At 71.2% G+C, this 55155-nt stretch carries 62 protein-coding genes and 1 tRNA gene (1 of these 63 only partly in view); 35 read left to right on the forward strand and 28 right to left on the reverse strand.

Annotated features, from left to right (window positions below):
• Positions 1-170: 170 nt before the first annotated feature.
• On the reverse strand, positions 171-476 hold the full coding sequence (locus D3273_RS04085; protein ID WP_129223794.1) for a hypothetical protein: 306 nt from the start codon (positions 474-476) through the stop codon (positions 171-173).
• 117 nt (positions 477-593) lie between these two features.
• On the opposite strand from D3273_RS04085, the gene D3273_RS04090 reads away from it, so the two are divergent.
• The 5 genes from D3273_RS04090 to D3273_RS04110 all read left to right on the forward strand — a co-directional run bounded on the left by D3273_RS04090 (position 594) and on the right by D3273_RS04110 (position 2966).
• A complete protein-coding gene (locus D3273_RS04090; protein WP_129223796.1) occupies positions 594-947 on the forward strand; it encodes a hypothetical protein in 354 nt (117 codons plus the stop codon).
• Positions 940-1170: a hypothetical protein gene (locus D3273_RS04095; RefSeq protein WP_129223798.1), complete on the forward strand. Its 231-nt coding sequence runs from the start codon at positions 940-942 to the stop codon at positions 1168-1170. Before D3273_RS04090 ends, D3273_RS04095 begins: the two co-directional genes overlap by 8 nt.
• A gap of 154 nt (positions 1171-1324) precedes the next feature.
• On the forward strand, positions 1325-1678 hold the full coding sequence (locus D3273_RS04100) for a hypothetical protein (RefSeq protein ID WP_129223800.1): 354 nt from the start codon (positions 1325-1327) through the stop codon (positions 1676-1678).
• On the forward strand, positions 1671-2474 hold the full coding sequence (locus tag D3273_RS04105; protein ID WP_129223802.1) for a hypothetical protein: 804 nt from the start codon (positions 1671-1673) through the stop codon (positions 2472-2474). Before D3273_RS04100 ends, D3273_RS04105 begins: the two co-directional genes overlap by 8 nt.
• A 201-nt stretch (positions 2475-2675) precedes the next feature.
• Entirely contained in the window at positions 2676-2966 is a 291-nt protein-coding gene (locus D3273_RS04110) for a hypothetical protein (protein ID WP_129223804.1), read from the forward strand.
• Positions 2967-3085: 119 nt separating this feature from the next.
• Here D3273_RS04110 and D3273_RS04115 read toward each other — a convergent pair.
• Positions 3086-3162: transfer RNA gene (locus tag D3273_RS04115), tRNA-Arg, on the reverse strand.
• A gap of 149 nt (positions 3163-3311) precedes the next feature.
• Between D3273_RS04115 and lepA the strand changes: the two genes are divergently transcribed.
• Together lepA and D3273_RS04125 are read left to right on the forward strand one after the other, a co-directional pair.
• Entirely contained in the window at positions 3312-5117 is a 1806-nt protein-coding gene (gene lepA / locus D3273_RS04120; RefSeq protein ID WP_129223806.1) for a translation elongation factor 4, read from the forward strand.
• 100 nt (positions 5118-5217) lie between these two features.
• A complete protein-coding gene (locus tag D3273_RS04125) occupies positions 5218-5778 on the forward strand; it encodes a hypothetical protein (protein ID WP_129223808.1) in 561 nt (186 codons plus the stop codon).
• A gap of 122 nt (positions 5779-5900) precedes the next feature.
• On the opposite strand, the gene D3273_RS04130 is transcribed toward D3273_RS04125, so the two are convergent.
• Entirely contained in the window at positions 5901-6632 is a 732-nt protein-coding gene (locus D3273_RS04130) for a GntR family transcriptional regulator (protein ID WP_245500980.1), read from the reverse strand.
• Between the two features lie 251 nt (positions 6633-6883).
• Between D3273_RS04130 and D3273_RS04135 the strand changes: the two genes are divergently transcribed.
• From D3273_RS04135 to D3273_RS04150, 4 genes are read left to right on the forward strand one after another with little or no spacing between them, the layout of a single operon-like run.
• A complete protein-coding gene (locus D3273_RS04135) occupies positions 6884-7936 on the forward strand; it encodes an ABC transporter ATP-binding protein (RefSeq protein ID WP_245500981.1) in 1053 nt (350 codons plus the stop codon).
• 49 nt (positions 7937-7985) lie between these two features.
• On the forward strand, positions 7986-9278 hold the full coding sequence (locus D3273_RS04140) for an ABC transporter substrate-binding protein (protein ID WP_129223812.1): 1293 nt from the start codon (positions 7986-7988) through the stop codon (positions 9276-9278).
• On the forward strand, positions 9275-10255 hold the full coding sequence (locus D3273_RS04145) for an ABC transporter permease (RefSeq protein ID WP_129223814.1): 981 nt from the start codon (positions 9275-9277) through the stop codon (positions 10253-10255). The genes D3273_RS04140 and D3273_RS04145 overlap by 4 nt, the downstream gene beginning before the upstream one ends.
• Before the next feature lie 2 nt (positions 10256-10257).
• Positions 10258-11139: an ABC transporter permease gene (locus D3273_RS04150; protein ID WP_129223816.1), complete on the forward strand. Its 882-nt coding sequence runs from the start codon at positions 10258-10260 to the stop codon at positions 11137-11139.
• A gap of 110 nt (positions 11140-11249) precedes the next feature.
• Here the strand turns inward: D3273_RS04150 and D3273_RS04155 are convergent, their stop codons facing one another.
• The gene (locus tag D3273_RS04155) at positions 11250-11633 is read right to left on the reverse strand and encodes a tautomerase family protein (RefSeq protein WP_129223818.1); all 384 of its coding nucleotides are present in this window, start codon (positions 11631-11633) and stop codon (positions 11250-11252) included.
• Between the two features lie 98 nt (positions 11634-11731).
• Between D3273_RS04155 and D3273_RS04160 the strand changes: the two genes are divergently transcribed.
• Positions 11732-12619, forward strand: coding sequence for a LysR family transcriptional regulator (locus D3273_RS04160; RefSeq protein WP_129223820.1), 888 nt, complete (start codon positions 11732-11734; stop codon positions 12617-12619).
• A gap of 2 nt (positions 12620-12621) precedes the next feature.
• Here the strand turns inward: D3273_RS04160 and D3273_RS04165 are convergent, their stop codons facing one another.
• Genes D3273_RS04165 through D3273_RS04170 form a run of 3 tightly spaced genes read right to left on the reverse strand, consistent with a single transcriptional unit; the run spans position 12622 to position 14033 of the window.
• Positions 12622-13473, reverse strand: a complete 852-nt coding sequence (locus D3273_RS04165) for a shikimate dehydrogenase (RefSeq protein ID WP_129223822.1) — start codon at positions 13471-13473, stop codon at positions 12622-12624.
• A gap of 3 nt (positions 13474-13476) precedes the next feature.
• Positions 13477-13617, reverse strand: coding sequence for a hypothetical protein (locus tag D3273_RS28090; protein ID WP_165359373.1), 141 nt, complete (start codon positions 13615-13617; stop codon positions 13477-13479).
• Complete coding sequence (locus tag D3273_RS04170) at positions 13614-14033, reverse strand: PDDEXK family nuclease (protein ID WP_129223824.1); 420 nt, start codon at positions 14031-14033, stop codon at positions 13614-13616. The genes D3273_RS28090 and D3273_RS04170 overlap by 4 nt, the downstream gene beginning before the upstream one ends.
• A gap of 93 nt (positions 14034-14126) precedes the next feature.
• On the opposite strand from D3273_RS04170, the gene ruvB reads away from it, so the two are divergent.
• From ruvB to ftsH, 11 genes are all read left to right on the forward strand, one after another.
• Entirely contained in the window at positions 14127-15191 is a 1065-nt protein-coding gene (ruvB, locus tag D3273_RS04175) for a Holliday junction branch migration DNA helicase RuvB (protein ID WP_129223826.1), read from the forward strand.
• Entirely contained in the window at positions 15188-15589 is a 402-nt protein-coding gene (gene ybgC, locus D3273_RS04180; protein WP_129223828.1) for a tol-pal system-associated acyl-CoA thioesterase, read from the forward strand. Before ruvB ends, ybgC begins: the two co-directional genes overlap by 4 nt.
• Before the next feature lie 263 nt (positions 15590-15852).
• A complete protein-coding gene (tolQ, locus tag D3273_RS04185) occupies positions 15853-16602 on the forward strand; it encodes a protein TolQ (RefSeq protein WP_129223830.1) in 750 nt (249 codons plus the stop codon).
• A 34-nt stretch (positions 16603-16636) separates the two neighbouring features.
• Positions 16637-17086: an ExbD/TolR family protein gene (locus tag D3273_RS04190; protein ID WP_129223832.1), complete on the forward strand. Its 450-nt coding sequence runs from the start codon at positions 16637-16639 to the stop codon at positions 17084-17086.
• Between the two features lie 12 nt (positions 17087-17098).
• Positions 17099-18427 carry a cell envelope biogenesis protein TolA gene (locus tag D3273_RS28095; RefSeq protein ID WP_165359374.1) on the forward strand — a complete coding sequence of 443 codons (1329 nt, stop codon included), beginning with the start codon at positions 17099-17101 and terminating at the stop codon, positions 18425-18427.
• Positions 18428-18528: 101 nt separating this feature from the next.
• Positions 18529-19836 (forward strand): Tol-Pal system beta propeller repeat protein TolB, encoded by a 1308-nt coding sequence (gene tolB / locus D3273_RS04200; protein WP_129223834.1) that lies wholly within the window; start codon positions 18529-18531, stop codon positions 19834-19836.
• Positions 19837-20110: 274 nt separating this feature from the next.
• Positions 20111-21364, forward strand: a complete 1254-nt coding sequence (locus tag D3273_RS04205) for an SAM-dependent methyltransferase (protein ID WP_129223836.1) — start codon at positions 20111-20113, stop codon at positions 21362-21364.
• A 301-nt stretch (positions 21365-21665) separates the two neighbouring features.
• Positions 21666-22238 carry a peptidoglycan-associated lipoprotein Pal gene (gene pal, locus D3273_RS04210; protein WP_129223838.1) on the forward strand — a complete coding sequence of 191 codons (573 nt, stop codon included), beginning with the start codon at positions 21666-21668 and terminating at the stop codon, positions 22236-22238.
• Positions 22239-22408: 170 nt separating this feature from the next.
• Entirely contained in the window at positions 22409-23530 is a 1122-nt protein-coding gene (ybgF, locus tag D3273_RS04215; RefSeq protein ID WP_129223840.1) for a tol-pal system protein YbgF, read from the forward strand.
• A gap of 19 nt (positions 23531-23549) precedes the next feature.
• A complete protein-coding gene (gene tilS, locus D3273_RS04220) occupies positions 23550-24560 on the forward strand; it encodes a tRNA lysidine(34) synthetase TilS (RefSeq protein WP_129223841.1) in 1011 nt (336 codons plus the stop codon).
• Positions 24561-24738: 178 nt separating this feature from the next.
• Entirely contained in the window at positions 24739-26661 is a 1923-nt protein-coding gene (gene ftsH / locus D3273_RS04225; protein WP_129223843.1) for an ATP-dependent zinc metalloprotease FtsH, read from the forward strand.
• 183 nt (positions 26662-26844) lie between these two features.
• On the opposite strand, the gene D3273_RS04230 is transcribed toward ftsH, so the two are convergent.
• Positions 26845-27537: a DJ-1/PfpI family protein gene (locus D3273_RS04230; protein WP_129223845.1), complete on the reverse strand. Its 693-nt coding sequence runs from the start codon at positions 27535-27537 to the stop codon at positions 26845-26847.
• Positions 27538-27588: 51 nt separating this feature from the next.
• On the opposite strand from D3273_RS04230, the gene D3273_RS04235 reads away from it, so the two are divergent.
• The gene (locus D3273_RS04235; RefSeq protein ID WP_129223847.1) at positions 27589-28599 is read left to right on the forward strand and encodes a GlxA family transcriptional regulator; all 1011 of its coding nucleotides are present in this window, start codon (positions 27589-27591) and stop codon (positions 28597-28599) included.
• Between the two features lie 6 nt (positions 28600-28605).
• Here D3273_RS04235 and eno read toward each other — a convergent pair whose 3' ends face one another.
• The gene (gene eno / locus D3273_RS04240; RefSeq protein ID WP_129223849.1) at positions 28606-29892 is read right to left on the reverse strand and encodes a phosphopyruvate hydratase; all 1287 of its coding nucleotides are present in this window, start codon (positions 29890-29892) and stop codon (positions 28606-28608) included.
• A gap of 111 nt (positions 29893-30003) precedes the next feature.
• On the opposite strand from eno, the gene sseA reads away from it, so the two are divergent.
• The gene (sseA, locus tag D3273_RS04245) at positions 30004-30858 is read left to right on the forward strand and encodes a 3-mercaptopyruvate sulfurtransferase (protein ID WP_129223851.1); all 855 of its coding nucleotides are present in this window, start codon (positions 30004-30006) and stop codon (positions 30856-30858) included.
• Between the two features lie 34 nt (positions 30859-30892).
• Here the strand turns inward: sseA and D3273_RS04250 are convergent, their stop codons facing one another.
• From D3273_RS04250 to yajC, 5 genes are all read right to left on the reverse strand, one after another.
• Positions 30893-31726, reverse strand: a complete 834-nt coding sequence (locus tag D3273_RS04250; RefSeq protein ID WP_129223853.1) for a phytoene/squalene synthase family protein — start codon at positions 31724-31726, stop codon at positions 30893-30895.
• A 22-nt stretch (positions 31727-31748) separates the two neighbouring features.
• Positions 31749-32138 (reverse strand): Mth938-like domain-containing protein, encoded by a 390-nt coding sequence (locus tag D3273_RS04255; protein WP_129223855.1) that lies wholly within the window; start codon positions 32136-32138, stop codon positions 31749-31751.
• A gap of 10 nt (positions 32139-32148) precedes the next feature.
• Entirely contained in the window at positions 32149-33120 is a 972-nt protein-coding gene (gene secF / locus D3273_RS04260; RefSeq protein ID WP_129223857.1) for a protein translocase subunit SecF, read from the reverse strand.
• Positions 33121-33133: 13 nt separating this feature from the next.
• Positions 33134-34723 (reverse strand): protein translocase subunit SecD, encoded by a 1590-nt coding sequence (gene secD, locus D3273_RS04265; RefSeq protein WP_129223859.1) that lies wholly within the window; start codon positions 34721-34723, stop codon positions 33134-33136.
• A 64-nt stretch (positions 34724-34787) separates the two neighbouring features.
• Positions 34788-35141, reverse strand: coding sequence for a preprotein translocase subunit YajC (gene yajC, locus D3273_RS04270; RefSeq protein WP_207210676.1), 354 nt, complete (start codon positions 35139-35141; stop codon positions 34788-34790).
• Positions 35142-35335: 194 nt separating this feature from the next.
• Here yajC and D3273_RS04275 point away from each other — a divergent pair, with 194 nt between their 5' ends.
• Both D3273_RS04275 and D3273_RS04280 read left to right on the forward strand, forming a co-directional pair.
• On the forward strand, positions 35336-36217 hold the full coding sequence (locus tag D3273_RS04275) for an ATP-binding protein (protein WP_129223861.1): 882 nt from the start codon (positions 35336-35338) through the stop codon (positions 36215-36217).
• Positions 36218-36272: 55 nt separating this feature from the next.
• Entirely contained in the window at positions 36273-36893 is a 621-nt protein-coding gene (locus D3273_RS04280; RefSeq protein WP_129223863.1) for an acyloxyacyl hydrolase, read from the forward strand.
• A gap of 264 nt (positions 36894-37157) precedes the next feature.
• Here the strand turns inward: D3273_RS04280 and D3273_RS04285 are convergent, their stop codons facing one another.
• From D3273_RS04285 to D3273_RS04325, 9 genes are all read right to left on the reverse strand, one after another.
• Entirely contained in the window at positions 37158-38825 is a 1668-nt protein-coding gene (locus D3273_RS04285; RefSeq protein ID WP_129223865.1) for a LysM peptidoglycan-binding domain-containing M23 family metallopeptidase, read from the reverse strand.
• A 128-nt stretch (positions 38826-38953) separates the two neighbouring features.
• Complete coding sequence (locus D3273_RS04290; RefSeq protein ID WP_129223867.1) at positions 38954-39601, reverse strand: protein-L-isoaspartate O-methyltransferase family protein; 648 nt, start codon at positions 39599-39601, stop codon at positions 38954-38956.
• 274 nt (positions 39602-39875) lie between these two features.
• Complete coding sequence (gene surE / locus D3273_RS04295; RefSeq protein WP_129223869.1) at positions 39876-40640, reverse strand: 5'/3'-nucleotidase SurE; 765 nt, start codon at positions 40638-40640, stop codon at positions 39876-39878.
• On the reverse strand, positions 40640-41938 hold the full coding sequence (gene serS, locus D3273_RS04300) for a serine--tRNA ligase (protein ID WP_129223871.1): 1299 nt from the start codon (positions 41936-41938) through the stop codon (positions 40640-40642). The genes surE and serS overlap by 1 nt, the downstream gene beginning before the upstream one ends.
• Positions 41939-42270: 332 nt before the next feature.
• Positions 42271-43059, reverse strand: coding sequence for a twin-arginine translocase subunit TatC (tatC, locus tag D3273_RS04305; RefSeq protein WP_129223873.1), 789 nt, complete (start codon positions 43057-43059; stop codon positions 42271-42273).
• Complete coding sequence (tatB, locus tag D3273_RS29585) at positions 43056-43676, reverse strand: Sec-independent protein translocase protein TatB (RefSeq protein ID WP_207210678.1); 621 nt, start codon at positions 43674-43676, stop codon at positions 43056-43058. The genes tatC and tatB overlap by 4 nt, the downstream gene beginning before the upstream one ends.
• Positions 43677-43791: 115 nt before the next feature.
• Positions 43792-44085 (reverse strand): twin-arginine translocase TatA/TatE family subunit, encoded by a 294-nt coding sequence (locus D3273_RS04315; RefSeq protein ID WP_129223875.1) that lies wholly within the window; start codon positions 44083-44085, stop codon positions 43792-43794.
• Positions 44086-44253: 168 nt separating this feature from the next.
• A complete protein-coding gene (gene ldtR, locus D3273_RS04320; RefSeq protein WP_129223876.1) occupies positions 44254-44766 on the reverse strand; it encodes a transcriptional regulator LdtR in 513 nt (170 codons plus the stop codon).
• Between the two features lie 270 nt (positions 44767-45036).
• Entirely contained in the window at positions 45037-45507 is a 471-nt protein-coding gene (locus tag D3273_RS04325; RefSeq protein ID WP_129223878.1) for a DUF6163 family protein, read from the reverse strand.
• A 95-nt stretch (positions 45508-45602) separates the two neighbouring features.
• On the opposite strand from D3273_RS04325, the gene hemB reads away from it, so the two are divergent.
• From hemB to D3273_RS04340, 3 genes are all read left to right on the forward strand, one after another.
• Positions 45603-46670, forward strand: coding sequence for a porphobilinogen synthase (gene hemB, locus D3273_RS04330; protein ID WP_129223880.1), 1068 nt, complete (start codon positions 45603-45605; stop codon positions 46668-46670).
• A gap of 70 nt (positions 46671-46740) precedes the next feature.
• The gene (locus D3273_RS04335; RefSeq protein ID WP_245500983.1) at positions 46741-47223 is read left to right on the forward strand and encodes an RDD family protein; all 483 of its coding nucleotides are present in this window, start codon (positions 46741-46743) and stop codon (positions 47221-47223) included.
• An 83-nt stretch (positions 47224-47306) separates the two neighbouring features.
• Positions 47307-48056, forward strand: coding sequence for an arginyltransferase (locus D3273_RS04340; protein WP_129223882.1), 750 nt, complete (start codon positions 47307-47309; stop codon positions 48054-48056).
• A gap of 92 nt (positions 48057-48148) precedes the next feature.
• On the opposite strand, the gene D3273_RS04345 is transcribed toward D3273_RS04340, so the two are convergent.
• The 3 genes from D3273_RS04345 to D3273_RS04355 form a co-directional block, all read right to left on the reverse strand.
• Positions 48149-48517 carry a hypothetical protein gene (locus D3273_RS04345; protein WP_129223884.1) on the reverse strand — a complete coding sequence of 123 codons (369 nt, stop codon included), beginning with the start codon at positions 48515-48517 and terminating at the stop codon, positions 48149-48151.
• 115 nt (positions 48518-48632) lie between these two features.
• Positions 48633-49889 (reverse strand): Nramp family divalent metal transporter, encoded by a 1257-nt coding sequence (locus D3273_RS04350; protein ID WP_245500984.1) that lies wholly within the window; start codon positions 49887-49889, stop codon positions 48633-48635.
• A 169-nt stretch (positions 49890-50058) separates the two neighbouring features.
• Positions 50059-51510, reverse strand: coding sequence for a hypothetical protein (locus tag D3273_RS04355; RefSeq protein ID WP_129223885.1), 1452 nt, complete (start codon positions 51508-51510; stop codon positions 50059-50061).
• Between the two features lie 179 nt (positions 51511-51689).
• Between D3273_RS04355 and D3273_RS04360 the strand changes: the two genes are divergently transcribed.
• From D3273_RS04360 to D3273_RS04370, 3 genes are all read left to right on the forward strand, one after another.
• On the forward strand, positions 51690-52193 hold the full coding sequence (locus tag D3273_RS04360; RefSeq protein WP_129223887.1) for a hypothetical protein: 504 nt from the start codon (positions 51690-51692) through the stop codon (positions 52191-52193).
• 103 nt (positions 52194-52296) lie between these two features.
• Positions 52297-52527 (forward strand): DUF3072 domain-containing protein, encoded by a 231-nt coding sequence (locus D3273_RS04365; RefSeq protein WP_245500985.1) that lies wholly within the window; start codon positions 52297-52299, stop codon positions 52525-52527.
• 77 nt (positions 52528-52604) lie between these two features.
• Entirely contained in the window at positions 52605-53036 is a 432-nt protein-coding gene (locus tag D3273_RS04370; RefSeq protein ID WP_165359375.1) for a tryptophan-rich sensory protein, read from the forward strand.
• 21 nt (positions 53037-53057) lie between these two features.
• Here the strand turns inward: D3273_RS04370 and hpt are convergent, their stop codons facing one another.
• Positions 53058-53588, reverse strand: a complete 531-nt coding sequence (hpt, locus tag D3273_RS04375; protein WP_428977756.1) for a hypoxanthine phosphoribosyltransferase — start codon at positions 53586-53588, stop codon at positions 53058-53060.
• Between the two features lie 5 nt (positions 53589-53593).
• Positions 53594-54304, reverse strand: coding sequence for a zinc ribbon domain-containing protein (locus D3273_RS04380; RefSeq protein WP_129223893.1), 711 nt, complete (start codon positions 54302-54304; stop codon positions 53594-53596).
• A 144-nt stretch (positions 54305-54448) separates the two neighbouring features.
• Here D3273_RS04380 and ftsE point away from each other — a divergent pair, with 144 nt between their 5' ends.
• Together ftsE and D3273_RS04390 are read left to right on the forward strand one after the other, a co-directional pair.
• The gene (ftsE, locus tag D3273_RS04385) at positions 54449-55111 is read left to right on the forward strand and encodes a cell division ATP-binding protein FtsE (protein ID WP_129223895.1); all 663 of its coding nucleotides are present in this window, start codon (positions 54449-54451) and stop codon (positions 55109-55111) included.
• Positions 55104-55155 carry the 5' end (the start) of a cell division protein FtsX gene (locus D3273_RS04390; RefSeq protein ID WP_129223897.1) on the forward strand. 878 nt of this gene lie beyond the right edge of the window, so the window shows 52 of its 930 coding nt (coding positions 1-52); the start codon lies at positions 55104-55106; its stop codon lies off the right edge, out of view. Before ftsE ends, D3273_RS04390 begins: the two co-directional genes overlap by 8 nt.

A 55155-nucleotide genomic window follows, 5' to 3' on the forward strand; every position in this document is an offset into this window, starting at 1 on the left:
GCGACCAGGATGCGCAGCTCGATCTCCGCGTGTTCGTCGTCTCGGATCTGCACCGCGCTCAAGGGCCGTCCTCCTTCATCTCCGTCCACCCGGAGCGTGCGCGCCGTGTGACGAGCGAAGCAGCAACGCCCTCGATCTATCGGGCGACGTCGGAGGGTTGCGGCCCGCAGTCAGCCCTTCAGCTCGTCCACGTCTCGCGCCGCGATGCGCCGGCCCTCGGTGACACGGCCCCACTCCCGCATGGCGACGTGCAGCGTGTGCAGCGCGATGGACACCACGTTCGCCTCGTCCACGAAGTCCGAGACGATGATCTCGACCTCGGCGTTCGCGTCGGGCCCATCGACCGCGAACTTGGCCGTGAAGATGTCGTCCAGATCGTCGTCAGGCTCGTCGGCCTCAACGCGCTCCAGGCTCAGCAGCCGGCAGGTCCAATCGGACCCGTCCGTGATCTCGTCGCCCTTCTCGTCGTCCGCCATGCCGCTCTCCCGCTGTTGATGTCCGCAACATCGCAGGGCCGACGGCGGAAGCGGGCCACGGCGGGTGGGAAACGACCCACGGCCGGTGAGGGCGCGTCCGCCGAGGTCGCAGTGGAGGTGCGGGCCCTCGTGCGCCGGGCCGCCGGCGACGTGGCGGGGAAGACCGTCGCGGCACAGGTCCGGCAGGCGGCACGACACCTCGGCTACCCGCCCGAGAGCTGGCGCGTCCGGGAAGCCTGGTACGGCCGGGCTGGCGGATGGAGCGCCGCGGCGGTCGACGACCTGCGGCAGCGGTTCGCGGCGTGGCGGGAGCGGGAGCAGCCGGCCGGCATCCCGACGGAGCCGTCCACCCTGGCGCAGCGGGTCGGCGAGGTGCGGCGTCTCCTGACCGAGTTGGAGCGACAGGTCGCTGGGCTCGAGGCCGAGGTGGCCAGCGGTCGAATGACCGGAGGCTCGTTCTCCGATGCATAACGCTCGCCTGCGAGCCCAGGCGATCTGGGACGCCCCTGCCTCGTTACTAACAATCGCCGCTGAGTGGCTGGTGGGACGGTCCATCGACCGCCGCCTGCGGCGGGCTCGGCACCTCGTCACTGCCGGCCGGATCGATGCCGCGCTGCGCCTGTACGGAGCCGTTTCTAACGACATCGCGACCAGCCACGCCCTGGTGCGCTGGTGGAGCGGGGACGCCCCATGACCCTAGCCGCCCCGCTTCTCCGGCCGCCGTTACTGACGGCTCTGGCCACCCTGCGCCGCCTGCTGCTCGCCATCGCGCTGCCGGCGCCGTGAGAGCCCTCGCCTTCATCCTCGATCACCACACCCGAGTCCGGCACGAGCCGGGGGAGAACACCATGGACACGACAGAAGACGGGGCCGGCGCGGATCTGCCGGCAGGGGACAGGGCGCTTGCGGCGCTCAGCGACGCTCTGGAGGACCTGGGCGAGAGGGCGGCGCAGGCCTTCGTCCGCAACGGCCCGGACGACCAAGCCGTGCTCGACGCGTGCCAGGCGCAGGCCGCGGCCGTGGTGCGCGCGATCGTGGCCTTGCCGGCCGTGACGCTCCACGGCGCGTCTGCGAAGGCGCGGGCGGCGAGGGCGTCGGTCGGCGTCGCGTTGCTGCCGACGGAGCTGGTCGACGCCCTCGGCTTCGACATGGCGCGCGACGTGGTTCGGCTGCAGGTCCTCGTGGAGGTCGGGCATGCCTGAGAACCTGGAACACCTCCGGCGGTGCAGCGCCGCTGCCCTCGGCTCGGCGCACTTCGACCTGCGCATGGCCTCCGCGCGGCTCGCGACGGCGGACGTCATCGCGGGCCTCCGCTTGGCGCTGCTCGCCGCGCGCGTGAACGGTGCAATGACGCGAGGGCTGCTCGGCCTGCGCGACGGGCCCGCGTCGCCGGAGGCGCCCGACCCGTGGCTGCTGGCGGCGGCGGGGCTGCACGACGCCGTGTCGGACGCCGCCGACGCGCTCATCAAGCTCCTCCTAGAGGCGGAGGACACGCGCCGCATCGTGACGCCGGCGCAGGCCGCACAGGTGAACGTCATCGACGGCGCCCTGTTCGGCTTCCTGCCGGACGAGAAGGCGTTCGAGGGTTGGACGGACCCGCAGTCGTGCTGGGATCTCGGCCGCCTCACCCTGAGAGTCGGGTCCCCGGCGTGGCGCCGTCGGCGGCGCATCGTTGAAGCCGTCAACGCTTGGGGGCGCGAGCACCAGGCCGCGGTCGAGGCCGCCGGCGTCCTGCCCCTGCGGGAATGCTGCTCGGCGCTGTACCGGGTGCAGGTCTCGATCCGGGATGCGGTCCGAGACGTGCGCCCCGGCACCGTCGCAGGCTCCCGGGCCGCTGCTCGTGTTGCTGCTCGAAGCCTCGTCGAGATGGGCGACGACGCGACGGACCTCGTCGGCATCGTGCAGTCCCACGCCGCCAGCTTGCCGTCGCAGGAGCCCGCGGCTCTGGCGTGGCAGGCCGTGGAAGGCCTGCTGGTGACGGGAGCACCGAAGTCATGATGAGCGCTATCAATCACCCGGTGACGTCAACGGGTGACCTCACCTGGTCGACCCTTATGGGATCCGGGGCGCACGCGGTGACCTCACGAGGTGATGCGGGCGAGGTGCGACAGACCTGCGACACCGCCGCTCATTTTGAGCTGTCGGCTTGCTACGATGTGCGCATGATGAGGAGCACGGCCATGGAAGGAGGGCCGGCTAATGGACAGGATCGACATCGAGATGGCCCGCCGCTACCTGGCGCGGAAAGCGAAGCACCGCGTGGACCAGGCGAATCACCGCGCCAAAAACAAGGCCGAGAAGCGGCCCGAGCGCGACGACATCGAGCGCGCCGCGCTTCGCGTGCTGCTCGAATCGGCGCGGCGGTTCCCCGAAGCCAAGCACGCCTGGATCGACACGATCGCCCGCGACCTCGCCAAGAAGGGCTTCCGCGAAGCCGCGACCAAGAGGGCCATCGCCGGGATGCAGGAACGGCTCGGCAGCGCGGACTGAAGCTACCAACCTTTCAAGTCGGCCGGTGCAAGAGGTGCCAAACTCTACCGGCCGCTTACCTCATGCTTACCCGAGATCAGGCAGCAGGATCGCACTGGCGTGTAAGTGGTTGGGAAAACTGGCGCACCCGTCAGGATTCGAACCTGAGACCTCTGCCTTCGGAGGGCAGCGCTCTATCCAGCTGAGCTACGGGTGCGTGTCGCGCTCGACGCATCAGGAGTAGCGCATCGCGGTCCGCCCCGCAAGCCGATCGCGGGCGGCGGGACCGGCGCCGCGCAGCTTTTCGGGGCGGCGACGGGGAGCGTTCCCCTGTGCAAAACCGCCCTCCCCTGCTATGCCCCGCGCATGACCGCGCAGAAGCTCGACAACATCCGCAATTTCTCGATCGTGGCGCACATCGACCACGGCAAGTCGACGCTGGCCGATCGGCTCATCCAGCACACCGGCACCGTGGCGCTGCGCGACATGTCGGAGCAGATGCTCGACTCGATGGACATCGAGCGCGAGCGCGGCATCACCATCAAGGCGCAGACGGTGCGGCTCGACTACGTGGCGGCCGACGGCAAGAGCTACGTGCTCAACCTGATGGACACGCCCGGCCACGTCGATTTCGCCTACGAGGTGTCGCGCTCGCTGGCCGCCTGCGAAGGCTCGCTGCTCGTGGTGGACGCCAGCCAGGGCGTCGAAGCGCAGACGCTGGCCAACGTGTACCAGGCGCTCGACGCCGGCCACGACATCGTGCCGGTGTTGAACAAGATCGACCTGCCCGCGGCCGAGCCCGAGCGCATCCGCCAGCAGATCGAGGACGTCATCGGCCTGGACGCGTCGGAAGCGGTCGAGATTTCGGCCAAGACCGGCCTCAACATCGCGGGCGTGCTCGAAGCCATCGTCACCAAGCTGCCGCCCCCGACGGGCGACGTCGATGCGCCGCTGAAGGCCCTTCTGGTCGACAGCTGGTACGACGCCTACCTCGGCGTGGTGGTGCTGGTGCGGGTCATCGACGGATCGATGAAGAAGGGCGCCCGCATCCAGACCATGGCGACCGGCGCCCATTACGAGGTCGACCGCATCGGCGTGTTCAAGCCGAAGATGACCAACGTGGCGAGCCTCGGCCCCGGCGAGGTCGGCTTCATCACGGCGCAGATCAAGGACGTGGCCGACACCCGCGTCGGCGACACGATCACCGACGAGCGCAAGCCCACCGCCCAGGCACTGCCCGGGTTCAAGCCCGCGCAGCCGGTGGTGTTCTGCGGCCTGTTCCCCGTCGACGCCGCCGACTTCGACGACCTGCGCGCCGCCATGGGCCGGCTGCGCCTCAACGACGCGAGCTTCTCCTTCGAGATGGAGTCCTCCGCGGCGCTCGGCTTCGGCTTTCGCTGCGGCTTCCTCGGGCTCCTCCACCTCGAGATCGTCCAGGAGCGGCTCGAGCGTGAGTTCAATCTCGACCTCATCGCCACGGCGCCGTCGGTGGTCTACGAGATCGCGCTGCGCGACGGCACCGCCATCGATCTCCACAACCCGGCCGACATGCCGGACGTGATGAGGATCGAGGAGATCCGCGAGCCCTGGATCCAGGCCAAGATCCTCACCCCCGACGAATATCTCGGCGGCATTCTCAAGCTGTGCCAGGATCGGCGCGGCGTGCAGACCGACCTGAGCTACGTCGGCTCGCGCGCCATGCTGACCTACGAACTGCCCTTGAACGAGGTGGTGTTCGACTTCTACGACCGGCTGAAGTCGATCTCGAAGGGCTACGCCTCGTTCGACTACCACATCACCGACTACAAGGCCGGCGACCTCGTGAAGATGCAGGTGCTGGTCAACGCCGAGCCGGTCGACGCCTTGTCCATGCTGGTCCACCGCGACCGGGCGGAAAGCCGCGGCCGCGCCATGGTGGACAAGCTGAAGGACCTGATCCCCCAGCACATGTTCCAGATCCCGATCCAGGCCGCCATCGGGGGCAAGATCATCGCCCGCGAAACCATCCGGGCGCTGCGCAAGGACGTCACCGCCAAGTGCTACGGCGGCGACGTGTCCCGCAAGCGCAAGCTGCTGGAGAAGCAGAAGGCCGGCAAGAAGAAGATGCGGCAGTTCGGCAAGGTCGAGATCCCGCAGGCGGCCTTCATCGCCGCCCTGAAGATGGACGCCTGAGCGACGGCCAGGGATCGTTAAGGTTCGAGCGATAGTGTGGGGCGCGCGCGGGGCATCCCCGCCCGCCCCGTTGGGCCGCGTCACGGACGGATCTCAGGCGATGAAAGCAGCCGCTGCCCTCCTCGCGTTCGGCCTGGGCTTCGGCTGCGCCGCCGCGATCGCCGCCCCCGCCCCCAAGGTTGCGGGCGTCGGGTGCGAATCCTTCATGAAGGACTTCCCGACGGACGCGGCCGGCTACCGCGTGTCCTTCGAGCGGCCGCTGACCATCGCGCGCGGTTTCGGCGACGTCCTGAGCGGGATCGACGTGCGCGTCGTGTCGAGCGACACCAAGGTCGACGGCACGCTGAAATGCAAGGACGACAAGTTCCTGCGCTTCGAACTGCGCGCCACCCTGCCGGCGGATGACAAGATCCTGGCCGACCTGGGCAAGTTCGAGGTCGCGGCCCTGATGGCCGCCTTCCGCTGGGATCGCGCCAAGGCCGAGACGGTCGAGAAGGCCATGACGTCGGACGCCGGGGAATACCTCCGTGCCTCGATCGAGCGGGGCGACCTGTATCGTTCGGGGAAGGTGGAGTACCATCAGGCGGACCGCTTGGACCTCGGACTGATCTGGACCCAGGCGGACCACACCTTCGTGATCTCGACCCAGACCGACGACTGATCGCGCCGCCGGGCGAGCCGAGCGGCTCGGCCCAGCGTCGGGGGGTGTCGATCGCCGGCCGCCACGGACGCGCGCCGCCGCTCGTGCGGCGCGACGCGACGGGGCTCCCCCGCCGGACGGCTTCAGCCCTTCAGGAGCTCCGTCAGGGGGCGCGGCGGCCGCGCGGCGCGGGACAGGTCGAGGCCGGCCTCGATGCCGTCCAGGTGCCCGGTCATCAGCCGCACCGCGAGTTCGGCGTCGCGCGCCCTCAACGCCGCGACGAGCCCGAGATGGTCGTGGTCGCCGCACTCCGGCCGGCCGCCGTGACCGTAGAGGGCGATGACCAGCGACGACTGCGCCACCAGCTCCGTCAGGAACTTCTCCAGCACGGGCTGCCGCGCCAGGCCCGCGACGGAGGCGTGGAACTGGCCCGACAGCCGGATCGACCCACCGCGATCCCCCGCCGCCACGGCGGCGCGACCCGCCGCCACGATGCGGTCCAGCGCGTCGCAATCGTCCGGCGTCGCCCGTTCGGCGGCGCGGGCCACGATCACGGCCTCGATCACCCGGCGGGCGTCGAACAGGTCGCGCGCGTCCTGCGGCGTCGGCGACGCCACCGCGGCCCCCCGGTGACGGGCCAGCACGACGATGCCGTCCTGGGCCAGCGACCGCAACGCGCCCCGCACCAGCGTGCGGCTGACGGCGAAGTGGGCGGCGACGCGGTCCTCCGGCAGCTTGGTGCCCGGCGGGAGCCGCTGCTCGACCACCGCCAGAAGGATGGCGTCGTGGATCGCCGAAACCCGATCGGCGTCCTCCACCGCCGGGCCGCCGGGCCGACCGTCCTCCACCCGCTCCGCCGCCCCGTCCAGCTTCACGCCCTTCTCCGACCCGTGTCGGGTTAGTCCAAGCAGGTTTCGAGCCGCGTCGCGGTGTCCGGGCCGCGGCCCGCCACCGGGGAGGCCCGGGCCGCCGGGATCGTACACGATCTGACCACGGATCGGGCACGATCCGGCGGCGGCGCCCGTCCCTTGAGCGCCCGCCTGCGATGGACCGGAAAGGTCCAAGGCGCGGCGACATGGCACGCCAGTTGCAGCGTCGCGGTCGACCACGCGATCGGGACCACGCCATGCGACAGCCGGACCTGGAGCTGATCCACCTCACCAAGCGCTACGGCGACACGGTGGCGGTGGACGCCATCGACCTCAAGATCGCCGCCGGCTCCTATTGCTGCCTGCTCGGCCCGTCGGGCTGCGGCAAGACGTCGACGCTGCGCATGATCGCCGGCCACGAGGCGGCGAGCGAGGGCGACATCGTGTTCGGCCCGTCCAACATCACCGACCTCGCCCCGGCCCAGCGCGGCACCGCGATGATGTTCCAAAGCTACGCGCTGTTCCCGCACCTGAGCTGCATCGACAACGTCGCCTTCTCGCTGAAGATGAAGGGCGTCGACAAGGCGAAGCGCCGCGCCCGCGCCGCCGAGATGCTGGACCTCGTCGCCATGGGGCGATACGGCGAGCGCCTGCCCGCCCAGCTCAGCGGCGGCCAGCAGCAGCGCGTGGCCCTGGCGCGCGCGCTGATCACCGAACCCCAGATCGTGCTGCTCGACGAGCCCCTGTCGGCGCTCGACCCCTTCCTGCGCACCAAGATGCGGGTGGAGCTGAAGGCGCTGCAGCGCCGGCTCGGCATCATCTTCGTCCACGTCACCCACAGCCAGGACGAGGCCATGGCGCTGGCCGACCTGGCCGTGATCATGAAGGACGGCCGCATCGAGCAGGCGGGCTCCCCGCGCGAGCTGTTCAACGCGCCCCGCACGGCCTTCGTGGCGAAGTTCATCGGCGGCCACAACGTGCTGCAGGGCTCGGCCGGCGCCTTCGCGGTGCGGGCCGACCGGCTGCACCTCAGCCGCCCGGGCGCCGACCCCGACGCGTCGCCGCGCGGCCGCGGCGCCGGGCTCGACGCGGTGGTGCGCAGCGTCGAATACCAGGGCACCTTCGTGCAGCTCACCCTCGACGGCGCCGGGTCCGAGATCACCGCGACGCTCGACGAGCCGACCTACGACGCCACCCCGTTCCAGCCCGGCGACCCGATCGCGGTGTCGTGGAACGAGGGCGACGTCCACCCGCTCGCCGGCGCGCCTTCGCCTCCGGCGACGTCGCGCCCGCAACTCGCGCCTGCTTGAACCAGCCGCTCGCGCGACCCGACCCTTCGCCACCCAGGAGAAACGAACCGTGACACAGGACACCAGGCCGACCGTGAAGCTGTCGCGCCGCACGCTGCTCCAGGGCTCCGCCGCCGTCGCGGGCGTGGCCGCGGGTTCGGGGGCCGTCACCGGCTTTCCGGCCGTGTGGTCGGCGGAGCCCAAGGTGCTGCGCTACCTCGGCACCGCCGTGAACCAGTCGGCCGACATCGCCAAGAAGGTGAAGGAGGACACCGGCATCACCCTCGAATACGTCGCCGTCACCACCGACGACGTGACCAAGCGCGTCATCACCCAGCCGAACTCCTACGACATCGTCGACACGGAATATTTCGCGCTGAAGAAGTTGGTGCCGGCCGGCAACCTGAAGGCGATGAACGGTAGGAAGATCAAGGAATACGGCAATATCACGCCGGTCATCACCAAGTGCGAGCTCGGCGACGGCACCAAGATCGGCGACCAGGGCACCGCGCCGAAGAAGGTGATGTTCGTCGACGGCGAGCACTCCACGAAGTTCTCGTCCGGCATGACCGAATGGGCGACGCTGATCCCCACCGTGTACAACGCCGACACGCTGGGCATCCGTCCGGACCTGATCAAGACCAAGGTCGACAGCTGGGCGCAGCTCCTGAACCCCGAGTTCAAGGGCAAGGCCGCCATCCTGAACATCCCGTCCATCGGCATCATGGACGCCGCCATGGTGGTCGAGGCCACGGGCCAGTACAAATATCCAGACAAGGGCAACATGACGAAGCCCGAGATCGACATGACCATGAAGGTCCTCACGGAGGCCAAGAAAAACGGGCAGTTCCGAGCCTTCTGGAAGGACTTCAACGAATCCGTCAACCTGATGGCCTCGGGCGAAACGGTGATCCAATCGATGTGGTCGCCGGCCGTGACGGCGGTGAAGTCGAAGGGCATCCCCTGCGTGTTCCAGCCGCTGAAGGAGGGCTACCGCTCCTGGGCGTCGGGCTTCGCGGTGTCGAAGGGCGTGTCCGGCATGAAGGAGGACGTGGCCTACGAGTTCGTGAACTGGTTCCTGTCCGGCTGGGCCGGCGCCTACCTAAACCGCCAGGGCTATTATTCTGCCGTCCTGCCCACCGCCAAGGCCGCCATGGAGCCCTACGAGTGGGCCTATTGGATGGAGGGCAAGCCGGCCGAGAAGGACATCCACGCCCCGGACGGCACGCTGCTCGATCACGCGGGCAACGTCCGCGACGGCGGCTCGTTCGACGCCCGCATGGGCAAGGTGGCGTGCTGGAACGCCATCATGGACGAGAACGACTACATGGTCCGCAAGTGGAACGAGTTCATCGCCGCATGACGAACCTCGCCCAGCCGTCCGACGCGGGGACCGCCGCGGCGTCGACCGCCCTCGCCGCCACCGATGCCGCGACCGCGCCCCGCGCGGCGCGGCCCCGCGGGCGATACGGCTGGGCGCCCCCGGCGTGGCTCCAGGCCCTGCCCATGGCCCTCGTGTTCGCCCTGTTCTTCGTGCTGCCGCTCGCCCTCGTGGCGGTCGTCAGCCTGCTCGACTACAACGATTACGAGATCGTCCCCGCCTTCACGCTGCGCTCCTACTCGGAAACCTTCGAAGGCTGCTACGACCAGCTGCCGGGGCTGTGCACCATCCTGAAGACCTACTGGACCACCGTCGAACTGTGCTTCGCCGTGTGGGCCATCACGCTGGTGGTCGGCTTCACCATCTCGTACTTCCTGGCCTTCCACGTGCGGACCCTGACGATGCAGACCGTGCTGGCGCTGGTGTGCACGATCCCGTTCTGGACGTCGAACGTCATCCGCATGATCTCGTGGATCCCGCTGCTCGGGCGCAACGGCCTCGTCAACCAGGCGCTCATGGGCTCGGGGGTGGTCGACGCGCCGGTGGAATGGCTGCTGTATTCGCGGTTCTCCGTCGTCCTCGCCTTCGTGCACCTTTTCACCTTCTTCATGGTGATCCCGATCTTCAACTCCATGGTGAGGATCGACAAGAGGCTGATCGAGGCCGCCTACGACGCCGGGGCGTCGGGCTGGCAGACGCTGTGGAACGTCGTCATCCCGCTGTGCAAGCCCGGCATCGTCATCGGGTCGATCTTCGTCGTCACCATCGTGATGGGGGACTTCGTCACGGTCGGCGTCATGGGGGGCGAGCAGATCGCCTCGGCCGGCAAGATCATCGAGACCCGCCTCAACGCCCTGCAGTTCCCGCCGGCCGCCGCCAACGCCGTGATTCTGCTCGCCGCGACGCTGCTCATCATCACCGCCCTGACCAAGGTGGTGGACATCCGCAAGGAGCTGTGACCATGCGGGAAGGACGCTCGCTCGCCTTCTACCTCCTGGCCGGCTTCTTCGGCCTCTACGTGCTGTTCCTGTACGGCCCGATGATCGTCATCTTCGCCCTGTCGTTCCAGGGCCCGCAGGGCGGCATGACGTTCCCGATGAACGGCGTCTCGACCCATTGGTTCTCGAAGCTGTGGGACGGCGGCGGCATCGTCGACATCGGGGCGGCCTTCTGGCGCTCGCTCGAACTCGGCCTCGTCGTCACGGTGCTGACGGCCGCGGTGTCGACGCTGGCGGGCCTCGCCTACCGGCGCCGGTTCCCGGGGCAGAACCTCCTGTTCTTCACCGCCATCGCCAGCCTCATCGTGCCCTCCATCGTCACGTCGCTCGGCATCGCGCTGCTGTTCCGGCTCATCGACGCCGCCGTCAAGGCCGGCCCGGCCTGGCTCGCCGACAGCTACACCACCGGGGCCGGGCTCTTCACCTCCGGCCTCGCCGCCCACCTGACCTGGACGCTGCCCTTCGGCCTGCTCATCATGTTCGCCATCTTCAACCGCTTCGACGGGCGGCTCGAGGAGGCGGCGCGCGACCTCGGCGCCACGCCCTGGCAGAGCTTCCGCCACGTCGTGCTGCCGCTGATCCTGCCGGCGCTGATCGGCGTGGCGCTGTTCGGCTTCACGCTGTCGTGGGACGAGATCGCCCGCTCCAGCCAGGCGATCGGGTCGGACAACACCCTGCCGCTGCAGCTCCAGGCGCTGACCACCACGGTGACGACGCCGATGATCTACGCGCTCGGCACCACGACGACGGGGGTGAGCTTCGTCGTCATCGCGCTCGCGCTGCTCGGCATCGCGCTGCTGCGCTCGCGGCAGAACCGGCACGGGTCGGACGCCGGCAAGGCGTGAGGCGGCCGACCCAAGCAGGCTTGCGTGGATCGTCAACGCTTCTCCTGCTTGGGCCTGTGGCTTGTCGCAGGCTCGATCAGGGAAAGCCGTGTCGCTTTCCCGAGATCTGCTCAGGGGATGTAAGAGGCGACGCCGCGCCCGAACGACCAGTCCTCCCGCCCATTCTCGGCCAGGATGACCAGGACGTCGTCGGGCCTGAGCCCAGGCTCGTCGGACAGGTTGTGGGCGATGGCGGCGTAGAGCGCCTTCTTCTGCGCGACACCGCGCGTGCGACTGACGGTGAGCTGGACGACCACGAGGTCGTCACTCCGCTCGACTCCCAGGTAGCTGCGGTCGAAGCTAAAATCCTCTGGATTGTGTTCGGTCACGATCGCAAAGCGGTCGTCCTCCGGCACATCGAAGGTCGCGCAGAGCGCGCGGTAGACGCCATCACGGATAGCCGCGCGGTGGACTGCGGTCTTGCCGCGGCACAGATCGATGCGAACGAGGGGCATGGCGTCGGACTCCCTTGAGCGGTGGACGGCCAAGCTCTATGCGATGTCCGATCATGTGTGACCCACATGGACTCACCTCGCTGTGATTGAGCTCCGCAATGGTCCACCTCGCCCCGACGCTCGACCTGGACGCCCTGGAGGCCTTCATCCGGGTGGCAGAGCTCCGCAGCTTCACCCGCGCAGCCGAAGCCCTCGGGACGACGCAGTCGACCGTCAGCCTCAAAGTGAAGCGGCTCGAAGAGAGCCTGGGGCGCCGTCTGTTAGAGCGGACGCCGCGCCTCGTTCGGTTGGCCGAAGGATGCGGAGCTTTCCTCGAAGCTTCGCGTGATCTGCTGGCGCGGCGCGACGTCGCGCTGGCCACCCTGGCGGTCAGGGAGCGCCGCCGTTTGACCGTCGGTATCAGCGATCAGGCCGCCGGACGCGACCTGCCGTCCGTACTGGTCGAACTGGCCGAGGCGGATCCCGACCTGCTGCTCGACCTCCACATCGGGGCATCGCGCGATCTCCTCGACCGCTTCGACCAAGGACGGTTCGATGCCGTCGTGGTCCGGGGCGAGGACGACCGGAGGCCTGGTGAGGTCCTGTTGGAGGAGCCCTATCGCTGGGTTGCATCGCCGTCCTGGCGCTGGCCGGGCGGCTTTCCGCTGCCGCTCGCGACACTGGCCGAACCCTGCGGGGTGCGTGCGCTCGCCATCCGCTCGCTCGACGGCGCGGGCCTGCCCTGGCGGGACGCCTTCGTGGGGGGAGGCGTGGCGGCGCTCGGCGCCGCGCTCAGCGCCGGCCTCGCTCTCTCGGTCCTGGCGCTCCGAGTAGCGCCACCGGACCTCGTCGACGTGGGCGAGACCTTCGGGCTTCCCCGATTGCCGCCATCGCGCGTGGTGCTTCACTCCCGGGTGGCGGACGTCCGGCTTTCGACGGCACTGCGCCGGCTCGCGGCGGCCTTTCGGGGCAAGTCGACGCCACCTGGCGTCCCCCGGACTCGATAGGGTCAGCGACCCCGCACGTCCGCTTCCACCAGCGCGCGCAGCTCCGGCGTCACCTCGGGCCGGACGCCGAACCAGCGCTCGAAGCCCGGCACGGCCTGATGCAGCAGCATGCCGAGGCCGCCGACGGCCCGCAGCCCGCGCGACCGCGCGCCGGCGAGCAGCGGCGTGTCCAACGGCGTATAGACGACGTCGGCCACGAGCGCGCCGCGCTTGCAGGGCGAGAGGTCGAGCGCGAGGGGCGCCTGACCCGCCATGCCCAGCACGGTCGTGTTGACCAGCACGTCGGCGGCGCGCAGCAGCGTCGGCAGCTCGTCCCAGCTGTAGGCCCAAACCTCGCCCTCGTGCTCCTCGGCGAGTTCGGCGGCGCGCAGGAACGTGCGGTTGGCGACCGCCACCTCGAAGCCCCGCTCCAGGAGCCCATGCACCACGGCCCGCGCGGCCCCCCCGGCCCCGAGCACGACCGCGGACGCGCCGCCGCCGTCCCACCCCGGGGCCTCGTCGTCGAGGCTGGCGAGGAACCCGATGGCGTCGGTGTTGCCCGCCACGAGGTCGCCGTCGTCGAACCACAGCGTGTTGGCGGCGCCGATCGCGTCCGCGGCCTCGTCGACGGCGTCGGCCAGCTCCAGCACGCGCCCCTTGTGCGGCACGGTGACGTTGCCGCCGACGAAGCCCGCCTCGCGCAGGCCGCCGATGAAGGCGTCGAGGTCGTCGGGCGCCACCGCGATCTTCTCGTAGGAGCCGGCGATGCCGTGGACGTCGAGCCAGTGACGGTGGATCAGCGGCGAGCGGGAATGGGCGATCGGATGGCCGATCACGAAGGCCCGAGGACCTGGGGCGCGGGAAAGACTGCTCATGCGTCAGGCGGAGAGCACGTCCCGATGGATCTCGGCAAGGGGCATCGACAGGACGAGCGTCGAAAGGTCGAGGACGGCGTCGCGGCCTTCGACCGGTCGCCGCGAGATCCGGGCCTCGCCGGGACGGCCGAAGACCTCGATCACGGGCTCGTCGCGCTGCACGCAGCGCAGGAGCGACGGCAGCTTCTGATAAGTCCGCCACGTCGCGACCCGGTCCCGACCGACGCTGACCTCCGGCACGACCTCGACGAGGTCGCTCCCGGTGCCGTCGGCCCGCAGCGGACGACGACGTCGGGCACCAGCACCGCGTCGAAGGCGTCCTCCTTCAGGCGGACCGATCCCGTGAACAGGCGGCTGGGCGAACCACCATCGCGCCGGTGGCGGCTGAGCGCGAAATCGATGTCCTGGACGATGAAGCGATGGTCCCTGCGGGCGCCCGTCGTCGTCTCGGCGACGCGCCCGCCGATCAGGTCCCACTCCTCGTCGCGCGGCTTGTCGGCCATGAGTCCCCGGAAGCCGTCGAGGTCCAGGTCGTCGGACCGGTCGTCCCGGCGTGACATCGGCGTCGCCGTCCGGCTCCCACGCGGGCCTGTCGCTTTTCGCGGCCGCCCAGCCTATCAATCCCCCTCGACCCGCGACACCCCGGACCCCGCTTGCCCCCGCCCCCCCGACGCCTCATCACCCCCGAGAAGCGCGACGACGACGTGGACGCCACCGTCCGCCCGCAGACGCTCGTCGACTTCACGGGGCAGGAAGCGGCGCGCAAGAACCTCGGCGTGTTCATCGAGGCCGCGCGCGCGCGGGGCGAGGCGCTCGACCACGTGCTGCTGGTCGGCCCCCCCGGCCTCGGCAAGACCACGCTGGCCCAGATCGTGGCGCGCGAGCTCGGCGTGAACTTCCGCTCGACCTCCGGCCCCGTCATCGCCAAGGCGGGAGACCTCGCGGCCCAGCTCACGGGGCTGGAGGAACGCGACGTGCTCTTCATCGACGAGATCCACCGGCTGAACCCGGCCGTGGAAGAGATCCTGTATCCCGCCATGGAGGATTTCCAGCTCGACCTCATCATCGGCCAGGGCCCGGCGGCGCGCTCGGTGAAGATCGACCTGTCGAAGTTCACCCTCGTGGGTGCCACCACGCGCGCCGGCCTGCTCACCACGCCGCTGCGCGACCGGTTCGGGATCCCGATCCGCCTTCAGTTCTACACCGTGGCCGAGCTGGAGCTGATCGTGCGGCGCGGCGCCCGCGTGTTCGGCATCGGCATCGCGCCCGACGGCGCCAACGAGATCGCGCGCCGGTCCCGCGGCACGCCGCGCATCGCCGGCCGCCTGCTGCGGCGCGTCCGCGACTTCGCGCTGGTGGACGGCGCCGACACCATCACGCGAGCCGCCGCCGACAACGCGTTGAGGCAGCTCGACGTCGACGACATCGGCCTCGACGTCATGGATCGGCGTTACCTCGACATCATCGCGCTGTCCTTCGGTGGCGGACCGGTCGGGGTCGAGACCATCTCGGCCGCCTTGAGCGAGCCGCGCGATGCCATCGAGGACATCATCGAGCCCTACCTGATCCAGCTCGGCTTCCTGCAGCGCACGCCGCGCGGCCGCCTGCTCACGCCCCATGCCTTCAAGCACCTCGGCTTGAAGGAGCCCAAGGCGCTGTCCGACCAGTACGGGCTCTTCGCGGCCGTGCGCGCCGACGCGGCGGAGGACGACGCGTGAGCGGCGGCGTCCACCGCTTCCCCGTGCGGGTGTATTACGAGGACACCGACTTTTCCGGCGTCGTCTACCACGCCGGCTACCTGCGCTTCCTGGAGCGGGGCCGCACCGAGATGCTGCGCGACCTCGGCGTGGACCAGGCGTCGCTGTTCGGCGCCGAGCCCCCGCTCGGCTTCGCGGTGGCGCGCCTCGAGATCGACTTTCGCCGCCCGGCCCGCATGGACGACCTCCTGGAGGTCGAAACGCGGGTCGCCGACGTCGGCGGCGCTTCGCTGACGATGGCCCAGCGCATCACGCGCGGCGGCGACCCCTTGGTGGATGCGACCGTCCGGGTCGCGGCGGTGTCGCGGGGCCGCGCCGTGCGCCTGCCCGGCGACCTCGCCCGCCTGCTGCGCGGCTGACCGGGCCGGACCGGTGCCGCGCCAGCGCGGCCCGACGCGGCAGCCGGGCGGGCGGCTTAACGTCGCCTTAACCTTGACCGGCGCTTCATCCCGGCCGGGGCGAAGTCCCTTGGGTGTGTCGGCGAAGCCGCAGAATTGACCGATTCCCACCGCAGGACGGTGGAACGTTTTCAACGTGATGCCGGTGGCGTCGCGCATCGCGCCGCACCGGCGCGGGGCGCGGTGCCGGCGGGACGCGCCGTCGGCGCCGGGAAGTGGACCGCATGAACCCTGCAGATATCCCCGCCGCCGCCACCGCCGCCGCCACGGCGCTGCCGGGGTCCGAGATCACCATCCTGGGCATGTTCATGAACGCCAGCGTGCTGGTGAAGGTGATCATGCTCGGCCTGCTCGGCTCATCGCTCTGGTGCTGGGCCATCATCATCAACAAGGGCATCCTGTTTTCCCGCACCCGCAAGGCGATGGACCGGTTCGAGCAGGTGTTCTGGTCGGGCCAGTCCCTGGAGGAGCTCTACACGGACCTGTCGCAGGCCGAGACGATCGGCATGGCGTCGCTGTTCGTCGGCGCGATGCGGGAATGGAAGCGCAGCTTCCAGAACGTGGGCGCGTCCTTCATGGGCCTGCACGCGCGCCTCGAGAAGGTGCTCGACGTGTCGATCGCCCGCGAGGTCGAGAAGCTCGAATCCAACCTCATCGTGCTCGCCACCGTGGCGTCCACGGCGCCCTTCGTCGGGCTGTTCGGCACGGTGTGGGGCATCATGACCTCGTTCCGCTCCATCGCGGCCTCGAAGAACACCTCGCTCGCCGTCATCGCGCCGGGGCTCGCCGAAGCGCTGCTCGCCACCGCCATCGGGCTCTTCGCCGCCATCCCGGCGCTGATCTTCTTCAACAACCTCCAGGGCATCGTGGCGCGCTTCCAGGCCCGCATGGAGTCCTTCGCCGACGAGTTCTCGTCGATCCTGTCGCGCCAGATCGACCACCACGTCGGCGGCGAGCGCGACCGCGCGGCCTGAACGGCCGCGGCGATCAAGTCCGGAGAGTCACAGCATGGGCATGTCGGTCGGGGCCGCGGGCAAGAAGGGCGGCCGGCGCAAGCGCGGCGTGCCGCGCTACGGCGCCATGGCCGAGATCAACATGACGCCGTTCATCGACGTCGTGCTGGTGCTCCTCATCATCTTCATGGTGGCGGCGCCGCTGCTCGCCTCCGGCGTGCCGATCGACCTGCCGAAGACCTCGGCGGGCGAGCTCAAGATCGATTCCAAGCCCCTCAGCGTCGCCGTCGACGACAAGGGCGACGTCTACGTGGCGGACCAGCAGGTCGCGGTCGACGGGCTGCTGCCGCGCCTGCAGGAACTCGCCAAGGACGGGTACGACGAGCGCATCTACCTGCGCGGCGCCAAGGCGGTGAACTACGGCCGCATCGCCGAGGTCATGACGCTGATCACCTCGGCCGGCTACAAGAAGGTCGCCCTGGTGACCGAGCAGTCGGACAAGTAGGCGGGCCCCGCCTTGAAGTTCACATTTTCCCGGCCCGGCTTCGCCCTGTCGGCCCTGGGCCACGGGTCGATCCTGGCCGCGCTGCTGCTGCCGCTCCTGTGGCTGTCGTCCCCCCCGGCCGACGACAACATGCCCGAGGCCGTGCCGATCGAGACGATCTCGCAGACCGACTTCAACCAGATCATGAAGGGCGAGAAGTCGTCGAAGGACGTCACCAAGCAGCCGTCCACCAAGGTCGACAAGGTCGCCGAGGCGGAGGAGCAGCACGCTCAGCCGGCGAACCCGGACGTGCAGAAGGAGACGCCGCCACCGCCGCCGCCGAAGCCGGCCGCCCCGACGCCGCCCGTGCCCACGCCGCCCGTGCCGCCACCTCCGCCGCCCCCGCCGCCGGTGCCCGAGCCCCCGCAACGGCCCGACCCGACGCCGCCGCTCCCGCCGGACGTGCCGACGCCGCCGAAGCCCGTGGCCAAGCCCGCCCCCGCCAAGCCTGCGCCCCCCGCGCCGGTGCCGCCGGAGCGCGACCCGGATGCGGAGGTGATCAAGCCCGCGCCCCCGCCGCCGCCCAGGCCCGTGCCGAAGCCCCCCGAGCCCCCGAAGGAGCTGCCCAAGCGCGCCGAGGTGAAGCCCCCGCCGGTGCCGCCGAAGCCTGTGCCGACGCCGCCAGCCCCGCCGAAGGTCGTCGAGAAGACGCCCCCCGCGCCCCCGAAGGTGCCGGAACGGCCCGCGCCGAAGAAGCCGGACCAGATGGCCAAGCTGCTCGAGCAGAACCAGGAGGACGCCGACCCCACGCCGGATGCCAAGCCGACGCCGGCGAAGCCCGTCCACAAGGCCGCGCCCCATGCCAAGCCGGCCGCGACGCAGACGGCGGCCGCCGACGGCACCGCCGAGCCCAGCGACAGCAAGGCCTTCGACCCGACCGACATCTCCAAGATCCTGAACGCCCAGCCGTCGGGCGCGCCGCCGTCCACCGGCAGGACCCTGTCGAAGACGGCATCGCGGGGGGCGACCAGCGGCAACGCGCCGAAGATGTCGCCCTCGCAGTCCGACGCGCTGGACGGCCTCCTGGCCGACCAGTTCAAGCAGTGCTGGAGCTACCTCGGCCTCGACCACGGGCGCTACATCCCGGAGATCAAGGTCAGCTACGCCGAGGACGGGTCGCTGCAGAACGAGCCGCAGCTCCTCAACCGGCCGTCCGACCCCAACGCGCGCGGCTTGGCCGAAAGCGCGCTCAGGGCCGTGCGGCAATGCAACCCGCTGCACATACCGGCCCAGTTCGCGCCCTTCTACGACCAGTGGCGCAGCCGCATCCTGCGCTTCGACCCCGCCGAGATGGCGGGGTGACGGGCGCGGGCCGGCTTCCGGCTGTTGCGTGAAATCTTAACCGTGACGCCCCATCACTGCGCCGACCCATCCGAGGCAAGCCCCTTGAGGACTCCACGCCGATGATCCGTCTCAGCCGCCGCACGTTCCTGGCGGGTTCCGCGCTCACCGCCATCGGGGGCACGATGCCGGCCGCCCCCGCCAGGGCCGAGGACCGCTACCTCGACATCCGGCCGGGCGGCAGCTTCAACCCGGTGACGATCGCGGTCGCGCCCTTCGCGGGTGAGGGCGCCGACGCCGCCAAGGTCACGGGCATCGTCGTCAACGACTTCAAGCGCTGCGTCTACATCAAGCCGATCGACGGCCCCCAGCCGGCGGTCGATCCCGCCGCGCCCGCTCTCGAAAGCTTCAAGGCCGCGGGAGCGCAGTTCGTGCTCACCGGCCGGGTCGACCGGGCCGGCGGCCGGTTCAACACCGACTTCCGCCTGTTCGACACGGCATCGGGCCAGCAGGTGGCCGGCCAGCACTACACGACGGACCTGTCGAATGGCCGGCGCGTCGCCCACATCGTGGCCGACGCGGTCTTCACCCGCATCACCGGCGAGAAGGGCTTCTTCGACAGCCGGGTCGTGTTCGTCGACGAATCCGGCTCCGCCGAGAAGCGCCGCAAGCGCCTGGCCATCATCGACCAGGACGGCGGCAACATCCATTACCTCACCCACGGCGACAACCTCGTGGTGACGCCGCGCTTCTCCCCCACCGCCCAGCAGGTCGCCTACATGTCGTTCGGCGAGGCCGAGCCGCAGGTGCTGCTGCTCGACGTCGAGACCGGCGCCAAGCGCAACGTGGGTAACTTCCCCGGCATGACCTTCTCGCCCCGCTTCTCGCCGGACGGGCGCAAGATCGTGATGTCGCTGTCCGAGGGGACGAGCTCCAACCTTTACGCGATGCCGATCGGCGGCAGCGACCCGCGCCAGCTCACTGACGACAGCTCCATCGACACGTCGCCCTGCTATTCGCCGGACGGCAGCCAGATCGTCTTCGAATCCGACCGCGGCGGCACGCAGCAGATCTACATCATGGGCGCGGCCGGCGGCGGCGCGAAGCGCATCTCCTTCGGCGACGGCCGCTATTCGACGCCGGTCTGGTCGCCGAAGGGCGACTACATCGCCTTCACGAAGCAGGCGGGCGGCCAGTTCGCCATCGGCATCATGAAGCCCGACGGGTCGGGCGAGAAGGTGATCACCCAGGGCTTCCACAACGAGGGGCCGACCTGGGCGCCGAACGGCCTCTACCTCATGTTCTTCCGCGACGCCGGCAACGGCTCGAACTCGAAGATGTTCATGACCGACCTGTTCGGCCGGGGCGAGTTCGCCATCCCGACGCCCGCCGGCGCGTCGGACCCGGCCTGGGGGCCGCTCCTGGGCTGAGCCCGGGGAGGGCCGGCTCCTCGGAAACCGCACGCGATCGCCCCCCCGGCACCGCAGGCGTCGAGGCGCGGCTTCGACCCGTGCGCGGGTGCCGAGGCGGACGGGACCGCAGCGGGGACCCGGCGCGATCCCCCGCCGCGGCGGGAAGCCCGCTTGACGTGCGACAAGGGCGCGGGCACTTCCGGCGAATGAGCCTCCGCTCATCCCATCCTGCGCGCCCGCGTCCCCGGCCGACCCCTGCCCGCCGCGCCGCGCGGCCCCAACAGAGTCGCCGATGCTGCAGTCCCTGCTCGCCCGCCTGATCACCCGGGGCCGCCTCACCGTCGCCACCCCCTTCGGCACGGCGTCGGCCGGCACGCCCGGCGACGAGCACCCGGCCGCCCGCCTCGACGTAGCCCTGCGGATCCGCGACGCCCGCACCGCGATGAAGATCGCCACCAACCCCGACCTGTATTTCGGCGAAGCCTACATGGACGGCACGCTCGTGGTGGAGCGCGGCAGCTTCGCCGACATGATGGAGCTGCTCGGCTACAACATCCACCTGCTCGGCGAGAACCCGAACCCCAGGCTGGGGCGCATCCTATCCTCCGCCGTGGGGCTCGTGTCGGGCCGCAACGGGCTGAAGAAGGCGCGCGAGAACGTCGCGCACCATTACGACCTGTCGGGCGAGCTGTACCGCACCTTCCTCGACGGCGACATGCAATATTCCTGCGCCTACCTGCGCCATCCCGACGACGACATCGAGGCCGCGCAGCTGGCCAAGAAGCAGCACATCGCCGCGAAGCTGCTGTTGGAGCCGGGCCAGCGCGTGCTCGACATCGGCTGCGGCTGGGGCGGCCTGGCGCTTTTCATCGCCAAGGTGGCGGACGTGCGCGTCACCGGCATCACGCTGTCGAAGGAGCAGCTCGCCGTCGCCCGCCGGCGCGCGAAGGAGGAGGGCCTCGACGACCGCGTGGACTTCCAGCTCGTGGACTACCGCGTGCTGGACGGCGAGTTCGACAGGGTGGTGTCGATCGGGATGTTCGAGCACGTCGGGCTGCCGAACTACGCCGCCTATTTCGGCGCCATCCGGCGCCTGCTGGCGCCGAAGGGCGTCGCGCTCGTGCATTCCATCGGCAAGATGTACGGACCGGCGCCGACCAGCACCTGGATCCTGAAATACATTTTCCCGGGCGGCTATGCGCCCGCCCTGTCCGAGGTGATGCCGGCGGTCGAGCGCAACGCCCTCTGGGTCAACGACGTCGAGATCCTGCGGCTGCACTACGCCGAAACCCTGCGGCTGTGGCGCGAGCGCTTCGACGCCCGCTGGCCGGAGCTCAGCCGCAGCTACGACGAGCGCTTCAAGCGCATGTGGGACTTCTACCTCGTCGGCAGCGAGATCTCGTTCCGCTACTTCGGCTTCATGGTGTTCCAGATGCAGCTGGCGAAGTCGGTCGACGCCGCGCCGATGACGCGGGACTACCTCCACGAGGCCGAATCGGCGCTGCGGCAGGTCGGCGGCGCGTCGGCGGCCGTCGCCGCCGAGTGACGCCCGTCCGGCCGCTGCGGAACGGAGGGGTGGCCGCAGGGAGGCGTCACGGGAGCGGCGGCCGCGCCGGCCAGCGAGGGGGCCGCGGTTGGCGTGGACTGTTCCATCCGGGCCACGGCAGCTCCCTGATCTGAACAGGCGCCCCATTCGGGCCATCAACCCGCCATTAACCATGACGCCTGCTGCGGTCTCATTCGCGGCATCGCCTCAACGCCTCGTCAAGGTTGACGGAACCTTCGTTTAACCATCGAGAGCTATCACCGAGGGGTCGCCGGCAGGCTTCTGCACGAGGATCATCGGTATGCAATTTCTCCACTCGGCCCGCGCGCTCGGGCTTTGCGCCGTCGCGGTGGCGGGCCTCGCCATCGCGGGCTGCGCCAAGGACCCGGCCGACGCCGTCGGCGCCTTCGGAAGTGGGGGGAACCGGTTCGGCGCCAACGGCGGCGCGGGCGGGGCCGGTGGGGCCGGCGGGGCGGGCTACGGCAAATACGGCTCGACGGCGCCCGGCACGCCGGGCGACTTCGCCCAGAACGTCGGCGACCGCGTCTTCTTCGACACGGACCAGACCGAGCTGTCCGCCGCCAACCAGGCGACCCTCGACAAGCAGTCCCGCTGGCTCGCCCAGTACCCGCGCTACGCCTTCACGATCGAAGGCAATGCCGACGAGCGCGGCACCCGCGAATACAACTTCGCCCTGGGCGCCCAGCGCGCCGAAGCGGTGAAGCAGTACCTCGTCGCCAAGGGCATCGCGGCTTCGCGCATCAAGACGATCTCCTACGGCAAGGAGCGCCCCGTCGCGGTCTGCAACGACATCTCCTGCTGGTCGCAGAACCGCCGCGCCGTCACGGTGCTGAAGGGCGCCGAAGCGTCCTGATCGCAGCGGGCGGCGCGGGGCCCTGCCCCGCGCGGTCCGATGCGGGTATAAGCCCGGGGTGTCGACGCTCCGGCCCGCGCTCGCGGGCCCGCAGCGTCGACCTGGCGCGCTGTCGTTCCGATCGGGCGAGTCCGTCCCATCCGAAAGCGCGCCGGCCGCGAGGAGCCCCCATGAAATTCAGCGTACGATCCTTGTTGACCCCCGCCGTGGGGCTCGCCTGCGCGGCCCTGATGGTGTCCGGCGCCGGGCCTGGCCGGGCTGCGGCGGGCGAGCGCCTGGCCGCCCCCCCCATCGTGCTCGCCCAGGACGACCCCGACGCGGCGCCCGACCCGTCCAGCGCCGCCGCCCTGCTGGTGCGCGTCGACCGGCTGGAAAACAAGCTCCGCTCGCTGACGGGGCAGATCGAGCAGCTGCAGAACCAGAACAGGCGGCTCGAGGACGCGCTGCGCAAGATGCAGCAGGACGTCGACTTCCGCTTCCAGGACCTGAACCGCGCGCCCGTGGCGCCGGGCGGCAAGCCGCCGCTGCAGCGCCACGGCGACCTCGGCGACGCGTCGCCCGACGCCCTCGCCGACGCGACCCCGGCGGCGCCGGCCGCCGCGGTGCCGGCCAGCCCGGCCGCGCCCGCGGCGTCACAGCCGCGGCGGGGCGACGCGTTCGACCCCGCATCCGACCCGAACGCGCCCGGCGCGCCGCGTCCCCTCGGCGCCACGGCCGGGCTCGGCACCGCGCCCCCGCTCCGCCCCAGCGTGCCCCCCGCCGCCGCCCAGCCCCACGCGCCGCTCGACCTGACCCACGGCGCCACGCCGGCCGCAGCCCCGCCCGCCGTCGCGGCGGCCGAGCCGCCGGCGGCGCTGCGCGACGAGCCCGTGCCGGCCCCGGCCGGTGGCGTAGCCAGCCTGGCCCCCGGCAGCACCCGCGGCGAATACGAGGCCGATTACGCGCTCTACAAGGGCGCGCAATACGACGGCGCCATCGCGGGCTTCAACGATTTCCTGAACAAGTACCCGCGCGACCGGCTGGTGCCGGACGCGACCTATTTCCTCGGCGAAAGCTATGCCCGCCTGGGCCGCCACCGCGAAGCGGCCGAGCAGTTCCTGAAGCTGTCGACAGACTATACGAAATCCAACAGGGCGCCCGACGCCCTGCTCCGCCTCGGCATGGCGCTGAACGCGCTCGGCGCCGGCGCCCAGGCCTGCGCGACCTACCAGGAGGTCGACCGCAAGTACCCGGCGGCCGGCGCGGACGTCCGGACCGCCGTCGACCGCGAGCTGAAACGCGCCCATTGTTGAACGCCGGCCCGCCCCGGCCGTGAGCGCACCCGACGCTCCCCTCGGCCTCGACGAGGCCCGACCGCTCTTCGCCCCCTTCCGGCAGGCCCGCGCCGTGCTCCTCGCCGTGTCCGGCGGGCCCGACAGCACCGCGATGATGCATCTCGCCGCCGCTGCGGCGCGCGCCGACCCTGCCCTGCCGCCGCTGTCCGTCGCCACGCTCGACCACGGGCTCCGCCCCGAGGCCCGCGCCGAGGCGGAAGGCGTCGCCCGCGCCGCCGCGTCCCTGGGCCTGCCGCACCGCATCCTGACCTGGGACGGCGACAAGCCGGCGACCCGCCTGCAGGAACGCGCCCGCGAGCGCCGCTACGAGCTCCTCGCCGCCCGCGCCCGCGACATCGGCGCCACCCACGTCGCCACCGCCCACACGCTCGACGACCAGGCCGAAACCGTGCTGTTCCGCTTGATGCGCGGCTCGGGCGTGGCGGGCCTCGCCGGCATGGCGCCGGGCGTCGACAGCCACGGCACGGTGCTTCTCCGCCCCCTCCTCGGCGTGCCGAAGTCGCGCCTCGTCGCGGCCTGCCGCGCGGGAAGCTGGTCCTTCGTCGAGGACCCCGCCAACGCCGACCCGCGCTTCGCCCGCGCGCGCCTGCGCGCCCTCGCGCCGATGCTGGCCGCCGAAGGGCTCGACGCACCCCGCCTCGCCACGCTGGCGCGGCGCATGGGGGAAGCCGAGGCCGCGCTGGCCGCCGCCGCCGATCGGGCCGCCGCCGATGCCGCGCGGCCCGGCGCCGCCCACCACCTGCCGCGGATCCTCGCCGAGCCCCTCGCCGTCCGGGTTCGCATCCTCGACAGGCTGCTCGACGGGGCCACGGCGGGACGCGGCCGGACGCGGCTCGACCGGCTGGAACGGCTCGAAGGCGCGCTGTCGGCGGCGGCCGCGGCCGGCGTCCCGCTGCGGCGCACGCTGGCCGGCGTCCTTTTGGCTTTCGACGGGACGGACCGGCTCACCCTGGCGCCGGCTCCCCCGCGCCGCGCCGCGCCGCGCTGAGGCGCGCCCTGCGTCACCAGGGATCGCGCGGCGGGCGGTGGCCGGCCGGAGGGCGCCGGGCGCTTCCCTTGGCAAGGCCTGGGCGACAGCCTACATTCGGCTCCAGAGCAGCGTGGCCTTCGGGCGGAGCCGCATCTTCGACCTGCCGCGAACCGTCAACGCACGACACGAGTCCCCAATGAACCCGAACTTCAGGAATTTCGCCCTCTGGGTGATCATCTTCCTCCTCGTCGTGGCGCTGGTTCTGCTCTTTCAGAATCCCGGCAACCGCGGTGCGCAGGCCCAGGACATCACCTTCAGCCAGCTCTTGAACGAGGTCGACGCCAACAAGGTGCACGACGTCACCATCGCGGGCAACGAGATCACCGGCCATTACACGGACAGCCGCGGCGCCTTCTCGACCTACGCGCCGAACGACCCGTCGCTGGTCCAGAACCTGTACAAGAAGAACGTGCAGATCACCGCCAAGCAGCCGTCGGACGGCAACAGCTGGCTGATGACGCTGCTGGTCAACGGGTTGCCGCTGCTCGCCTTCATCGGCGTGTGGATCTTCATGTCCCGCCAGATGCAGGGCGCCGGCGGCAAGGCCATGGGCTTCGGCAAGTCCAAGGCGAAGCTCCTCACCGAAGCCCACGGCCGCGTGACGTTCGAGGACGTGGCGGGCGTCGACGAGGCCAAGGAGGACCTGCAGGAGATCGTGGAGTTCCTGCGCGACCCGCAGAAGTTCCAGCGCCTGGGCGGCCGCATCCCGCGCGGCGTGCTGCTGGTCGGCCCCCCCGGCACCGGCAAGACCCTGCTAGCCCGCGCCATCGCGGGCGAAGCCAACGTCCCTTTCTTCACCATCTCGGGTTCTGACTTCGTCGAGATGTTCGTCGGCGTCGGCGCCAGCCGCGTCCGCGACATGTTCGAGCAGGCGAAGAAGAACGCGCCCTGCATCATCTTCATCGACGAGATCGACGCGGTGGGTCGCCACCGCGGCGCCGGCCTCGGCGGCGGCAACGACGAGCGCGAGCAGACGCTGAACCAGCTCCTCGTCGAGATGGACGGCTTCGAAGCCAACGAAGGCATCATCCTCATCGCCGCGACCAACCGTCCCGATGTGCTCGACCCCGCGCTGCTGCGCCCCGGCCGCTTCGACCGCCAGATTACCGTGCCGAACCCGGACGTCGTCGGCCGCGAGCGCATCCTCAAGGTGCACGTCCGCAAGGTCCCCTTGTCGCCCGACGTCGACCTCAAGACCGTCGCGCGCGGCACCCCGGGCTTCTCGGGCGCCGACCTGATGAACCTCGTCAACGAATCGGCCCTGATGGCGGCCCGCCGCGGCAAGCGCATCGTCACGATGAGCGAGTTCGAGGACGCCAAGGACAAGATCATGATGGGCGCCGAGCGCCGCACCCTGGTGATGACCGAGCAGGAGAAGATGCTCACCGCCTACCACGAGGGCGGCCATGCCCTGGTGGCGCTGAACGTGCCCGCGACCGATCCCGTCCACAAGGCGACGATCATCCCGCGCGGCCGGGCGCTGGGCATGGTGATGCAGCTGCCCGAGCGCGACAAGCTGTCGATGAGCTACGAGCAGATGACCTCGCGCCTCGCCGTGCTGATGGGCGGGCGCGTCGCCGAGGAGATCATCTTCGGCAAGGAGAAGGTGACCTCGGGCGCGCAGTCGGACATCGAGCAGGCGACCAAGCTGGCCCGCGCCATGGTGACCCGTTGGGGCTTCTCGGACGAGCTCGGCACCGTCATGTACGGTGAGAACCAGGAGGAGGTGTTCCTGGGCTATTCGATGGGCAAGCAGAACAACATCTCGGAATCGACCTCGCAGAAGATCGACTCCGAGGTGCGCCGGCTGGTCGAGTCCGGCCTCGCCGACGCCACCCACATCCTGACGACCAAGCGCGCCGACCTCGAAGCCGTGGCGCAGGGGCTGTTGGAATACGAGACGCTGAGCGGCGACGAGATCCGCGGCGTCATCAAGGGCATCGCGCCGATCCGCGAGTCGGACGACGAGCCGGCTCCGCCGCGCGCGTCGCCGGTGCCCAACGTCGGCAAGGGCCGGCCGCGGCCCGAAGGCGGGCTGGAGCCTCAGCCTTCGGTCTGAGGGGATCAGTCAGTCTTGACGTGACCTATAAGGAAGCCCGGCCCCGTGCCGGGCTTTCCGCTGTCTGGACCGGATTTGCAGAGGGCTCGCCCTTCGCCGGGGTCCGGGGCGGAGCTCTGGAAAAAGTCCAGCGGGCCGCCATGCCGAGCCCCGCCGAAGGCCGCGGCCTCCGGTATCCGGGCTTCAAGCCGGGTTCCGTGCCGCCCATCCGGACGCGAAGGCGGACCGCTGCTCCCGCACCGCCGCACCGCCGGCCTTCAGCTTCGCCACCACGCCCTTCGGCGCCGTCTCGGGCGTGCCGGCGTCGAAGGGGGGCGCGGGGGCGTATTCGAGCTGGAGCTGGCAGGCCTGCGCGGCCTCGTCGCCGCAGAGTTCGGCGATGATCGTCAGGGCGAAGTCGATCCCCGCCGTGACGCCGCCGGCGGTGATGATCTTGCCGTCCCGCACGACGCGGCCTTGGGTCGGCACGGCGCCGAACCCGGCCAGCAGGTCGCGCGCCAGCCAGTGGCTCGTGGCGCGCTTGCCGCGCAGCAGGCCCGCGGCGCCGAGCACCAGCGAGCCCGTGCAGACCGACGTGACGTAGCGCGCGCTCCGCGCCTGCGCCCGCAGGAAAGCCAGCACCGCCTCGTCCCGCAACAGCGCGTTCACCCCGATGCCGCCGGGCACGCAGACCACGTCGAGCGGCGGGCAGTCGGCGAAGGTGCGCGTGGGCGTGAACGCGAGGCCGGTGGTGGACCGCACGGGCCGGAGGTCGTGCCAGAGGAGGTGGACCTCCTTCGGCCGGTCGAGCACCGACGCGATCTCGTAGGGGCCGGTGAGGTCGAGCTGCTGGATGTCGGGGAAGACCAGGAAACCGAAGCTGAGCGGGGCTGGCATGGGGCTTTCTCCATCGTTGACGCCGGGAGCCTAGGGTTTCACCCTGTGGCGATGCCGCCATCCACCCCACGGATCCCGCCATCCATCCCCGGCTGCACGCCGCGCCGCGTCGAGGTCCTCGCCTTTCCCGCCGTGCAGCTGCTCGACCTCGCCGGGCCGCTGCAGGTGTTCGGGACGGCCTGCGACCTCGCCGCCCCGGCCGCGGGCGGGCCGCCCTACGACGCCCGCGTGGTGGCGCCGAGCGCCGGCGGCGTGACGGCCTCGGTCGGGCTCGGCCTCGCCACCGAGCCGCTGTCGGACGCCGACGCCCCGCTCGACACGCTGGTGGTGGCCGGCGGCTGGGGGGTGCAGGCGGCGGCCCGTGACGCCGCGTTGGTGCGTTGGCTGGCCCGGAAGGCGGCGAACTGCAGGCGGGTCGTGTCGGTGTGCAGCGGCGCCTATCTGCTGGCCGAGGCCGGGCTGCTCGACGGGCGACGCGCCGCGACCCATTGGGACCATTGCGCCGACCTGCAGCGCCGTTACCCGCGCGTCGCCGTCGAGCCGGACCCGATCTTCGTGCGCGACGGCGACGTGTGGACCTCCGCGGGCGTGACGGCCGGGATCGACCTCGCGCTGGCCTTGGTCGAGGACGACCTGGGCCGGGCGGCGGCCCTGGCGGTGGCGCGCCAGCTCGTGGTGTTCCTGAAGCGGCCCGGCGGGCAGGCGCAATATTCGGCGGCCCTGGCGCTGCAGGACGCGGGCGGCGGCTTCGAAGCGCTGCACGCCTGGATGGCCGGCCATCTCGGCTCCGACCTCGGCCTGGCAGCGCTGGCGCGGCGCGCGGGCATGAGCGAGCGCTCCTTCCTGCGCCGCTATCCCGCCGCGACGGGGATGACGCCCGGCCGCGCCGTGGAGCGGCTCAGGGTCGAGGCGGCCCGCCGCCTGCTGGTCGAGACGGCCGTGCCGGCGAAGCGCATCGCCGAGCGCTGCGGATTCGGCAGCGCCGAAACCATGCGCCGCGCCTTTCTGCGCGTGCTCGGCGTGCCGCCCGCGGACTACCGCGAGCGGTTCGGGCCGGGGTGAGGCCGATCAGGCCTTGGCCAGCGCCTTCAAGGCCGCGCGCCCGGCGTAATGGGCCTGCGAGCCGAGGTGCTCCTCGATGCGGATCAGCTGGTTGTACTTGGCCAATCTGTCCGAGCGGGCGAGCGAGCCCGTCTTGATCTGCCCGCAGTTGGTCGCCACCGCGAGGTCGGCGATGATCGAGTCTTCCGTCTCGCCCGAGCGGTGCGACATCACGGAGGTGTAGCCCGCGGTCTTGGCCATCTCGACGGCGGCCAGCGTTTCGGTGAGCGTGCCGATCTGGTTGACCTTCACCAGCAGCGAGTTGGCGACGCCGCGGCGGATCCCCTCCGCCAGGCGCTCGGTGTTGGTCACGAACAGGTCGTCGCCGACGACCTGGCAGCGGTCGCCGATCTTGTCCGTGAGGATCTTCCAGCCGGCCCAGTCGTCCTCCGCCATGCCATCCTCGATCGAGGCGATCGGGTAGTCGGCGGCGAGCTTGGCCAGGTATTCGGCCTGCTCTTCCGACGAGCGGACCTTCCCCTCGCCCTCGTAATGGTAGCTGCCGTCCTTGAACCAGTCCGTGACGGCGCAGTCGAGCGCCAGCACCATGTCGGAGCCGGGCTTGAAGCCCGCCTGGCGCACGGCGTCGAGGCAGAAGTCGAGCGCCGCTTCGGCCGAGGGGAGGTTCGGCGCGAAGCCGCCCTCGTCGCCCACGTTGGTGTTGTGGCCGGCCTTCTTCAGCGCGCCCTTCAGCACCTGGAAGACTTCCGATCCCCAGCGCACCGCCTCCTTGAGGGAGGAAGCCCCCACCGGCATGATCATGAATTCCTGGAAGTCGATCGGGTTGTCGGCATGGGCGCCGCCGTTGAGGATGTTCATCATCGGCACGGGCAGGACGTGGGCGCCGGCGCCGCCGACGTAGCGGTAGAGCGGCAGCCCCACCTCCTCGGCCGCCGCGCGGGCCGCCGCCATGGACACGCCGAGGATCGCGTTGGCGCCGAGCTTGGCCTTGGACGGCGTGCCGTCGAGCGCGATCATGGCGCGGTCGAGCTCGACCTGATGCTCGACCGGGATGCCCTTCACGGCGTCGAAGATCGGCTTCATGTTGCCGATGGCCTTGGTGACGCCCTTGCCGCCGAAGCGGCTCTTGTCGCCGTCGCGCAGTTCCACCGCCTCGTAGGCGCCCGTCGAAGCGCCCGACGGCACGGCCGCCCGCCCCAGGACGCCGCTTTCGAGCCGCACGTCGACCTCGATGGTCGGGTTGCCGCGGCTGTCCAGGATCTCGCGGGCGACGATGTCGACGATGGCGGTCATTTCAAAGGCCTCGGGCGATCTCGAAGGGGTGTGAGATCGTTCTAGGCGAGGCTACACCGGTTGAAAAGGCCGCCGCCGGCGGCCTCGAGGCACGAATCAGGGGAGCACGGGATGGGCGCGGAACAGGCCAAATTGGTGACGGCGGAGTGGCTCGCGGGCGAGATCGACAAGCCCGACCTCGTGGTGGTGGACGCGTCCTGGTACCTGCCGACCGCGAACCGCGGCGGCCACGCCGAGTTCCTGGCGGGCCACATCCCGGGCGCCGTGTTCTTCGACCACGACAAGGTCGTCGACCCGGACAGCGCCCTGCCCCACGCGCTGCCGTCGCCGGAGGTGTTCGCGGCGGCGGCAGGGGCGCTCGGCATCGCGGCGGACAAGCGCATCGTCGTCTACGACGGCGCCGGCATCGCGTCCGCGCCGCGACTGTGGTGGATGCTGCGCCTGTTCGGCGCCGAGGACGTGGCGGTGCTGGACGGCGGCTATCCGGCCTGGATCGCCGGCGAGCGGCCGGTGGAGACGGGCGAATCGAACCGCCTCGGCACGCATTTCGAGGCGAGGCCGCAGCGCGACGCGGTGGCGGACGTCGAGCAGGTGACGCGCGCTCTCGATCGTGGCAGCGCCGTGCAGGTGGTCGACGCGCGGCCGTCGTCGCGCTTCAAGGGGCTCGTGGCCGAGCCGCGGCAGGGCCTGCGCTCGGGCCACATGCCGGGTGCCGTCAACGTGCCGATGACGGATCTCGTGGCGGGAGGCCGCTTCAAGGACGACGCCGAGATCCGCGACGTGTTCGTCGAGGCCGGCGTGGACCTCGACCGGCCGGTGATCACCACCTGCGGGTCGGGCGTGACGGCGGCGGTGCTGGCCTTCGGCCTGGCGCGGCTCGGCGTCGAGGACGTCAAGCTCTACGACGGCTCGTGGTCGGAATGGGGCGCGCGGGCCGACCTGCCGGTGGCGACCGACGAAGCGTGACGGTCCGGGCCCGGGCCGGCGTTGCGGCGTCCGGCTAAAGGACGCCGCCGTTGCGGGCGGCCCGCCACAGCCGCCACTGCCGCCGCCATTGCGGCAACTCCGGCAGCGGCTCGAAGGGCGCGGCGCGGTCGCCGCGCTTCAACCGCGGCTCCACCAGCGCCGTGCGCAGGAAGGCCGGCCCGGCGTCGCCCAACGCGCCCCGCTTCGCCCGCAGCGCCGCGAGCCGGGTGCGGGCCGCGCTGCGGAGATCGGCGGCGACGGCCCGGAGGCCCGGCGTGTCGCGCCCGGCGGCGACCTCGGCCCGCGTCGCGCCGTGGCGCGCCAGCAGGGCGACGGGCAGGAGCGGGTCGTGCCCGGCCCGCAGCGCGTCGAGCAGGTCGGCGAGGCCGATCGCCACCCCGGCGTGCTCGGCGGCCGGGTCGATCGCGGCGCCGCCCCCGAGCACGCGGGCGGCGAAGCCGATCGGCACCGCCCGGGTGGCGGCGAGGCGGCGCTCCAGCGCCGGCAGGTCGGCGGGGGGCTCGTCGTAGAGGTCCATGCGGAACGCGTCGAGCATGTCGCCGAAGGGCGCGCGGGGCAGCGCGGCGCGGTCGATCGTGTCGACCAGCGCGGCCGCGACGGGATGCGCGGCGGCCTCGGTGGCACGCCCGCCGTCGACGACGTCCTGCCACCATTGCAGCCGGATCTCGCCCGCGATGGCCTGCTTCACGCGGGTGCGGACGAGTGCCACCTCGACCGCGACGGCGCCGAGCGCGTGGAGGTGGGGGCGGGCATCCGCCGGGGCGAGGAGCGCCGCCAGCCAGGCGTCGGGGTCTTCGGCGCGGAGAAGCGCTTCGCAATGGGCGTAGGCGGCGGCGAGGTCGGTCATCGCGGGCGTGGCCCTGCCCTCGTCACGCGACGGCGATCAGCGCGCAGGCGACGCGGCGGCGCTCGCCGAGGAGGATGTTGTAGGTGCGGGCGGCGGCGCCCGTCGCCATGGGGTCGACCACGATGCCGGCCGCCTTGAGCGCGGCCCGCAGCGCGGGCCGCGGCGGGACGAGGTCCGTGCCGGTGCCGAGCAGCAGGTGCTCGACCGTGCCGCGCGGCGCCCGGAACAGCTCCGCCAGCGACTCTTCGGTGATCTCGGCCGGCGCCGTGGCGGACCAGACATGGACGCCCGACGGCAGCATCAGGATGGAGCCGCGGTGGGACAGGTGGGCGAAGGAGAACCCGCCCGCGCCGTAGCCGTCGATCGTGTACTGGCCGGCGTGGAATCCGGATGCGGGCAGCGCGTCGCTCACGGGCGCCGCCTCACTCGGCGGCCAGCTTGGACGAGGGCTTGCGGTTGCCGGAAGCGCCGGGGGTGCCGGGCTTGCTTTCGGCCCGCACCTCGTTGCGCACGCCGAGGTAGATCAGGATCGGCGAGCAGATGAAGATGGACGAGTAGGTGCCGACGAAGATGCCCCACATCATCGCGAGCGAGAAGCTCTTGATGACCTCGCCGCCGAACAACACCAGCGCCAGCAGCGCCAGGAACACGGTCGTGGCGGTCATGATGGTGCGCGGCAGCACGGCGTTGATCGACATGTCGATCATCTCGGCGGTCGACAGGCGCTTGTACTTGCGCATCACCTCACGGATGCGGTCGAGCACGATCACGGCCTCGTTGAGCGAATAGCCCACGATGGTCAGGATGGCGGCGATGGAGGTCGTGTTGAACTCGAGGTGGGTGACGGAGAAGAACCCCACCGTCAGCAGCAGGTCGTGCATCGTGGCGATGACGGCACCCACCGCGAACTGCCATTCGAAACGGAACCACAGGTACATCAGCACGGCGAAGATGGAGACCACCACGCCGATGGTGCCCGACTGGACGAGTTCGCCCGACACGCGCGGGCCCACGACCTCGACGCGACGGAACTCGTAGCGGTCGTCGAGGGCGGCCTGCACCTTCTTGACCGCCACCTCCTGGGCGGCGTCGCCGCCCGGCTGCACGCCGAAGCGGATCGTCGCGTCGGTCCGGTTGCCGAAGCCCTGCACCTCGATGTGGCCGAGGCCGGTCTGTTCGCCGAGCGAACGGAGCTGCGCCAGGTCGGCATCGCCCGCCTTGGCGCGCACCTCCATCAGCGTGCCGCCGGCGAAGTCGATGCCGAAGTTCATGCCCACCAGCACGAACATCACGACCGACACGATCGAAAGGAAAGCCGAGAACGGGTAGGAGTAGCGCCGGAAGCGCATGAACCCGAACTTGGTGTTCTCGGGTGCGAGGCGGAGGAGCGGCATAGGCGGGGCCCTCTCAGATCGGCAGGCGCTGCGGGCGCTTGGCCCGGTACCACACGGCGATCATCATGCGGGTCATGGTCACGGCGGTGACGATGGAGGTGAGGATGCCGAGGCCCAGCGACACCGCGAAGCCGCGCACCGGCCCGGAGCCGAACAGGTAAAGGATCAGCGCCGCGACGAACAGGGTGACGTTGGAATCGACGATGGTGGCGAAGGCGCGCTTGAAGCCGGAGTCGAGCGACGCGATGACGGACCGCCCGGCATGATTCTCCTCGCGGATGCGCTCGTAGATCAGCACGTTGGCGTCCACCGCCATGCCGATGGTGAGGACGATCCCGGCGATGCCGGGCAGCGTCAGCGTCGCGCCGAGCAGCACCATGGCGGCGAAGATGAGCATGATGTGGACCGCGAGCGCGATGTCGGCGAAGATCCCGAACACGCCGTAGGTCACCAGCATGTAGGCGACCACCAGCACGCCCGCCACCAGCGCCGCGCGCTCGCCGGCGTCGATCGAGTCCTGGCCGAGGCCGGGCCCCACGGTGCGCTCCTCGACCACGGTGAGCTTGGCCGGCAGCGCGCCGGCGCGCAGCAGCACGGCCAGGTCGTTGGCCTGGCTCACCGTGAAGTTGCCGGAAATCTGGCCCGAGCCGCCCGTAATGGGCCCGAGGATACGCGGGTCCGACACGATCTGGTTGTCGAGCACGATGGCGAAGGGCTTGCCGACGTTCTGGGCCGTCACCTCGCCGAACTTCTGCCCGCCGCGCAGGTTGAAGCGGAAATCGACGACCGGCTCGCCGCTGCGCTGGTCGAAGCCGGGCTGGGCATCGGTCAGGTCCTCGCCCTGCACCATGACGCGCTTCTCGATGGCCTCGGTGCCGGGCTTGTTGTTCTTGTAGAACGGCAGGTTCTCGACGTCGGCCGGGCTTTCGCCGGGGTCGGCGACGAGGCGGAACTCCAGCTTGGCCGTCGTGCCGAGCAGGTCCTTCAGGTGCTGCGTGTCCTGCAGGCCCGGCACCTCGACCACGATCCGGTCGTTGCCTTCACGCTGGATCGTCGGCTCCTTGGTGCCGGACGCGTCGATGCGGCGGCGCAGCACCTCGATCGACTGGTCGACGGCGCGGTGGATCTTGTTGGCGATGCCGGCGTCCGTGAGTTGCACCTGGACGAGGCCGTCCGCGTTGTCGGTCACCGTGTAGTCCTGGACGGCGCCGGTCAGTGCCGCGCCGAGCGACTGGGACGCGCTCGTCAGCGCCCCCACGATCTTGCCGCGCTCCGTCGCATCGGGCACGCGGAACTGGATGCCGCGGCTCTGCACGCCGATGCCGCCCGCGAGCTTGACGCCGTTCTCGCGCAGCAGCCGGCGCGCGTCCTCGCGCAGGTTGTCCACCGACGTCTTGGTCAGCGACGCGGAATCGACCTCGAGCAGCAAGTGGGCGCCGCCCTGGAGGTCGAGGCCGAGCACGATGGTCTTGGCGGGGCCCGGCAGGACGCGGTCGAGCCCGGCGCGCGCTTCGGGCGACAGCAGGCTCGGCAGCACGATGAGGGCCGCGACCAGCGTGCCGAGGAGGATCGTGACGACTTTCCAGGTCGCGAAACGCATCATGGCTTTTGTTCTTCGTTCTGGCGGGACGCGCCGCGGGCGGCGCTCCGCGTGACAGCTCGACGGATCAAACCTTGGCGGAAGCCGGAACGTCCTTCACCGGCTCGCCCTTGGCGCGCACTTCCGTGATCATGGCGCGCGCCAGGCGCACGCGGACGTTGGGGGCGATCTCGACCTCGACCTCGGTGGCGTCGGTGGATTTCGTGACCTTGCCGATGAGCCCGCCGGTGGTCACCACGGTGTCGCCGCGGCGCACGGCGGCGATCATCTCGCCGTGAAGCTTCTGCTTCTTCTGCTGCGGGCGCAGCAGCAGGAAGTACATGATGACCAGGATGGCGGCGAAGGGGGCCACCTGCATGAAGATGTCTGAGCCGCCGCCGAAGGCGCCGGCGGCCTGGGCATAGGCAGGGGTGATGAACACGCGATGTCTCCGGGGCCGCCACCGGATCGTGCCCTGGGATCGTGCCCCGGTCGGGCGGCTGGCCCGCGTCTTATCTCCCTCCGGGGGGCGAAGCAATGGCGGGCGGTTCCCATGCCCCGCTCCGCCTTGACACGGCGCCGAAGCCGCCAGCACAAGCCCGCGACCCCCGTGTTCCAACGCCGGAGAGCCGCGCCATGGCTTCCATCCCGTCCGATGCCGCCACGGCGGCCCTGCTCGACCGCATCGCCGCCGCGCTGGAGCGCCTCGCCCCCGCGGCGCCGGCGCGCCCGGACTTCGACGCCGCCGACGCCTTCGTGTGGTCGGCGGCGGGCACGCTGACGCCGGTGCCGCAGGTGAACCGCGTCGACATCGCGCTGCTGCGCGGCATCGACCGGGTGCGCGACCAGTTGCTCGACAACACCCGCCGCTTCGCCCGCGGGCTGCCGGCCAACAACGCGCTGCTGTGGGGCGCGCGCGGCATGGGCAAGTCGTCGCTCGTCAAGGCGTCGCAGGCGGCCGTGAACGCCGACCTTCCGGCCGGCGCGCCGCGGCTCAAGCTCGTCGAGATCCATCGCGAGGACATCGACGGGCTGCCGGCGCTGATGGCCCTGCTGCGCGACAGCCGGCATCCCTTCGTGCTGTTCTGCGACGACCTGTCGTTCGACTCCGACGACACGACCTACAAGTCGCTGAAGGCGGTGCTGGACGGCGGCATCGAGGGGCGGCCCGCCAACGTGCTGTTCTACGCCACCTCGAACCGCCGCCACCTCATGCCGCGGGACATGATCGACAACGAGCGCGCCACCGCGATCAACCCCGGCGAGGCCATCGAGGAGAAGGTGTCGCTGTCCGACCGCTTCGGCCTGTGGCTCGGCTTCCACAAATGCTCGCAGGACGAGTATCTCGACATGGTGGAAGGCTATGCCGTCCATTTCGGCATCGGCCTCGACAGGGCTGCGCTGACGCCCGAGGCGCTGGAATGGTCGGCCACGCGGGCGTCACGTTCAGGACGCACCGCATGGCAATTCATCCAGGACCTGGCGGGGCGCCTGGACAAGGCCCTGCCCCAAACCTAAGGTCCGGCCCGCCATGGTTCGACCCGCTTTCGGCCATGAGGAGCGCGAACAATCCATGACGTTGAGCCGTATCGGACGGGTCCTGACCGCAGCCGGCCTGGCGATCGGGGCCCTGTCGCCCGCGATCGCGGCGGACCTGCCCGCCGCCGTCGCGCCGTTGCCGACCTTCCTGGCGCCGTCTCCGGTGGTGGCGAGCCCCTACGGCATCCTGTCCGAAGCGCGCTTCGGCGTGCTGGCGCACGGCATCGACGAGCACGAGTTCGGAACCGTCGACGTTAACGGCGAACTGCTGTTCAACAAGGTCTACCACCTGTCGGGCGCCTGGGACTATCTGATCCCGCGCTTCCACGTCGGCGGCAATCTCAACACGTCCGGCCGCACCAGCGACGTCTACGGCGGCGTCACCTGGCAGTTCCCGATCTACGCCCGGTTCTTCGGCGAACTCGGCTTCGGCGGTGACCTGAACGACGGCGACACGCGCCTCGTGTTCCCGAAGGGCAACACGGACATCCGCGTCGGCTGCGTGGCGAACTTCCGCGAATCCGCCTCGCTCGGCTACCACCTCGACGACCATTGGAACCTGATGGCCTTCGCCGAGCACGCGTCCAATGCCGGCCTGTGCGCCCACAACGAGGGCATCACCGCCATGGGCGCCCGCGTCGGCTACGCCTTCTGATCTTATCGAAGGGCGGCGGGCCGGTCTTGGGACCCGCCGCCCTCGATCGCACGCCCAACTGTGTCTCGCGGCTGGGCGGCTTTCCTGGCCGGCGCAGGGCTGCGCGGGCCGTGTTTCGTGGGATGCCCGGGATCGGCGGGGGGACAGCGCGCCCCGCGCGAGCCGTCACGCTTCCAGCGCGTCGGAGCGCCTTCCCCGGCCCCGTGCCAAAGGACGAAGACGCGGGCGATGGACGCCCGGCACCGGTCGGCGCCGGGCTTCGCCTCACGTCCCGGCGAGCATGCCGGTGGGGTCGACCGGGGTCGAACCCTTGCGGACCTCGAAGTGAAGCTGCGGCGACGACACGTTGCCGCTCTGTCCCGATTTGGCGATGACTTCGCCGCGCTTCACCGTTTCGCCGCGCTTCACGTCGATCTCGCCGTTGTTGGCATAGGCGGTGACGTAGCCGTTCGGGTGGCGGATCAGCACGAGGTTGCCGTAGCCCTTGAGCTCGCTGCCCGCATAGGCCACCACGCCGCCTTCGGCCGCCTTCACCTGGGTGCCTTCCGGCACCGCGATGTTGATGCCGTCGTTGCCACCGGCGCCGCCCTTGAAGCCGGCGATGATGCGGCCGCGGGCCGGCCAGCGGAACTCGGGCCCACCCGCATCCGCCACCACGGGGGCAGCGGCGGCAGGGGCGGGAGCCGCCGCAGCCGGGGCCGCAGCGGCGGCCGGCGGCAGGCTGGCGGTCGGCGTCGCGTCGACCTTCTTCTCGGCGGCGGCGACCTGTTCGACCTTGGCGGCGACGGGCGCCGGCTTGGCGGCCGCCACCTTGGCGGCCTTGGCGGCGGCGGCGGCCGTCTTGGTGGCTTCCGCGGCCGATCGCGCGGCCTCGGCCTTGGCCTTGGCGGCGTCGCGGTCGGCGGCGAGCTTCAGCGCCGCAGCGGCCTTTCCGGCAGCGGCGACCCTGGCGGCCTCCGCCTTCTCGGCGGCGGCGACCTTCGGGTCGGCGTGGGCCGCCGGCGCCTTGGCGAGCTTGTGGGCGGCGGCATCGGCCTTGGCCTTCTCGGCCGCGGCGACCTTGGCGGCGGCGTCCGCCTTGCGGGCCTCGGCGGCCTTCTGGGCTTCGGCGGCCTTCTGGGCCGCGGCGAGCTTGTCGGCCGCGGCCTTGTCGGCGGCGCGCTGGGTCGCCACGATGCGCTGCGCTTCCGCGTTGCGCTCGGCCAGGGTCGCGGGCTTCTCCACCTTGAAGGGGAGAGGCGCCGCCTTCCGGCTCGGTTCGGCCGGCGCGTCCTCGGACTCGGGCCTGGCGGGCTCGGCGCGCGCCACATGCGCCGGCACGGTCTTCACGGGGGCGGCGCGCTCCTCGGGCTCGATCGGCTCGGAGCGGACCGGGGCCGCCTGGGCGACGCGGGCGGCGCCCGGCACGGACGCCACCGCGTTGTAGATCGGGATCACGATCGTGGTGCCGGGGCGGACCTCGCCGGCGGCATGCAGACCGTTGGTCTGCAGCAGCACGTTTTCCGGCACGCCGTAGCGCTGGGCCAGCACGGCCGCCGAATCGCCGGCACCGACCTGGACGGAAGCGCCGCCCTGCCCCGTCCAGCCGCCGAACGAGGCGCCCCTGACGGGCGTCGAAGACGGGATCGAACCCGTGGTCTCGTGCGACACCGACACCGGGGCGGCGCGCGGCGGGGCCACGAAGGCGACGTGGTTCGCCGGCGGCAGGGCCGAGGCGGTGACGGGCGGCGTGCGCCCGGTGCCGAGCGACGGGGCCGCGTGGGCGACCTTCTTGGGCTTCTGCTGGATCGAGCCGGTGGAGAAGGGGTTTCCGAAGGCGTCGCCGAACCGGGTCGAATCGGCCGAGCAGCCGCTCATCAGGGCCGCCACGGCGGTCATGGCGCAGATCTGAAGGACGATCCGCCCATGACCGGGTGTCAACAGCTTACTCATCAGCGGGTCATCCACTCAACGCGGGCTCAATGGAGTCCATGTAGAGGCACGCCGGTTAAGGCGCGGTTTAAGATGAATCCCGCTGCCGCGTTTTCGCCGGGAACATAAACGGGCGCCCCCTCGCCCTCTCAGAGCAGCCGCGAGGGGCCGTCGTAGAGGGGCCGGAGGCGGGACGGGGCCACGGGCACGAGGTCCCAGGCGCCGGCGTCGTCGCGTCGACCGCGCACGACCTGTTGCCGATCCGACACGGACGTGGCGAAGACGATGGTGCCGTCGGGCGCGAGCAGCGCCGCGAGTTCGTCCGGCACTCGGTCCAGGGCTCCGTGCACGAGGATGCGGTCGAAGGGGCTGTGGCCGGACGGCACCGCGAGCCCGTCGCCCCACACCACGGACGCGTTGGCGATGCCCAGCGTCGACAGGCGTGCCTTGGCGGCCTGGGCGAGGGTGCGGAAGCGCTCGACGCCGAGCACGTCGCCGCCGAGGCGAGCCAGGACGGCGGCGGCGTAGCCCGAACCCGAGCCGACCTCCAGCACGCGATGCCCGGGGCCCACGCCCAAGGCTTCCAGCATGCGGGCGACCAGCGACGGTTCGGACAGGGTCTGCCCGCAGGGCAGCGGCAGCGCGATGTCGCGAACGGCGAGGTCGGCGTAGCGATGGGGCACGAAGGCGTCGCGCGGGACGGCTTCCATGGCGCGCAGCACGGCGAGGTCGCGGATCCCGCGCGACCGCAGGCGGAACAGGAACTCGGCCTTGGCTTCGAGGCTCCCCGCCGTCATGGGCTGTCCGTCCGATCCGGTGTGTGAAGGCCCGCGGGTTCCCGCGGGGGCTGGGCCGGGCCGCCATGGGGGCCGGAACACGGCGTCGACGCGCCGCCCTCGACGATGTCACGCGACGGGCGACCTGCCCTCGCTCTCATCCGCCCCGAGCAGGCCTGCACGGCGGGATCGCCCGTCGGCAGGCCCATGACGGGGGAGGACCGATTCAGGCGATCGTCGCGATCGGTCAGGGCTGAGCGGAGCCCGGTAGAGGATGGGGGAAGCTTCGCCGTGTTCAGCCGAAGGCCTTGGCGTAGCGCTCGTGCGTGTCGCGGTCGGTGAGGTCGAGGCGCAGCGGCGTCACCGAGATGCGGTGCGCCTTCAAGGCTTCGAGGTCGGAGCCCGCGACGGGCGTGAACTGGCCGCGCGCGAAGCCGATCCAGTAATAAGCGTTGCCGCGGCCGTCCTCGCGCTCGTGGACCTGCATCAGCGCGGTGTCGCGCGTGCCCTGCCGCGTCACCTCCACGCCGGCGACCTCGTCGGGCGCGCAGTCGGGGAAGTTGACGTTGACCAGCGTGCCGCGCGGGATGCCGGCGTCCAGCACCTTCCGGACCGTGTCGGCGGCGTGGCGTTCGCCGCAGTCCCAGCGCAGGTTCTTGCGGCCGGACGCCGGCCCGTAGGCTTGGCTCAGCGCGATGGAGGGCACGCCCAGCAGCGTCCCTTCCATGGCGGCCGCGATCGTGCCCGAATAGGTCACGTCCTCGGCGACGTTCTGGCCGCGGTTGATGCCCGACAGCACGAGGTCCGGCCGGCGGTCCTTCAGGATGGCGTTCACCGCCATGATGACGCAATCGGTCGGCGTGCCCTTGACGGCGTAGCGCCCCTCGGACACTTCGCGCAGCCGCAGCGGATCGTTCAGCGACAGCGAGTGACCGACGCCGGACTGATCGGTTTCGGGCGCCACGACGACCACGTCGTCGCTGAGCGCGCGGGCGACGCGCTCCAGCACGGCGAGGCCCGGCGCGTGGATGCCGTCGTCGTTGGTGATCAGGATCCGCATCAGCTCTTGCCCTTCGCCGGCCCGATCCGCTCGAGGCCGCCCATGTAGGGTCGCAACACCTGCGGCACCGCGATGGTGCCGTCCGGGTCCTGATAGTTTTCGAGCACGGCGACGAGCGCGCGGCCCACCGCCACCCCCGAGCCGTTCAGCGTGTGGACGAAGCGCGTCGCCTTGGCGCCGGCCGGGCGGTAGCGGGCGTCCATGCGCCGCGCCTGGAAGTCGCCGCAGTTCGAACAGGACGAGATTTCGCGGAAGGCGTCCTGCCCGGGCAGCCACACTTCGAGGTCGAACGTTTTGCGCGACGCGAAGCCCATATCGCCGGTGCACAGCAGCATGCGGCGGTAGTGCAGGCCCAGGCCCTCCAGCACGTCCTCGGCGGCGCGGGTCATCCGCTCGTGTTCCGCGTCGGACGCCTCGGGCGCCGTGACCGACACCATCTCGACCTTGGCGAACTGGTGCTGGCGGATCATGCCGCGGGTGTCGCGCCCGGCCGAGCCGGCTTCCGCGCGGAAGCAGTTGGTCAGCGCCGTGAAGCGCAGGGGCAGTTCGCGCTCGTCCATCACCCGCTCGCGGACGAGGTTGGTCAGCGGCACCTCGGCGGTGGGGATGAGCCAATGGTCGTCGCCGGCGCGGAACTGGTCGTCGCGGAACTTCGGCAGCTGCGCGGTGCCGAACATGGCGGCGTCGCGCACCAGCACGGGGGGGTCGATCTCCTCGCAGCCGTGCCGGTCGACGTGCAGGTCGATCATGTATTGCCCGAGGGCGCGGTGCAGGCGGGCCAGCGCGCCCTTCAGCACGACGAACCGCGCGCCCGACATCTTCGCCGCCGCGTCGAAGTCCATGAGGCCGAGCGCCTCGCCCAACGCGAAATGTTCCCTCGGCACGAAGCCGTCGGGGAAGCCGGGCTTCTGGCCCGCCCGGTGCTGCTCGACGTTGCCACCCTCGTCGGCGCCGACGGGCACGTCTTCACCCGGGAGGTTCGGGATCTCCATCAGGGCGTCCTGCAGGGCCGCGCCGGCTTCGCGATCCTCGGCCTCGAGAGCGGGCGCCTCGGCCTTGAGCCCGGCGACCTCCGCCTTCAAGCGCTCGGCCGTCTCGGCGTCCTTGCGCCCCATCGCCTGGCCGATCTCCTTGGCGGCGGCGTTGCGCCGCTCCTGAACGGCCTGGAGGCGGAGGATCGCGGCCTTGCGGCGGTCGTCGAGCGACGACAGAGCGGCACTCAGCGGCTCCAGCCCCCGGGCGCGGCGTCCCGCGTCGAAGGCGTCGGGGTTGTCGCGGATCCATCTGATGTCGAACATGGCACGCCCGGTCGGGCGGGGCCGCGGCGCGGGCCCCGCATCATGCGAGACCCGCTCCTTAGGCAATGTGGTGCCGGGACGGAAGTCGGATCGGGGCGGCGAGCTCGGTTTCCGAAGACGGGCGGCCACCAACGGCGCGCCTCGATCCGGCGGCGGAGGCGCCGGCGCATCTCCGTTCCGTCACACGAGCGGCGGCACACCGCCTGCGGCGGCGCCGTTCCGGGCGGAGCGGCGAGGGGCCGGTCGGTCCGGCCCGATCGCACCGGCCGGGGTCTCGCCTCGGGGTAGCCGCCGGGGAACCCGGGCGACGCCGAAAGCTTCGGGAAGCCCCGTCACACCACCGGGCCGGCCGGGGGCGGCACGCGCCGCTTCTCCATGGCTCGGACGGTGAGGACCGCCCCCTCGTAGAGCAGCAGCATCGGCACCGCGAGGGAGCACATCGAGATGACGTCCGGCGGCGTCAGCAGGGCTGCCGCCACCACCACCACCACCACGGCGTAGCGCCGCTTTTCCCGCAAGAAGGTCGAGTCGATGATGCCGACCTGCCCCAGCAGCGTCAGGATGACGGGAAGCTGGAAGGCGATGCCGAAGGCGAAGATGAGCGTCGTGATGAGGGACAGGTATTCGCTGACCTTGGGCAGGAGCTCGATCGTCGCCTGCCCGGGTTCCGGCGCCTGGAGCTGGTGCACCGAGAACTGGATGAGGAGCGGCATCACCACGAAATAGACCAGCAGGCCGCCGAGCAGGAAGAACACCGGCGTGGCCACGAGATAGGGCACGAAGGCTTTCTTCTCGGATTTGTACAGGCCCGGGGCCACGAACATGTAGATCTGCGAGGCGATGACGGGGAAGGCCAGGAAGGCGGCCCCGAACATCGACAGCTTGAGGTTGGTATAGAACTGTTCGAGGAAGTGGGTGGCGATCAGCGTCGCCTTCTCGTAGCCCACCACGCGCACGTAGGGCTCGACCAGGATGTTGTAGATCCCGTGCGAGAAGTAGAAGCACGCGAGGAAGGCAACCAGGAAGGCCGCCATCGCCTTGATGAGCCGCGCCCGCAGCTCGATCAGGTGCTCGATCAGCGGCGCCTTCGAGGCCTCGATGTCGTCGACGTGCTGGTTCATGGACGAGGGTCACGTCGCGGCGGGAGGACGGTCCGGCCTCGCCCGGTGAAGGCGGGCTTGGCGGCGAGCCGGTCGCCCGGCGGGCGACGCTTCGGCACCAGGATGCGGCGGCGCCCCGCTTCGCCCGCGTCGACCGCATGCATGGCGCCCGACGCTTCGGCCGGCGTGTGGTGCGCCGCCGCGGCGGGCTGCAGCGTCGACACCTCGCCCTCGACCGTCGGCGCCGCCACGGCGGGCGCGATGGCTGCGGCGGGCGACGGAGCCGCGCCCACGGGGTCCTGCCCGAAGGGGTTCAGGGCCGCGGGCTCGGACGGCGCCTGCGCCACCGCGGTCGAACCGACCGCCTGGGTGAGGGAGGTCTTGATGTCGTGGACGGGGTTGAAGTTCACGTCGAGCGACGCCGTGTCCTTCAGCTTGCCCACCTCCTTGCGGAGGTCGGCCAGGTCGGCTTCCTTCATGGCGTCCATGAACTGGCCCTGGAACTCGGCCGCCATGCGGCGGAGCTTCCCCACCATCTGTCCGACCTGGCGCAGCACGCGCGGCAGGTCCTTGGGGCCGATCACGACCAGCGCCACCACGCCGATGATCAGGAGCTTGCTCGCGTCGAAGTCGAACATGGATCCGATAAGCTACAGGAGGGGCCGGCGCGGCACGGAGAAACGCCCGAGCCAGGGATGGCCCGGGGCACGCACGGGACGTGACGGCTGCGCCTTGGGGAGCGACCGCCGATGTTCAGCCGACGCGGCGGGTGTCCGTCGTGGTGGTCTCGACGGTGGTGCCGTCGGGGCGGTGGTCGATGGTGCGGACGGCCTCGACGGGGCGGACGGTTTCACCCAGGGGACGGACCGGCTCGGCGACGGCGGCGGGCTTGGCGGGGACCTCGTCCTCGTCGGCCATGCCCTTCTTGAAGCTCTTGATGCCCTTGGCGAAGTCGCCCATCAGGTCGGACACCTTGCCCTTGCCGCCGAACAGGAGCAGCAGCACGCCACCCACGATGATCCAGTGCCAGATGCTCATTCCACCCATGACGATCTCCACGGTTTGGCGGCGCTCGATGCCGCTCCCGGCGTCCGTTGGGTGGAACCTATGCGCCGGACCCCGCGAACACAAGTTGCGGCCCGGCGGCGGGAAGTCCGTTTCTGTGGGCGGCCCGCATCCGGGTCGTCCGGCGATCGGGATGTCCGGCGGGCGACATCACAGGCGATACTTGATCTGGTCCGTCCAGAAGCGCTCCAGGCGGACGAGCGCCTGGTTGACCCGCTCGAACTCGGCGGTCGAGATGCCGCCGATCTGTTCCACCGTCAGGACGTGCTTCTCGTAGAGGGCCGCCACGATGACGTGGACCTCCTTGCCCTTCTCGGTCAGGCTGATGCGGACGGAGCGGCGGTCGATGCGCGACCGGGCGTGGTGCAGGTAGCCGGTTTCGACGAGCTTCTTGACGTTGTAGGACACGTTGGAGCCGAGATAGTAGCCGCGGGTGCGCAGCTCGCCCGCGGTCAGCTCCTTGTCGCCGATGTTGTAGAGCAGCAGCGCCTGGACGGCATTGACGTCGCCGCGGCCGCGCCGGTCGAACTCGTCCTTGATGACGTCGAGCAGGCGGCGGTGCAGGCGCTCCACCAGCGTCAGGCTTTCGAGGTAGACGGGGCGGACTTCGCCCAGGCGCTCGTCCCGGTCCTGCGCGGCTTCGATCTTCATGGCCTTGCTCATCTTTCGCCCCGTCTGTTTGACGCCGTGGGCCGGTGGACCGGCCGCTTCCCTGTATGGCGAAGTTAGGGCTGGGCCGATGAAGACGAGTTTAAGCGACAAACTGAACGGGCAGTTTACTTCAAAAAACCCCTCGCTGGCGAAGGTTAGGAAGCGTTCACCTCGACCGATCCGACTCGATTAAATTTGTATGGACGGAAGACGTTGCTCCCCACTGGCGGCCTTGATGGAACCAACCCGCGTTTAGACTTGAGAAAGCAGGAAAGGACCCGTTCACCCTGCCGCGTCGGTGGCCTGGGCGGCGAACCACACGAGGGCGAGGTAGCCCGCCATCAGGGCGACGTCGACGAGGCCCGTGACGAGCGGATGGTCGAAGAAGCCCGGCATCACCACCAGCACCAGCAGCTGCGCCCCCACCGCCACGAGCCACATCACGCCGCCCCAGGGCGCCGCCAGCCACAGGCCGATGGCGGCGACGAAGTCCACGACGGCGAAGAACACGGCCGCCACCATGGCGGGGGGGGCCAGGGCCGAGAACGGGCTGAGCCCGCCGGCGCCGGTGCCGAGCACCGCGGTCCATTGCAGGAGGCCCTGGACGATCCAGACCGCGGCCGTGACCCGCATGAAGGCCACCAGCGCGAAGCTGAACCGGGTGCCCTCGTCGCGGCCGCCCGGCGCCTTCAGCACGATGGCGGCTTGCGGGGCGGCTGTGGCGACGCGTCGCTTGGCCGTCGATCTGTGCATGGCGCGTCCTCGTGGTGTGGGGATCGGTGCCGCTTTCCCGCCGGCCCAACCGCGTGATAGCGTTGCACGACCGCCACAGGAACCTCTTTTCAGCCATGGCTCCACGTCTCCAGAGAGACCTTTCCGAGCTGCCGCCGGCCGACGCCGCGGCCGGGTCCGCCCTGCCCGCGTCCGGGCTGGGCCTCGTCCACCGTCCCCGCCGCAACCGCAAGACCGATTGGGCGCGGCGGCTCGTGCGCGAAAGCACGCTGACGGTCGACGACCTGATCTGGCCGGTCTTCGTGATCGACGGGGAGCGGCGACGCGAGCCGGTTGCCTCCATGCCGGGGGTGGAGCGCCTGTCCGTCGACGAGGTGGTGCGGGCGGCGGTGCGGGCGGCCGAGCTCGGCATCCCGGTGCTGTCGCTGTTCCCCTACACGGAGGCGAGCCTGCGCGACCCGCACGGCTCGGAAGCCCTGCGCGACACCAACCTCGTGTGCCGCGCCTGCCGCGCCATCAAGGCGGAGGTTCCGGAACTCGGCCTGCTGACCGACGTGGCGCTCGACCCCTACACGAGCCACGGCCACGACGGGCTCATGGACGGCCACCGCATCGTCAACGACCCGTCCGTGCGGGTGCTGGTCGAACAGGCGCTGGTGCAGGCCCGCGCGGGCGCCGACATCATCGCACCCTCCGACATGATGGACGGGCGCGTCGGCGCCATCCGGGCCGGCCTCGACGCCGAAGGCTTCGAGGATGTGCAGATCATGAGCTACGCGGCCAAATACGCCTCGGCCTTCTACGGCCCGTTCCGCGACGCGATCGGCACCTCGGCGGCGCTGATCGGCGACAAGAAGACCTACCAGATGGACCCCTGCAACGGGGCCGAAGCGCTGCGGGAGGTCGAGCTCGACCTGCGCGAAGGCGCCGACATGGTGATGGTCAAGCCCGGCCTGCCCTATCTCGACATCGTGCAGCGCGTGAAGGCGCATTTCGGCGTTCCGACCTTCGCCTACCAGGTGTCCGGCGAATACGCGATGATCCGCGCCGCCGCCGACAACGGCTGGCTCGACGGGGACCGCGCCATGGTGGAAAGCCTCGTCGCCTTCAAGCGCGCGGGTGCCGACGGGATCATGACCTACTTCGCCCCGCAGGTGGCGGAGAAGCTGAGCGGGCGCCGGTGAGCCCGAGGGCGGCCCGGCCGGCGCCGCGGCGGGACTTGCGGCCCGCGCCCGCCGGGACCAGATCTCGGCCATGCTGAGGGAACTGCCCGCCATGGCCCACATCACCACCCCCCGCGGCCTGGCATCGGCCGGCCGCGCGGGCCTGCCCGCCGGGGCGCTCGACGGCGTCAGGCGCCGGCGCATCGCCGCGGTGGCGCTCGACATCGTGGTGGTGTCGATCCTGGCCTTCGCGCTGTGGCTCGCGCTGCTGGTGCTGACCTTCGGCCTGTCGCTGGCCATCCTGCCGCCGCTGTTCCCCTTCGTGGCCTTCTTCTACAACGGGCTCACGGTGTCGGGGCCGTCCCTGGCGACGCCGGGCATGCGGCTCTGCGGGCTGGAGCTGCGCACCGACGGCGCGGGCGCGCGGGTGCCCTTCATCGTCGCGGCGCTCCATGCCGTGCTGTTCTATTTTTCCTGGACGGTGCCGCCGATCCTGCTCGTGTCGCTGATCGCGCGGGACAAGCGCTGCCTCCATGATATGCTGTCCGGCGTCATCGTGGTGCGGCGCCTGTGACGGTGCGATGTCGGACGGAGGGGAGAGCCCCGGGCCATGAACCTTCGCTGTGACGTTTCGCTTCCCGCGCGGGAGCGGTCGGCTTGACGCGGGAGCCGCGCGACGCGCCGCAGTTCTACCTCACGGCGCCCTCGCCCTGCCCTTACCTGCCGAACCGGTCCGAGCGGAAGGTGTTCACCCACCTCATCGGTCGCCGCGCGGGGTCTATCAACGACGCCCTGACGCAATCCGGCTTCCGCCGTTCGCAGACCATCGCGTACCGTCCGGCCTGCGAAACGTGCCGCGCCTGCGTGTCGGTGCGGGTGCTGGTCGACGAGTTCGAACCGTCCAAGAGCTTCCGCCGCGTGTCGGCCCGCAACGACGATCTCGTGTCCTTCGCCGTCGAGCCGAAGCCCACCACCGAGCAATATTCGCTGTTCCGCTCCTACCTCGGCGCCCGCCACGGCGAGGGCGGCATGGCCGACATGAGCATCCTCGACTTCGCCATGATGGTCGAGGACAGCCACGTGCAGACCAAGCTCGTCGAATACCGCCGCCATGGGCCCGACACCGCCATCACCAAGCGCGGACAGGGCCCGTTGGTCGCCATGTGCCTGACCGACGTGCTCGCCGACGGCCTGTCGATGGTCTATTCCTTCTATGATTCCGAGCAGGCCGACCGGTCGCTCGGCACCTACATGATCCTCGACCACATCGCCCGGGCCAGGGCCATAGGGCTGCCGCACGTCTACCTCGGCTATTGGGTCGAGGGCTCGCGCAAGATGGCCTACAAGGCCCGCTTCACCCCGCAGCAGCGCTTGGGCATGAACGGCTGGGAGCGGATCGAGTCCTGACGGGGCGCGGGCTCGGCGCGTACAGGGTCCGCCTGCCCGCCGCGACGGAGATCTTCACGCGACCGGCGAAGCCTTGCCGATCGAGGTCGGCTTCAGCCGCCGGTCCAGCGCTGGCAGATCTTCTGCACCATCACGGTCGAGGAGCCGGGCGCGAGTTCGAGGATGCATTCGAACTCCTGCGTGGCGTCGCGGAACACCAGCGTGCCGGCTGCTTCGCCGAACAGCACCTCGTAGGCGTCCCGATTGTGCGTGCCCTCGCCGCAGGGCGCCTTGCGGGCGATCTCGCGGCCCTGCCGGTTGCGCAGCGGTTCGCCGGCGTCGTTGGTCCACACGGCGCAGCCCTTGAAATCCGTCGACTCCGCGACCTTGAAGGCCGCGGCGGGCGTGGCGGCGAGGCAGGACCCGGCCAGGAGGGCCGTGGTGAGGGCCGCCGGGGCGAACCTGCGGGACGCGAACGACATGGTAGGCTCCGGGGCGGCGGGACTGCGCCCGGCGCGGGATGGACTTTGGCCCCGTCCCCCTACCATCGGAAGGCCGGCCCGCACCATGCCCCGGCGGCCACACCCTGGGCCTGTTTCAGCTCCAAAGGCCGGCGATGCCCGAGTACAGGCCCAGCGCCACCGTGACGGCCAGGACCACCGCCACGACGGCGTGGTAGGCGCCGGTGATCCTGAACGGCTCGGGCAGCCGGCGGGCCAGCAGGTACAGGAAGCCCAGCACGATGGGCAGCAGCAGGGCGTTCAACACCTGCACGCCGACGGCCAGCGACACGATGTCGACGCCCGCCACGATGAAGGCGGCGCCCGCCACCAGCACGGCGGCGTAGATGACGTAGAACCAGGGTGCCTCGCCCATGGGCTTGTCGAGCGTGTGGCCGAAGCCGAGCAGTTCGCCGAGTTCCCGGGCCGCCGTCAGCGTCACCACGATGGCGGCCACGATGGCGGCGCCCGCGAAGCCGACCCCGAAGACGATGCGGCCGAAGGCCTCGCCCAGCACAGGAGTCAGCGCGTCGGAGATCTGCTGCACGGTGTCAAGGTGTCCGGCCTTGCCGCTCCCCTGCAGCGCCGCCGCGCAGGCGACCACCACGGCGGCCATGACGCCCTGCGTCACCACGGCGCCGATCGCGGTGTCGACCCGCTCGGTCTTGATGTCGGTGGTCTTCATGCCCTTCTCGACCACGGAGGACTGCTGGAAGAAGACCATCCACGGCATGATCACGGCGCCGATGTTGGCCGACACCAGGAACATGTACTTGCCGTCCGTGACCGGGATGGAGACGATCTGCCGCGCGACGTCGCCGGCCTTGGGGTGGGCCCAGATCGCCACGGCGACGAACACCACCTCGAAGGCGCCGGCGCCGAGGGCGATGCGCTCGACCGACTTGAACGAGCCCGTCACCGCCATGAGGGTGAGCGCCACCACGACGATCGCCATGGTGATCCAGGGCGGGATGTTCAGCATGGCGCCGATCCCGGCGAGCCCGCCCATCTCGGTCAACAGCGCGCCCACGCAGGCCACCACGAGGGTGAGCACCGCCACATAGGCCCAGAACCGGCCGTAGGTGTCGCGGATCAGCGTCCCGTGGCTCTTGCCCGTCACGGCGCCGAGCCGGACGGTCAGTTCCTGCGTCATGAACAGCACGGGCACGAGGACCACCTGGAGCCACAGCAGGCGATAGCCCCATTGGGCGCCGCTCTGCGATGCCGTGATGAGGCTGCCCGCGTCCGTGTCGGCCAGCATCGCCACGATGCCGGGGCCGAGCACCGCCGCGAGGTGCTTCCAGGAGAAAGTGCCGATGCCCTGGCCGGGCTCCGCGCGCCGCATGTCGTCCATCGGGGGTCCGCCGGAGCTCGATCGAGGGGGGGCGGCTCGGCCGCCCGGGATGACGGGCCCGTCGCGCGCCCGGCCCGACCCTACGCGCCCCCGCCCGGGCTGGTTTCACGCCGCGACGCCATGGCGGCCCGGGGTCCCCGCTCGCTCTGCCGGCCGGCCCGCCGCCGCGTCACTGCAGCGGCGCGCCGTTCACCGTCACGGGGCCGTGGCCGAAGGCGATGACCCAGGCGAGGCTGCCGTCCGGGTTGGGCTTGGCGAGGTTCTTCGCCAAAACCAGCGGGCTCAGCACCTGGCCGGCGCCGGGATCCGTCGCCGCCTGGGCCTGGAGCGCGGCGATCTCGCGGTCGAGCCCCTTCGCCGTGACGGTGACCTCCCCGCCGGGCTGCGCGCCGAGAGCGGCGTGACCGTTCATCGTGATGTCGAGCATCTTGGTGGCGATGTGGCTCGGCTGCATCGTGAGCGTCCCGCCGTCGGGCAGGAACACGTGGCCGACCTGCTCCTTCTGTTCCGGCGTGATGATCACCCCCTTGCGCAGGTCGACGGCGTCGACGGCGGCCTTGGCGGCCTCCTCGGCGTGGAAGCCGTCGAGGCCGAAGCGCAGGTCGACGGCGGTGGGCACGAGGCCGGCGGACCAGGACGGCAGCTGGCCCTGCGGCACGACGAGGTCGGCCGCCGTGAGGCCGAGGCCGGCCTTGCCGGTGCCGCCGAAGCCGGACGCGTCGAGGGCGAAGCCGACCGACCGTGCCGTGACGACGCCCATGGGGGTCGTCAACGAGACGGCGTCGAGCGCCCCGCCCTGCCGGAACGCGGCCAGGTAGGGGAGCCCGGCGCGCAGCAGCGCCTTCAGCTCGTCCTGCGACGCCGCCACGCTGTCGCGGCTCGGGTGGGCGGCGAAGAAGGCCCACAGGTCGAGGACCTTCGCGGCGTCGAGCCGGTCGACGCCGAGGTCGCCGTGCGTGGACGTCGCCCGGTAGTCCAGCGTCGTGCCGCCGGGCGGCGGAGCCGCCGCCGCCGCGGGCGGGGGCGCCGCCGGCCTGAAGACGAACTGGCCGGCGACGCCGGTGCTGGCGACGGTGGCCGCCGTGGTCACGGTGCCCCCGTCCGCCGCGGCGCCGGTGCCGGACAGCGTCACGGCGGGGTAGGTCGAGGTCTGCGCGACGGTGGGCGAGGAGCGCGAGCTGATCGCATCGGTCTGCTGCTGCTTGAAGGTCGAGAAGCTCCGCAGCTTGGGATCGAAGGTGCCGTCGAAGCTGCTCGCCTTGGCGGACAGGCTGAACGATTGGTCGGCGACGTGGAAGGCGAGCGGCGCCGTGTCGTCGCTCTGCACCCGCCAGGTGCCGTCGGGCTGCGGCGTCAGGGTCATCGCCACCGTGTAGGGGTCGAGGCCCACGCCGAGCGCGTCGAGGCCCGCGAGGCTGCGCTTCAGGTCCACCGTCACGGCATAGCCGTCGCCCTTCGGCGTCACGGTTTCGCGCGGCGCTTCGCCCGGCGCCGGAGCGCCGACGTAGCGGTCGAGGAGGGCCGACAGCCGGGCCGCTTCCTCGGGCGTCGCCGGAGCGGCCGCGGCCGACAGGATCGGGAGCGCGGCGGCGGCGAACCCCAGCAGGAGCGGTCTCAACATCGGAACCTCGTGGGCGGGCGCCCCGGCGCCGAAGCGGCCCGGGTGTCGCGCCGCACCATAGTGCAGCGGCTTCGGGGCCGGAAGGCGGCGGGCCGGCAACCGATCCGGCCGCACCGGCGTTGAAGGCGCGACGATCCGCCGGGGTTGCCGTCCGGCCCCCGCCCATCCGAGGCTCATCCATGACCACCGCATCCACCACCCGCGCCACGCTGCGCCGCTCGGCGTGCCTGGGCCTCGCCGGTGCGGCGCTCCTGGGGGCGGCGACGGGCGCGTCCGCCGACGAAGGCGGGCTCGGCGGCTTCCTGGCGTCCATCTTCGGTGGGCATCCCCAGCAGGCCGCGCCGGCACCGCAGCCGATGCCGAGCTACGTGCCCCGCGCCGTCCCGACCTATGGCCAGGAGCGCCGGCCCCGCGCCCGCGCGCTCACGGTGCGGCTGCACCCCGCCAAGCCGAGGCTGGTGTTCGTGCAGGCGCCGTCCAAGCCCGCCAAGGTTTCCATCTACGAGGACCGGACGCTCCGGCGCGGCGACGCCGTGATGACGGCGGACGGCGTGCGCGTCTTCGCGGGATCGAGTTCGTGGCCCTTCACGGCCGGGGACTTCGTCGGCTTGAAGGACGCGAAGTCGTTCGACCGCGACACGTCCAAGGTGCTGGCGCAGCTCGACAAGCTTCCGCGCGGCTGAACGCCCCAGGGCCGGCTTCGGCGCCGGGTCGGCCGGGATGGAACCCGCCCGCCCCTTCGGCGTTGGCTGGAGCGAACATTACGTGAACATGCAGGAGCGTTCCATGGCCGACGACACCGAGCACAACCCCAAGCTCGACGAGAACCCCGGCTCCAACACCGTCAAGGACCCGAACGACTGGACCACCGGCGGAGAGCCCATGACGGGCGCGCAGGCGTCCTACCTGAAGACGCTGTCCGAAGAGGTGAAGGACGGAGAGGGCTACGAGGACGGCCTGACCAAGGCCGAGGCTTCGAAGCGCATCGACGCCCTGAAGAAGCAGGCCGGCCACTGAGCCCCAGCGGCGTCCGGAGCGGCCACCGGCCATCGCGCCCGGGCCTGGTCCGCGACGCTGCCCTCGCCGTCGCCCCCGTGGCGGCGGCGACGATCCTCCAGTTCGGCATCGCCGCGGCCAACCTGCGCTGGTACGCGGGCCTGCTCAAGCCGACCTTCTCCCCTGCCCCCTGGCTCGCCGCGACCGCGTCCCTCGCCCTGGCGGCCCTGCTCGCCGCGGGGTTCCTGCGCGTGCTGCGCAGCCCCGACTACCTGCCCGACCGACCGGGCGCGATCCGCGTCTTCCTGGTCGGACTCGCCCTCGACGTCGCCTGGTCCTGGCTGTTCTTCGCCGGCCGGCACCCCACCGCGGCGCTCGCCGCCGCCGCGGCCCTGGCCGTGGTGGCCGCCTATGCGGCGTGGCGTTTCGCCGTCGTCGATCGCCGCGCCGGCCTCCTCCTCACGCCCTGGGTGGCGGCGACGGGCTTCGCTTTCCTGCTGGATTTGTCGATCGCGCTCCGCAACGGGTGACCGGCGGCCCGCCCCGCCGCGTCAGCCTTCGACCACCCCGATGAAGGGCAGCTCGCGGTAACGGTGGGCGGCATCCATGCCGTAGCCCACGACGAACAGGTCCGGGCATGTGAAGCCGACGAAGTCGGCGTCCATGGGGACGGCGCGCTTGCCGGGCTTCTCCAGCATCACGGCCACGAGCACCCGGCGGGCGCCGCGGCCGAGCAGCAGGTCGCGGGCGAAGGCCAGGGTGCGGCCCGATTCGAGGATATCGTCGACGAGCAGCACGTCGCGGCCCGCGACGTCCGACTCGATGTCGCGCACCACCCGCACCGTGCCGGACGATTCGGTGCCGGCGCCGTAGCTCGACAGGTGCACGAACTCCACCTGCGGCGACAGGCCCGCGCCGTGCAACGCGCGCAGCAGGTCGGCGGCGAACATGAAGGAGCCCTTCAACACCGCCACGGCGAGCAGGTCGCGCGTGTCCGCGGCGGCGATCTGCGCCGCCATGGCGCGGGTACGGGACGCGATGGCGGCTTCGTCGTAGAGGGTGCGGATGGCGGGCTCGGTCACGTTTCTCACCTGTCGCCCGGCATCATCTCGGCCATGCGGCGCCGGTCCGGGGCCGGTTCGGCGAAGCTGACCGCGAGGTCCTGCCCGTCGCGCGGCGGGGCGGTCAGCCGGCTGCGGAACAGCACCGTTTCGCCCGACGCGAGCTGGGCCTTCGGCGCCGGGGCGGTCCAGTAATAGAGCTCGCGGCGGCTCTTGTCCCGCACCGCGATGCGCAGGGGCGGCACCGTCGTCGGGTCGGAGCGCAGGTTGGTGATGTGGCCTTCGAGGGTCAGGGTCGGCGGCCCGTCGCCGCTTTCCACGGTCGAGCGGAGTTCGGCGAGGCTGAGCCCCGTCAGGTTCACCGGCACCCCCAGCGTGGCGAACACCGCCTCGCTCGGCGGGAAGGCCGCGACGACCCGCGCCTTGCCGGCGACGGTCGCCATGCCGACGCCGAGCAGCGCCGCCAGCGCGGCGGCGGCGGCCGCACCCGCCGGCACCCGCACGGCCGGCAGCGCCGGGCGCGCGAAGCGGAAACGCCGGGGCGGCGGCGCGGCGGGCTCTTCGGGCCAGCGCGACGAGCGGGCTTCGGCCACTATCTCCGGCCCGTCATGCGTCGCCGGTCCGGCCCGGTACACCCAAGCGTCGCGGCAGTTGGCGCACCGCAGGATGCGGCCGTCGCGCAGCACGTCCTCGGACAGGTCGTAGCCGCTGGCGCAGGTGGGGCACCGGATGAGCATGGGTCGCGCCGCGCCAGGGTTGGATCGTGATCGCGGGGCGACTCGGCGCCCGCAACCCGATGAGGCTCCCGACGTGGTTAAGGCGCGGTTACGGCCGCCGTGCTAAGAGCGTTCTCCAGGGTCGGCACGGGTCCGGAGAAGGGTTTGGTCCGCTTCGAGAATGTCGGGTTGCGCTACGACACGGGGCCGGAGGTGCTGAAGGACCTTTGCTTCGACGTCGCGCCGCAGAGCTTCCAGTTCCTCACCGGACCGTCGGGCGCCGGCAAGACGACGCTGCTGCGGCTGATGCTGCTGTCGTTGAAGCCCACGCGCGGCCTCATCACCCTGTTCGACCGCGACGCCGCGACGCTCGACAAGGACGGCGTCACGGCGTTCCGCCGCCGCATCGGCGTCGTGTTCCAGGACTTCCGGCTGCTCGACCACCTGACCACCTACGAGAACGTGGCGCTGCCGCTGCGCGTTCAGGGCCGCGACGAGGCGACCTACCGCGCCGAGGTGACGGAACTGCTGCGCTGGGTGGGGCTCGGCCAGCGCCTGCACGCCCATCCGCAGGTGCTGTCCGGCGGCGAAAAGCAGCGCGCCGCCATCGCCCGCGCCCTGATTGTGCGGCCCGAACTGCTGCTCGCCGACGAGCCGACCGGCAACGTCGACCCGCCGCTGGCGCGCCGCCTGCTGCGCCTCTTCATGGAGCTGCACCGCTCGGGCACGTCGGTGGTGATCGCCACGCACGACCTCGCCCTGATGGACCAGTTCGCGGACGTGCGGCGGCTCGTCATCGGCGAACGGCGGCTGACCGTCCATGGATGACGGCGGCCCGGGCATCGGCCGCCACCGCCGCGAGGTGCCGCTCG

This window comes from Lichenibacterium minor, assembly GCF_004137685.1.
GTDB lineage: Bacteria > Pseudomonadota > Alphaproteobacteria > Rhizobiales > Beijerinckiaceae > Lichenihabitans > Lichenihabitans minor.

Bases quoted from the DNA above. Each gene is read 5' to 3' on its own strand.
- D3273_RS04360 (WP_129223887.1), top strand. From the start codon at position 51,690: ATGACCACCGCATCCACCACCCGCGCCACGCTGCGCCGCTCGGCGTGC.
- D3273_RS04150 (WP_129223816.1), top strand. From the start codon at position 10,258: ATGCGGGAAGGACGCTCGCTCGCCTTCTACCTCCTGGCCGGCTTCTTC.
- ybgF (WP_129223840.1), top strand. From the start codon at position 22,409: ATGAAATTCAGCGTACGATCCTTGTTGACCCCCGCCGTGGGGCTCGCC.
- pal (WP_129223838.1), top strand. From the start codon at position 21,666: ATGCAATTTCTCCACTCGGCCCGCGCGCTCGGGCTTTGCGCCGTCGCG.
- hemB (WP_129223880.1), top strand. From the start codon at position 45,603: ATGGCTCCACGTCTCCAGAGAGACCTTTCCGAGCTGCCGCCGGCCGAC.
- D3273_RS04290 (WP_129223867.1), bottom strand. From the start codon at position 39,601: ATGACGGCGGGGAGCCTCGAAGCCAAGGCCGAGTTCCTGTTCCGCCTG.
- D3273_RS04345 (WP_129223884.1), bottom strand. From the start codon at position 48,517: ATGTCGTTCGCGTCCCGCAGGTTCGCCCCGGCGGCCCTCACCACGGCC.
- D3273_RS04315 (WP_129223875.1), bottom strand. From the start codon at position 44,085: ATGGGTGGAATGAGCATCTGGCACTGGATCATCGTGGGTGGCGTGCTG.
- D3273_RS04230 (WP_129223845.1), bottom strand. From the start codon at position 27,537: ATGCCAGCCCCGCTCAGCTTCGGTTTCCTGGTCTTCCCCGACATCCAG.
- D3273_RS04325 (WP_129223878.1), bottom strand. From the start codon at position 45,507: ATGCACAGATCGACGGCCAAGCGACGCGTCGCCACAGCCGCCCCGCAA.
- secF (WP_129223857.1), bottom strand. From the start codon at position 33,120: ATGCCGCTCCTCCGCCTCGCACCCGAGAACACCAAGTTCGGGTTCATG.
- ldtR (WP_129223876.1), bottom strand. From the start codon at position 44,766: ATGAGCAAGGCCATGAAGATCGAAGCCGCGCAGGACCGGGACGAGCGC.
- D3273_RS04275 (WP_129223861.1), top strand. From the start codon at position 35,336: ATGGCTTCCATCCCGTCCGATGCCGCCACGGCGGCCCTGCTCGACCGC.
- D3273_RS04250 (WP_129223853.1), bottom strand. From the start codon at position 31,726: ATGACCGACCTCGCCGCCGCCTACGCCCATTGCGAAGCGCTTCTCCGC.
- D3273_RS04170 (WP_129223824.1), bottom strand. From the start codon at position 14,033: ATGTCACGCCGGGACGACCGGTCCGACGACCTGGACCTCGACGGCTTC.
- sseA (WP_129223851.1), top strand. From the start codon at position 30,004: ATGGGCGCGGAACAGGCCAAATTGGTGACGGCGGAGTGGCTCGCGGGC.
- D3273_RS04190 (WP_129223832.1), top strand. From the start codon at position 16,637: ATGGGCATGTCGGTCGGGGCCGCGGGCAAGAAGGGCGGCCGGCGCAAG.
- D3273_RS04145 (WP_129223814.1), top strand. From the start codon at position 9,275: ATGACGAACCTCGCCCAGCCGTCCGACGCGGGGACCGCCGCGGCGTCG.
- tolQ (WP_129223830.1), top strand. From the start codon at position 15,853: ATGAACCCTGCAGATATCCCCGCCGCCGCCACCGCCGCCGCCACGGCG.
- D3273_RS04085 (WP_129223794.1), bottom strand. From the start codon at position 476: ATGGCGGACGACGAGAAGGGCGACGAGATCACGGACGGGTCCGATTGG.
- D3273_RS04355 (WP_129223885.1), bottom strand. From the start codon at position 51,510: ATGTTGAGACCGCTCCTGCTGGGGTTCGCCGCCGCCGCGCTCCCGATC.
- D3273_RS04100 (WP_129223800.1), top strand. From the start codon at position 1,325: ATGGACACGACAGAAGACGGGGCCGGCGCGGATCTGCCGGCAGGGGAC.
- lepA (WP_129223806.1), top strand. From the start codon at position 3,312: ATGACCGCGCAGAAGCTCGACAACATCCGCAATTTCTCGATCGTGGCG.
- D3273_RS04205 (WP_129223836.1), top strand. From the start codon at position 20,111: ATGCTGCAGTCCCTGCTCGCCCGCCTGATCACCCGGGGCCGCCTCACC.
- D3273_RS04160 (WP_129223820.1), top strand. From the start codon at position 11,732: ATGGTCCACCTCGCCCCGACGCTCGACCTGGACGCCCTGGAGGCCTTC.
- D3273_RS04235 (WP_129223847.1), top strand. From the start codon at position 27,589: ATGCCGCCATCCACCCCACGGATCCCGCCATCCATCCCCGGCTGCACG.
- D3273_RS04365 (WP_245500985.1), top strand. From the start codon at position 52,297: ATGGCCGACGACACCGAGCACAACCCCAAGCTCGACGAGAACCCCGGC.
- D3273_RS04155 (WP_129223818.1), bottom strand. From the start codon at position 11,633: ATGCCCCTCGTTCGCATCGATCTGTGCCGCGGCAAGACCGCAGTCCAC.
- D3273_RS04380 (WP_129223893.1), bottom strand. From the start codon at position 54,304: ATGCTCATCCGGTGCCCCACCTGCGCCAGCGGCTACGACCTGTCCGAG.
- D3273_RS04285 (WP_129223865.1), bottom strand. From the start codon at position 38,825: ATGAGTAAGCTGTTGACACCCGGTCATGGGCGGATCGTCCTTCAGATC.
- D3273_RS04110 (WP_129223804.1), top strand. From the start codon at position 2,676: ATGGACAGGATCGACATCGAGATGGCCCGCCGCTACCTGGCGCGGAAA.
- tolB (WP_129223834.1), top strand. From the start codon at position 18,529: ATGATCCGTCTCAGCCGCCGCACGTTCCTGGCGGGTTCCGCGCTCACC.
- D3273_RS04095 (WP_129223798.1), top strand. From the start codon at position 940: ATGCATAACGCTCGCCTGCGAGCCCAGGCGATCTGGGACGCCCCTGCC.
- tatB (WP_207210678.1), bottom strand. From the start codon at position 43,676: ATGTTCGACTTCGACGCGAGCAAGCTCCTGATCATCGGCGTGGTGGCG.
- D3273_RS04350 (WP_245500984.1), bottom strand. From the start codon at position 49,889: ATGGACGACATGCGGCGCGCGGAGCCCGGCCAGGGCATCGGCACTTTC.
- D3273_RS04280 (WP_129223863.1), top strand. From the start codon at position 36,273: ATGACGTTGAGCCGTATCGGACGGGTCCTGACCGCAGCCGGCCTGGCG.
- D3273_RS04165 (WP_129223822.1), bottom strand. From the start codon at position 13,473: ATGAGCAGTCTTTCCCGCGCCCCAGGTCCTCGGGCCTTCGTGATCGGC.
- D3273_RS04135 (WP_245500981.1), top strand. From the start codon at position 6,884: ATGCGACAGCCGGACCTGGAGCTGATCCACCTCACCAAGCGCTACGGC.
- serS (WP_129223871.1), bottom strand. From the start codon at position 41,938: ATGTTCGACATCAGATGGATCCGCGACAACCCCGACGCCTTCGACGCG.
- ftsH (WP_129223843.1), top strand. From the start codon at position 24,739: ATGAACCCGAACTTCAGGAATTTCGCCCTCTGGGTGATCATCTTCCTC.
- secD (WP_129223859.1), bottom strand. From the start codon at position 34,723: ATGATGCGTTTCGCGACCTGGAAAGTCGTCACGATCCTCCTCGGCACG.
- tatC (WP_129223873.1), bottom strand. From the start codon at position 43,059: ATGAACCAGCACGTCGACGACATCGAGGCCTCGAAGGCGCCGCTGATC.
- D3273_RS04335 (WP_245500983.1), top strand. From the start codon at position 46,741: ATGCTGAGGGAACTGCCCGCCATGGCCCACATCACCACCCCCCGCGGC.
- D3273_RS04105 (WP_129223802.1), top strand. From the start codon at position 1,671: ATGCCTGAGAACCTGGAACACCTCCGGCGGTGCAGCGCCGCTGCCCTC.
- D3273_RS04125 (WP_129223808.1), top strand. From the start codon at position 5,218: ATGAAAGCAGCCGCTGCCCTCCTCGCGTTCGGCCTGGGCTTCGGCTGC.
- surE (WP_129223869.1), bottom strand. From the start codon at position 40,640: ATGCGGATCCTGATCACCAACGACGACGGCATCCACGCGCCGGGCCTC.
- eno (WP_129223849.1), bottom strand. From the start codon at position 29,892: ATGACCGCCATCGTCGACATCGTCGCCCGCGAGATCCTGGACAGCCGC.